Below are 55,933 nucleotides of genomic sequence, written 5' to 3'. Positions count from 1 at the left end.
GTCGCGGCCGAGGCATCACCGCTGACCACCTGGCTTGAGATCGTTGTTGGAAACGATCTTTGCCGAATGCTGGGATTCTCCGTTCCACCCGGGGATAGGACGGACCCGCAACGCCGGTCGTGCACAATCGTCCCCTGGGGCCACATCACCTGCGACGGCTCTGTGGCCAATATTGAAAGCTTATGGTCAGCGCGCAATGCCAAGTTTTTCGCGCTGGCCTTGCGTAGAGCATTGACCGAACGAAGCGAGCTCGCGGCTGCGAAAGACCTGGAAGTGCAACTTCTAAACGGCACACATCTCCGGCTGCGCGACATTCATGATCATTGGATCCTGCTCAACCTCCCCATCGACTCCGTGGTCAGCCTTCCGCAGGTCATCAAGGAACAATATCACATCGATCCGGCGATAACGATTAGCGCGTTGCAACCCTACACGGTACAAAACGTCGGCCTAGCCGAATTCTACAGCCACTTTCTACCTGGTGTTAAGTCGCCGCTCGTGATGGCACCAGCAACGCGCCACTACTCATGGCCAAAGGCCATGACTCTGCTCGGGCTCGGTCAGAATAATCTTCGATCGATTCCAGTTGATCTGCAGGCACGGATGGATGTGAAAGAGCTCGAGAAGACGCTCAACGCGTGTCTCGAGGACAAGCAACCGGTGATTTCGGTCGTCGCCGTCATCGGTAGCACGGAGGAGAGCGCGGTAGATCCGCTGCGTGCCATCATCGACTTGCGCACCGAATTCCGAACGAAAGGTCTCGATTTCGCGATTCATTGCGACGCCGCTTGGGGCGGATACTTCAACACCATACGAACGCCCTCCTTTGCCACTTCACCTCCTGCGCCGAAACCAACAACGACAATGCCGCAGACTCTGCACGAGCCGCGTCTGCATTTTCTCGCATATTTCGAACGAGTGCTGGCGAATATTCCGTCATTTCCTATGAGTGCGTACGTCAACGAACAGTACGCGGCCATAGCGGAGGCCGATTCAGTTACGGTCGACCCGCATAAAGCGGGTTACGTGCCGTATCCTGCTGGGTGCATCTGCTACCGAAACTCGGCGATGCGCGACCTGATTTCACTTAAGGCTCCTGTGGTGTTTCATAGCGCTTTGGAACCGACGGTCGGCATCTATGGCATAGAAGGATCGAAGCCCGGCGCCGCTGCCGCCGCGACATGGCTTGCTCACAAAGTCATACCGCTCTCCCAAGCCGGCTACGGCAAGATTCTCGGGCAATGCATGTGGACTTCCAAGCGCATGTACTGCCGGCTGGTGACGATGGAGGATCGCGATCCGGACCCGAACCGACGCTATAGGCTCATACCCTTCCAAATGCTGCCGGCTGAGCGCAACGGGACCGGCGCAATCCAAATTCAAGAGCAAAAGAAATGCATCGCCGAGCACTTCGTAAACTGCACCAATGCTGAGCTGCTCGACTTTCTGGCGCACAATGTTGCGGCCCAGGACCTCTTCCGCGAACTCGGATCTGACCAAGTGATCCTCGCCTATTCGTTCAACTTCAAGAACAGGGAAGGAGAGTGGAACAAAGATCCAGAGAAACTTGCGAAACTAAATCAACAGATCTTCAAGATCTGCAGCATCATGGATCCCAAGGAAGACATAAATTCCAAGCTCCTGATCCTGACAAGCTCCGATTTCGACGTCACGAATTACGGCGCGCCATTCATACAACATTATTCAACGCGGCTCGGGATCGACAATCCCAGCAATGCAGCGATTCCGTTCCTCATCTCCACGACCATGGACCCATGGACGACTGAAACGGAAGGAGGCGATTTTCTCAAGGTAATGGAGGACGCACTCCGCACCGTTGTCCACCAGGCACTCGACGCACTCAATTTTTGACGTGCTCATGCCGGCGCAACCGGCGCACGACTCTCGAGGAATGGGGCCCACACCTAGGCGCCCCGACTAGCGATCAGCAGGGAGCCCACATGATCATGCCGACAGCCTCCACGTCAGACTCAATGTCACGCTCATACGGACACAGCCCCGCAGCATTCGAGCTAGCGCATAGCGACCACTCGTCCGTGATTATCAATGAACCATCTCAGCATGCGTTCATCATGATGGGCCGCCAGACGTTGTTCATCTGCCACCTTACCATGTATGGCATGGAAGAGCACAATTATCAGCTCGTCTTACAGGCTAAATTGCCGCCCGACGCGATGCGCAGATACATCGGCGATCGCGAGAGACACCCCAACAGTACGTATTTTCTCGGCAACAGCCCTCACGACTTGCTCACGGTTCCCGACATGCAGACCGGCGAACGCCGCTGCTTCGTGGCCGATGTGTTCCGCGGAATTCCCCAGCTGAAGAAGTACGTCAGTTGGCCCTGGAAGGATCAGACGCCGATCATCCGTGACGTTCCTCTGCTGATCGAGCGCGTCGTCTATTTTCGTCATCTGGCTACGACCCTCGAGGCGCCTACGATGCTCACCTACGCACTATTCGGGTCGGGTAACGAGGCGCATATGACCAGCTACCAGACCAAAATTCCCGATTTCGATCAGGTCGTGAGCCTTGCGGAAGCGCCGACCTGGCTGACCGGCACGCAGCTGCAATCGGGGGTACACGTAAGCATCAATACGCATCGCGCTCCGGGTACGATTCCGTGCTCGGATCCGCTGCCGGCCTCGGACGAAACGACCGCGACGACCTGCATGGTCAAGTACCGCGGGACAGGTCCCGACCGCCCCATCAAGATCGGGTATCATCATTGGTTCTGTACAAAGATCGCCAATGACCCAGAGCCCGACCCATGCGGAGGACAATCGGCGCCGTGCGGCACGCCGCCGTAGTGAGGCGGTGATCGTAGACAAACATAACGAAAATAGAGGAGTGGCGTGATGCAAACAGGAAACGAAGAGGTGTGGCGCGCAATCTTCGCGGAGGGCCATCCCAAGCTAAAGCGATTTCAGCAATTCCATATGCGACTGCCGTCGCCGCCGCGCTGTAAGATGTGCTTTGTCCCCTTCGGCGGACTCGGGGGTACGCTCATGCGCTGGCGCGGCAAGAGGCCGTCGCAGCGAAATCCGCGGTTTTGCAACGCCTGCGACGCTTTCATCACCGCATTTCCTGGAGGTGCCGAGGTAGAACTTTCGATATTATTCGTTGATGTGCGCAATTCGGTCGGTCTTGCCGAACGGCTAGGTCCCACCGCCTTCAGCAACGTGATGAGGGACTTCTACACCGTTGCGACACAATGCCTCATCGATACCGATGGCTTCGTGGTGGAATTTATCGGCGATGCGGTCGCAGCAATCTATCCGCCGGGCTTCTGCGGACCCGAGTATGCACGCAAGGCAATCGCAGGCGCGGAAGACCTTATGCGAACCAAAATGCCCTCCGCGTCCGATGGCACGGAACTACTGATCGGCGCGGGCGTGCACACAGGCACTGTTTTCATCGGAACGGTGGCAGGGGCCGAAGGCGGATATCACGACGTCCAGCCGCTCGGGGACAACGTCAATGTCGCCGCACGTCTCTCAAGCATGGCAGAACCGAACCAGGCGCTGATTAGCGAAGCGACGTTGATCAGTGCCGGCTGCACCCCCAAGGGACTGCAGGCTCGCAAGCTCGATTTGAAGGGCCGTTCGTTGCCGATTACGGCCTATGCGATCGGTTGCGATACCGCGCTACTAGCGGCCTAGATGCCGAAGTCGTTTGGACGTGCCACAGCGAGGAAGAATCGTCATGGCGAGCAGTCGGCAGACCGGTAGTTTTGGATCCTGGAGCTCCCCCATCACAGCCGACGCGGTGGTGGCCGAGACCGGATCACTATCGGAGCCGCGCGTCGACGGCGACGATATCTATTGGATCGAGGGGCGGCCGCTCGAGAAAGGCCGAAACGTGGTCGTGACCAGAAGCGCCGACGGCGCCATTAGAGACATTACGCCACCCCTCTTCAACGTAAGGACGCAAGTTTACAGCTATGGTGGGGGCTCGTATGCGGTTCGCAACAACGCTGTCTATTTCGTCAATTTCGACGACAATCAAGTCTATCAACAGATCGCGGGCGGACCGCCGACCAGGATCACGTCAAATCCAAACTGCTTCTTTGCAGACATTTGCGTCGATATCGGAAAACTTCGCCTCATCGCGATAAGAGAATCGCGTCCAAACGGCGATGCGATCAAGGCTATTCACGATCTGGTGGCCATCGACATTGCCACTGGTCGCGAGGTAACGCTCGATAGCGGATCCGATTTTTACTCATCGCCGACGCTCAACTCGGACGGATCAAAACTTGCGTGGCTAAGCTGGCAACATCCAAACATGCCGTGGATTTCCACGTATCTGAACGTGGCAAGTGTTGATCAGACAGGTGGGCTGACCGCAAAACAGGTAGTCCAAGGCGGCGGCTCTGACTCATTATTTCAACCGCAATGGTCACCCGACGGGACGCTCTACTTCATTTCTGATCGCACGGACTTCTGGAATCTATATCGCTGGAGCCCTTCCGGAGTGGAGGGCATCCTAACTCGAGACGCGGAATTCGGCGTACCCCAGTGGAACCTCGGACTGTCGACATATGCGTTCATGTCACAAGAAGTGATGATTTACTCATTCGTCCAAAACGGTACGTGGCGTTTGGGCCGGCTAGAAATACCCACACTAGCCGCTCATGACTATCCAATGGAATTTTCGTCCTTGTCGGGTGTACGTGCGTCCGCGAGTACGGTGGTCCTTCGTTACGCCACAATGACCTCGCCGCCGGCGATCGCCACGATCGACGTGAACACAGGAGCGATCCTCCCGATCAAGCTCTTGGTTTCGCCAGGCAGCTTGCACGAGTTTGAAGACTATTTCTCGACGCCTCAACCGATCGAATTCCCAACCGCCGATGGTGATATCGCTCACGCCTTCTATTACTGCCCCATTAACCCGAACTGGCAGGCACCGCCTTCAGAAAGGCCCCCCTTGCTCGTGAAGAGTCACGGCGGACCGACCGCCGCGACTGAGTCGACACTGGATCTTTCCGTGCAGTTCTGGACAAGTCGGGGATTTGCCGTGATTGACGTGAATTATCGCGGAAGCACCGGGTACGGCAGAAGATATAGGGAAAAGCTATATAGGCAGTGGGGCGTAATCGACGTCGCAGATTGCATTTCGAGCGCGAAATTCCTCGCCGCCCGCGGCGATGTCGATGACCGGAAGCTGGCCGTGACGGGCCGCAGCGCTGGCGGCTATACCACGTTGTGCGGGCTCACTTTCCATACCGAATTCGCGGCAGGCGCAAGCTACTTCGGAATAAGCGATCTGGTGGCTATCGCCACCGAAACTCACAAATTCGAGCTGCACTACACCGATTGGCTTATTGAACCGTTTAGACCTGACAGCAAGCTGTACCACAACCGCTCGCCGATCAATTTCACCCAGCAGCTATCCGCGCCAGTGATATTTCTCCACGGTAAGGACGATCCAGTCGCGCCGATCAATCAGGCGGAGAAGATGTATTCGGCGCTTCAACGCCGAAATATCCCGACCTCCCTACTCATCTTCCAGGACGAAAAGCATGGATTTCGTCAGTCCGCTCATCTTCGCCAAGCGCTTGAAGCAGAGCTCCTATTCTATTCCATAAATCTGACGCGGGCTCCCCTGAGCTCGTGAAAGCCGAGATGCGCAAGATCTCCGCCGAATGTCGGCAGAGACGCTAAGCTCTTCCAGCGCCTTCGCGATAACAGACGCTTGTCTCCCAAGATCTTGTTCTTCCCATCGCGGCTTTTGTCACTATCTTGAACGTCGCGGCGTTTGCACTGCCGCAAGACTTCAACGGACGAATGCACTGCAGAGGTCCAAGTAGTCCTACGCCCGCCGCATCAACCTGAGCGAGGCCGCGAGGCGCAGGCTGCGCTTGCCGGCGAGCGCGATGCCTTCGAGCTCGCCGCTATCCGCCGTGCAGGTCCCGGAGAAGCCGATCCCGACCTCCAGGCCGCCAAACACGGGGTTTTCGCCTTTCGCCGGCGTGTGCTCCTGGTTCAGCATCTCGCCTTTCCAGCGGCCGTCTGCCGAGGAATAGGCGCCGAGATAGTAGAAGAACGCATCGCCCCCGAGGATGCGTCCGTCGATCAGCAGCATCACGCCGGACAGTCCGGCATCGACACCGTCGAGCGCGCGCAGCCTCACCCCATAGAGCCCGTTGGCGATGCCGCCCGGCCCGACCGCACCGCTCGGAGGCAACCCCTCGTCGTCGAGTCGCGTGAGATTGGCCCAGAACCTCGCGCCCGGCATCGTATCCGCGCCCCCCGCAAGCCGGATCTGGTTGTCGTGCCGCCGGCCGCGTGCGCCGATCCTGGCGACGTCGGCCCCCATCAGCGGCTTGTAGTGGGGATCCTCATTGTGCCGCTCGGTGATCACCTCGGCGATGATCTCGCCATCGCGCTCGACATAGGTGCCGAGATGCGCGAAGGCCGAATTACCGCCCAGCATCTTGCCGTCATGCATGCACATGATGCTGCGGCCGAACGCATCGTTGATGCCGTATTCAACCTTGTAGAGTCCGTCCAGCAACGCTCTAAACCCGCAAAATCGAAAAAGAATAGCGGCTACCTAGCATTGCCGCCGCCCTTCGGCCATCCGGCTTTTCCACGCAGGGGCCCTGCGTCAACCTGCGCCGGCATCATGCCTCTGTTTTGCCCGACGGGTCAATTGATCATTTTCGTCAAATCCGCAGAAGGCGGATTTAATGGCTTGCTGTTTCAAGGCCTTGGCTACTGTGCATGGGGTTGTTTTCGCGTTTGTTGCTGCCAGGCCTGAAGGGCGCCATCAGCGTCAGTGACGCTTGAAATACTGCACCTCGCGCTCGTGCTTCTCGGCGGCCGCACGGCTCTTGAAGGTGCCGAGGTTGCGACGCTTGCCGGTCTTCGGATTCACCTTGCGTGAGTAGAGGCGGTATTGGCCCGATGCCAGCTTGCGGATCATGATCGCGCTCCGTTTCGTCTGGAGTTCAACGGCGCACGGGCGAGCCTGGTTCCATGACGTCCTGGCCCGGTTCGTGACGTGCTGTGCAATCGCAATGGCTTCAGAAGCAGAGCGTGGTGACGAGCTTGCCCTGCTTGTCCTTGATCGCATAGGGACAGCGAATGCGCTCCAGCGCCTTCTTGGCATCCTCGTCGCCGAGCGCGGCGGCGCGCTCGTAATAGGCTTTCGCGGCGTCCTCGTCCTTCGGACCGCCGCGGCCTTCCTGCGCGAAGGCGCCCATCCGCTCCAGCGCGCCGGGATGGTTTTGTGCGGCCGCCTTCTCGAACAGCGCGCGCGCCGCGGCGTCGTCCTTGGCACCGCCCGTGCCTTCGGAAAGCATCAGGCCGAGCTGGTACTGCGCTTCCGCGTTGGTCTCGGCAGCCTTGCCGAGCAGCGCGCGCGCCTGCGCGGGATCGGCCGGCGCGGCGCCACCTGCGCCGCCGAGCGCGGCGAGATTGCTGACGCCGCGGGGGTTGCCGGCCTGGGCCGCCTTCTCGAACAGTTTTCGCGCCTGCGCTTCGTCCCTGGCGACGCCCGAGCCGGTGGCGTAGGCGACACCGAGCTCGACCATGGCCGCGCTCGATCCCTTGTCGGCGGCCCTGTGCCAGGCCGCGATCGCCTCGCCTGTTTGCCGGTTGGCGGCATAGGCGCGGCCGAGCGCGAACATGGCGCGTCGCGACGATGCTGCAGCCTGTTTGCAGAACTTGATCGCGGTCGCGATGTCGGAGGACGCGATCTCGGCCACGCCCCTCACGTCGGTCGGCTTGTCGGGATCGCTGGGATCGGCGGCGACCCGGTCGCACAGAACGAGATCGGCGGATTGCGCGTGCGCCGTCAGGGGCACGGCGAGCGCGAAGAGGATGGCAAGGAGGTAAGTCCGCATGGCCGTCACGTTGCGTCTCCGCCCCGGCAAATTCAAGGCTCAAGTCCCGACTGGCGCAGGATCGGCGCGACCTCGGGCGAGGCCAGATAGCGCAGCAGCCGGTCGGCGGCTTCGGCATGTTTCGCGTTCGCCGTGCGGCCGGCGGAGAACACGGCCGGCGTCTGCAAATCGCGTGGGATCGGGCCGACGACCTCGATGCCGGCAACCTGCTTCAGCTCGCTGATCTGCTGCACGGCGAGGTCGGCCTCGCCGCTGACGAGCCGCTCCGCGGTGAAGCCCTGCTCGACGACGGTGGCCCTGGCGTTGATCTCGGCTGCGATGCCCATCCGCTCGATCAGCTTGACGAAGTAGACGCCGCTCGCCCCCAGCCGCGAATACGCAACGGACCGCGCTGCGAGCAGGGTTGTGCGCAGCGCCGCTTCGCTTCCGATGTCGGGGTGCGCCCGCCCCGCCCGCACCGCGACGCCGACGAAGGAGCGCGCCAGATCGGCCGCGCTCGCGGCGAGCACGCGCCCCTCGCCGATCATCTCGTCGAGCCCTTCGCGGGTGAGGATGACGAGGTCGGCCGCCTCGCCGTCGCGCAGGCGTCTCAGCAGGGCCAGGGTCGGCGCAAAGTCTGCGTCGATGCGAATGCCGGTCGCAGCCTCGTACGCGGACGACAGGCCGCGCATCGCGCCCATCAGGCCGAGCGTGGAGAGCATACGAACGTTTTCCATGAGCCATTCCCGTCGCGATCAGGCGCGATGCATCAGCTTGAGCGCGGCGGTCAGGCGCAGGCTGCGCTTGCCGGCACGTGCGGTCGCCTCCAGCACCGCCTGCTCCGCGTTGTAGCTGCCGTGTCCCCGGCCCTTGCGCGCATCCCGGAGCACTCTATCCCGCTTTCGGCGGCGATGGACAAGTTTCGCGGAGCCGAAGTCCGGCAGCCACGGGAACGGCTGTCATCCACATGCAAAAATCCGCCGGAGCCTTCGCTCCGGCGGATTGAGCACCAACCCGGGCCAGCCCCTGCCCGGGCCGGGAGGATCTCAGGCCGCGGCCTTCTTGTCGGTCGGCACGGAGGCGATCGTCTTCAGGATCTGCGAAGCGATCTGGTATGGGTCGCCCTGCGAGTTCGGACGGCGGTCTTCCAGATAGCCCTTGTAGCCGTTGTTGACGAAGGAATGCGGAACGCGGATCGAGGCGCCGCGGTCGGCAACGCCGTAGCTGAACTTGTTCCAGGGCGCGGTCTCGTGCTTGCCGGTCAGACGCTTGTCGTTGTCCGGACCGTAGACGGCGATGTGGTCCATCAGGTTCTTGTCGAAGGCGGCCATCAGCGCCTCGAAATACTCCTTGCCACCAACCGTACGCATGTACTCGGTCGAGAAGTTGGCGTGCATGCCGGAGCCGTTCCAGTCGGTGTCACCGAGCGGCTTGCAGTGGAATTCGATGTCGATGCCGTACTTCTCGGTCAGGCGCAGCATCAGGTAGCGGGCCATCCACATCTCGTCAGCGGCCTTCTTGGAGCCCTTGCCGAAGATCTGGAATTCCCACTGGCCCTTGGCGACTTCCGCGTTGATGCCTTCATGGTTGATGCCGGCCGCGAGGCAGAGGTCGAGATGTTCTTCGACGATCTTGCGGGCGACGTCGCCGACGAACTTGTAGCCGACGCCGGTGTAGTACGGGCCCTGCGGCGCGGGGTAGCCGTATTCGGGGAAGCCGAGCGGACGGCCGTCCTTGTAGAAGAAGTATTCCTGCTCGAAGCCGAACCAGGCGCCGGCGTCATCGAGGATGGTGGCGCGCTTGTTGGACGGATGCGGGGTCTTGCCGTCGGGCATCATGACTTCGCACATCACGAGCACGCCGTTGGTGCGGGCACCATCCGGGAACACCGCGACCGGCTTCAGCACGCAATCGGAGCTGTGGCCTTCGGCCTGCTGGGTGGAGGAGCCATCGAAGCCCCAGAGCGGAAGCTGCTCGAGCGTCGGGAACGACGCGAATTCCTTGATCTGGGTTTTGCCGCGCAAATTCGGAGTCGGCGTATATCCGTCGAGCCAGATGTACTCGAGCTTGTACTTGGTCATTGAGCCTCTCTGTAGATGATGCGAAAGGTGGGGTTGAGAGCCCCCGCACGTTTGTACCCGGCCATCATCGGCCGGCCCCTTACAAGCATTTTGCGTGCCAAAAGGCCGCATGGCTGACGGTTTTCCACAGTGGCCAGCGTCTCCCCTGGTGCGAGCAGATCGCCCCTGGCGACATGCGTCATAGCCGCGCACCTTCGCGTGAAGCTGCAGTGCAAAAACCCCGCGAAAATCGCCCGTTTCTCAAGCAGGCGGCGGAGGACCCGAACTTGCCGATGAAACGCGCATCAGCCGCCGGCAATTTTCGCAAAGTCTCCTGCCCCTACGCAGCAACCTTTGGAATGGCCCACGCGTTGGTCACCGACAGCGTGCCTTAGGGGATGCAGACCTCAGACTGCCTACAAATTGAGCGGCAACTGATTTCCTTTTCAGCACTTTCCAATACGGGAGCCGGGGTCGATATGGGGATTCCGGTAACCACAATCGAACGAGTCGGGCGCACCATGGAGGCCAAGGCGCTTCGACCAAGGAGAATCGTAATGATGAACAATGGTCTGAGTCACGGATCGGCAACGATCTATCAATTCCCGGTCGGGGGCCGCGCGGCTCTTGCCGGACGCCGTTATGGCGAGACCCGCCTTCCTGCCGATCACGCCTCGCTGCCCTCGAACGTCTCGATCTGTAGCGACAGCTGGTATCATCAGGATGCGGTCGACGAAGCCAAGCCGAAATGGGATCGCTGATGCCTCGGGTTGGTTCGAAACCGCCGCGCTCTCGCAGTCGCCCGGCGGCAGTTTGAAAAGGGCCGAAACAACGATGTTTCGGTCCTTTTTAATTCTTGCGTGAACCACGCCGCTCAGATCACCGCGCAGGCCGTGACCGGCCGCTTCAGATGCTTGATCGTGGCGGTCCCGGCCTTCCCGATGGTCAGCGTGATGCCGGCCCCCGAATAGCGCGCGCCAGAGACCGCCAGTCGCTTGCCGAGCGTGACCGGCTCGCCGTCGATCTGAACAAAAGCGCGCTTGTCGCCATCATAAAAACCGACGATGAACCGGGTACCATCGGTACAGCGATAGGCTTGGAACGTCTGCGCATCAGCCTGCCGCGCGTAGCAAATTCCGCCCGCCAGCATGGTGACCGCCAAAAGAATGGCCTTGTGCCGGCCCATGATAGCCCCCTCTAGTGCTCTCAAGGACGCCCCTCGCGCGTCCAGTGGAACATAACCCAAGCCGATCTCATGTCAGCCTCCCCTGCCCGCCATCTCGCCCTGCAAGGCGCCAGCAATTTTCGCGATCTCGGCGGCTATCCGACCACCGATGGCCGCGCCACGCGCTGGCGACACATCTTCCGCTCCAACCACCTGGGGCAGCTCACCACTGCCGATGTCGAGATCGTGCGCGCGCTCGGCGTCAGAAGCGCATTCGATTTCCGCGGGCTGGAGGAGCGCGCGGCCGGCGTCTGCGTCATGAACGAGATCACGGTGCATTCGCTGCCGATCGAACCGACGGTCGTGGCCGCGCTGCGCGCCGAGCTCGCCCGGGGCACGCTGACCGCGCCGGTCGCGCTGGAGCTCATGCGCGAGTCCTACCGGAACTATGTCCGCCACAATACGCACAGCTTTCGCGCGCTGTTCGGCCATCTGCTGGAAGACCGCGCGCCGCTCGTCATCCACTGCACCGCCGGCAAGGACCGCACCGGCTTCGCCAGCGCGCTGATCCTGCATGCGCTGGGCGTGCCCGACGACGTCATTGCCGAGGACTACCTGTTGACCAACCGGCACTACAAGCGCGACGCGTCAAACGCCTCCGATCTTCCGGCCGACGTTCTCGACGCGATCGGCAGCGTCGAGGCCTCGTACCTGGCAGCCGCTTTCGAAGCGGTCGGCAGCGAATATGGCGATCTCGATGCCTATTTGCGCGACGGGCTCAATCTCGGCGCGACTGAGCGGACCGCGCTGAAGGAGCGCTATCTGGAATCTTAGCCCCCGCGCCGGGAGAACGATGATGCAAGACAAGGTCCTGGTCGTGACGGGCGCACTCGGCGCGCTCGGCAAGGTGGTCGTCGAGACGGCGCAGGCACGCGGCGCGCGCGTGGCCGGCATCGATCATGCGCCGTCGCAAGCCCCCGCAGGTGCTGACCGCATCGAGATCGGTGGCGTCGACCTGTCCGACGGGGCGCAGGCAAAGACGGCCGTCGAGACGGCAGCAAGGCATTTCGGCCGGCTCGATGCGCTGATCAACATCGCCGGCGGCTTCGCCTTCGAGACCGTCGGCGACGGCGACAGCGCGACGTGGCAGCGCATGCATGCATTGAATGTCCTGACTGCGCTCAACACCTCGCGTGCGGCGCTGCCGCACCTCGCCGCGTCCAAGGCCGGCCGCATCGTCAATATCGGGGCGATGGGCGCGCTCCAGGCGGGCAGCGGCATGGGCCCTTACGCGGCGTCCAAAGCGGCCGTCCATCGCCTGACCGAGGCGCTCGCCAGCGAATGGAAAGGCAAGATCACCGTGAACGCGGTGCTGCCCTCGATCATCGACACCAGGGCCAATCGCGCCGACATGCCGAAAGCGGATTTCTCCAAATGGGTGACGCCGCTAGAGCTCGCCGAGGTCATCCTGTTCCTCGCCAGCGACGCCGCGAGCGGCGTCACCGGCGCGCTGATACCGGTCGGCGGGCGTGTCTGATTGCGTTTGATCGGATGGTTTGAACGCCGGCTCGATTCAATCGGAGCCGAGAAGGCACTAGACTGGCCGCAACTGATTCTCCGATCGGAACTCCCTTGGAAACCGCGCTCTACCTGCCCGTCAAACGCTTCCTCGAAGAGCTCGGCTTCACGGTCAAGGGCGAGATCGGCGGTTGCGATCTCGTCGGTCTCGGCGCCGGCGAGCCGCCGGTCGTGGTCATCGGCGAGCTCAAGCTTGCCTTCAATCTCGAGCTGATCCTGCAGGCAGTCGACCGCGCACCGGCGGGCGACGAGGTCTGGATCGCGGCGAAGATGTCGGCGCGTGGCAAGGGACGCGAGAGCGACGCGCGCTATCGCAATCTCTGCCGCCGTCTCGGCTTCGGCATGCTCGGGGTAACCGATCGCGGTCAGGTCGAAGTGCTGGTGAAGCCGCCGACGGCTGCGCCGCGCCGCGAGCCGAAGGTGCGCTCGCGCCTCGTCGCCGAGCATCAGCGCCGGCAGGGCGATCCGGTGCTCGGCGGCAGCACCCGCACACCGATCATGACGGCCTATCGGCAGCAGGCACTGGCCTGCGCGTCGGCGCTTGCCGAAGGCCCCAAGCGCGTGCGCGAGCTGCGCGAACGCTGTCCCGACGCCGGCAAGATCTTGCTTAACAATGTGTATGGCTGGTTCGAGCGCACCGAGCGAGGAATCTACCGGCTCACCGAAGCCGGAGACGCAGCTCTGAAACGCTGGCCTCAGCAACGCGTTGAGGACGGCGCAGGTGCTGTGTCACCGCCATGACACCCGACCGGTGCATAGCTGAGCTGCCACACCGATTTCATATTGCAATGCAACATTTGGGGCACTAGGTATCCCGGCATCAAAACGAGGCCGTTATGAGCGCAGACTGGAATACCAAATATGGCACGCGGCGCGTCCGCCACGATCCGCCCACCCTGGACGAGGCGATCTTCGCCGCCGTCGGCATCACCGACGATCAGGCGCAGCAGGCCGAGATCGCCGCAGCCTTGATGGGGATGCCACTCGACGTCGTGCAGGCCGAGGTGAAGAAGCAGGCCCGCACCAACGGCCGCATCACCGCCACGCGCGTGATCGCCGGCGAACAGGGCGCGCAGCGCTCCGTGGTCGTCGAGCGCCGCGTCGTCCGCCGTTTCGGCAACGACAAGCGCACCGGCACCTGAGCGTTCATTTCAACCCGGAATACTAAAGCGGACCGGCCTTGCCGGTCCGCTTTGTGATTCCTGTCCGCTATCGTTTTCGGGCTATGCGGCCCGATTGCCGTACATGCTGGAGATCAACTTCCAGCAGGTGCTGTTGAAGCTGAGCAGAGCGCGCCCGGCCGTGAAGGGCGAGGCCGCGAGATCTGCGAGCTTGGCCTCAGGAGTCTTGGCGAGGTCGATCGTGCCGGTCGATTCACCATGGCGGAAAGCCAGATGCGCGCCGAACTTCCCGGCGAGCGCCCGCATCGCGTGATTCTCGGCGCCCGTCGTGATGCGCAACCGCTTGTAGCCTTTCCAGCGCGCCTCCGCGATCAGGCGGCGGAACAGCACCGTGCCGACGCCCTGGCGCCGCGCGGAGGCTTCCACGCTGAACGCGACCTCGGGCAAGGAATCATCTTCCGGCGGATGCAGCTCGGCCGCACCGCGGACCATACCGTCGACGATATAGGCAACGATCACGGTGCCGTCCTCGGCGCAGCGGGCGGCGTAGCGCTCGATGAAGCTGTCGTCGAGAAAGCCGTTGAAACGGTCGTGCCGGCTTGCGGCATCGAGCCTCAGCAGATGATCGCGCAGGAGCGGCAATTCTTCCTGCTGGATCAGGGTCCGCACATAGCCCGGGGCGGTGCGGACGGTCTCTTCAAGTACCACGTCAGAACTCCTCTTGGTGTCCCTCGAGGAGGCGTTCGAATCCCTAGGCCTCCTATATTGTGCATCGCACCATAATTTTCAAGGCGGAGACCTGCCCAAGTTAGAGGCACTGAGAACGACTAATTCGTTAATAATATCAAGGTCCCGTAGTCTTACAGGACAAGCTGCGTCTGGGTCACCACGGCAACCAGCTTGCCGTCCTCGGTTTCCAGCCGGGTGGTCCAGATCTGGGTCCGCCGGCCACGATGAACCGGAGTGGCCGTGGCGATGACCGCGGTTCCTTCCCGGGCCCCGCCGATGAAGTTGGTCTTGCTCTCCAGCGTCGTGGTGCCCTTGGCGTCCTCGGGCAGATTGAGCACGGTCGCTGCCGCGCCGACGGAATCGGCCAGCGCCATCACCGCCCCGCCATGGATGGTGTGGTGCAGCGTGCAGAGATCGGGCCGAACCGTCATCCGCGCCACCACACGGTCCTTCTCGGCCTCGACAAACTCGACGCCCTTGAGCTCGGCGAACGGCATCTTCATCGCTTTGAGTTTCTCGAGCGGCGTCATCAAAAGCCCTCCCAATTCATTGTTGTCTCAACGTGAATGGCTTCGCGCGGCAAAGCAATGACGTCCGAGGTAATGGCCGGCTGACATCGGCGCACCGCCGACACTATCGTGTCCCGGACGCGCTGCAACGCGCTGGAGTTGCTGCGCAGAGCCGGGACCCATCTCGCGACGGAGCACGGTGCGGCATGGGCCCCGGCTCTGCAGCGCATCACGCCGCAAGTGCGGCGCGCCGCGCCGCGTCCGGGGCATGGCTTCGCTCACGTCACCGCGTTCACGACCTGATATTCCGCCCGCCGCCACACCTCGCCTGCGATCACCTCCTCGATGATCTCGGCGGCACGGACGATCTCGCTCTCGCCAATATACAGCGGCGTAATCCCGAACCTCATGATGTCCGGCGCGCGAAAATCGCCGATGACGCCGCGGCCGATCAGCGCCTGCATCGCGGCGTAACCGCCGTCGAAGGCAAAGGAAACCTGCGAGCCGCGGCGATCATGCGCGCGCGGGGTGACGAGCCTGAGCTGCGGGCAACGGCGTTCGACCTCAGCGATCAGGAGATCACCGAGCGCCAGCGAGCGCGCGCGAACCTCCTTGATGTCGACCCCGTCCCAGATATCGAGCGAGGCCTCCAGCGCCGCCATGGCCAGCACCGGCGGCGTGCCGACGCGCATGCGCTCGACGCCGCCGGCGGCCGCATAGGCGAGCTCGAAGGCGAACGGCTTTGCATGGCCCATCCAGCCCGACAGAGCGGCGCGAGCGCTATCGGCATGGCGCGGCGCGACGTAGAGGAACGCCGGCGCGCCGGGACCGGCGTTGAGATATTTGTAGGTGCATCCCGCGGCGAAATCGGCGCCGCTCCCGGCGAGATCCACTGGCAGCGCACCGGCGGAATGAGCGAGATCCCAGACCGTGACGATGCCGCAAGCATGCGCCTTTGCCGTCAGCCTTGCCATGTCGTGGCGGCGGCCGGTGCGGTAATCCACCTCGGTGATGTAGAGCACCGCGACCTCCTGCGACAACGCAGCCTCGATCTCCTCCGGTCCCACCAGACGCAATTGATGGCCGCGCCCGAGTGTCGCGATCAGGCCCTCGGCCATGTAGAGGTCGGTCGGGAAATTGCCGGTGTCAGACAGCACGACCTTGCGCGACGCGTTCATGTCAAGCGCGGCGGCGAGCGCCTGATAGACCTTGAGCGACAGCGTGTCTCCGACCATCACCGAGCCGGCCGCAGCACCAATCAACCGCGCGATGCGATCGCCGACATGCCGCGGCTGGACGTACCAGCCTGCGGTGTTCCAGGCGCGGATCAGCTCGTTGCCCCACTCGTCGGTGATCACGCGGCCAACGCGCTCGGCAACGCCCAGCGGCAGCGCACCAAGCGAGTTGCCATCGAGATAGATCACGCCGTCGGGCAAATGGAACAACGCCCTGGTGTCGTCGTAGACGCGAAGCCGGGTCATGGACATCCCTACAGAATCGTACGCACGCGCCAGAGTTCGGGAAACAGCTCGACCTCCAGCATGCGCTTGAGATAGCTGACGCCGCCAGTGCCGCCGGTGCCGCGCTTGAAGCCGATGACGCGCTCGACCGTGGTCACGTGGTTGAAGCGCCAGCGGCGGAAATAGTCCTCGAAATCGACCAGCTTCTCGGCCAGTTCGTAGAGCATCCAGTGCGTCTCCGGCGCCTCGTAGACGATACGCCAGGCCTGCAGCACGCCTTCGTTGAAGCTGTGGGTCTCGCGAACGTCGCGCGCCAGCACCGCCGCCGGCATCTTGAGCCCGTTGCGGTCGGCGAGCCGCAGCACCTCGTCATAGAGGCTTGGCGTCGCAAGTTCCGCTTCGAGCAGCTTCGTCGTCTGCGCATCGTGCGCGTGCGGCTTCAGCATGGCGTGGTTGCGGTTGCCGAGCAGGAATTCGATCAGCCGGTACTGGCGCGACTGGAAGCCCGAGGATTGCCCGAGCTGCGAGCGGAAGCGGGTATACTCGCTGGGCGTCATGGTGCGCAGCACGTCCCAGGCGCCGTTGAGCTGCTCGAAGATGCGCGACATCCGCGCCAGCATCTTCATCGCAGGCTGCACCTCGTCCCGCGAGATCGCACGGCGCGCTGCACTGAGCTCGTGGATGGCAAGCCGCATCCATAGTTCCGTGGTCTGATGCTGGATGATGAACAGCATCTCGTCATGCGCTTCCGACAGCGGATGCTGCGCGCCGAGGATCGCATCCAGCGCAAGGTAGTCGCCGTAGGACATCCGCCGGGCGAAATCGGTCTCGGCGCCTTCGCTGGCGGGATCGTAATCGCTGGACGTCATGACAGGTCCTTTCGATCGATCTTCCCCGGCCTTGCTCAGTCGAGGCCGATCAGGCGGGCGGTGATCGGCGAGGATGGGTCCTTCAGCCCGTCGATCACGGTAAAATGGTTGAGGCCGGGATCGATGACGAGGTGCGTCGGCACGTCAAAACCGGTCCAGACATTGGCCATCAGATCGGACTGGCGGATGAATTCGGGCCGCTCGCTGCCGCCGACCCAGGCGGTCACGGGCGAATGCCCACGCGGCAGATGCAGCGCCGCGCTTTCCAGCGTCGCCTCCTCCATCGTCATGCGCAGCGTCTCGTTCATCCTGGTCTTCAGGAGCGGCCGCAGATCATGCAGGCCGCTGATCGAGAGCGTGCCGGCGATACGGTTGTAGACGGCGGACTCGAGCCGGCTGTCGTCGCACAGCATGCGCGTGACGAGATGGCCGCCGGCGGAATGGCCGGCGAGCCGGATCGGCCCCGAGACGAGGGATGCCGCCTCGGCGATCGCGGCGGCGATCTCGGCGGTGATGTCGGAGATGCGTGCGGCCGGCGTCAGCGTGTAGCTCGGCAGCGCCACCGTCCAGCCATGATGCCGCGCGCCTTCGGCAAGATCGGTCCAGGTCGATTTGTCGAACCGCATCCAGTAGCCGCCATGGACGAACACGACGAGGCCCTTGCTGTCGCCGCCGGGCATGATCAGGTCGAGCTTCTGGCGCTCGCCTGCGCCATAGGCGATGTCGGGGCGAAACTCCTTCAGCCCGGCGCGGTAGGCCGCCGCCCGCCCCGCCCACAACGCCGGCAACTTGTCCGATCCGGGGACATGGGCCGAATTGGCATAAGCATCATCCCAATCGCGCATCATGACTTCCTCGATGGACTCAAAGCCCCGCGAACCGAACGCCAGTCTGCCACCGGCAAGGCCGCCATCCTAGTCTTTATTTTAAGCTTAAAGGATTTGGGCGCATCTGTGTCTGGGACGGCGGACCGCATCTGCAGGACATTTCCCTTGCCGCGGGGAGCGGCCGTCGCACTCCGTCATTGCGGGCGAAGCGCAGCAATCCAGAATCTCTCCGAGGCGGCAGTCTGGATTGCCTCGTCGCCAGCGCAAAATTGCTTCGCAATTTTGACGCGGGCTCCTCGCGATGACGGCGAGAGAGCAAGGCGCGGTTGCTTACGCCTTCTCCACCCCGCACCAATCCGCGATGAACAGCGCCATCGCCTTGGTCGTCTTCTTAAGCGACTCCAGGTCGACGAACTCGTTGAAGCCATGCATCTCGCCTCCGCTGGCACCAAAACACAGGCTCGGAATGCCGTGGTTGAGGCCGTAGAAGCGCGTATCGGTGAGCGCGGTGAAGACGAGATCCTCGACCGCGCCGCCATAGACGACGTCGAAGGCCTTGCCGAACGCAGCTTCCGGCGCGGCGGCGTCGGTCAGTTCATAGCCTTCCGACAGAAAGCCCGACCATTCGATCTCCGGCGGATTGTTGGCGAGGAAGCGGTGGTTGCGCGCAGCCGCAGCGACGCAAGCCATGATCTCCTTCTGGTGATCGGCGATCGACCAGCCCGGCAATACGGCAATGCGGCAGTCCACGTCGCACCAGGCCGGCACGCTCGAGGCCCAGTCGCCGCCCTTGATGATGCCGGGGTTGAAGTTGATGGGATGATTGAGCGTCTTGAAGTGACGATCGGCCTTGGCGCGCTCGTTCCATTCGATCTCGAGCTTTTGCAGCGCCTGGATCAGGTGATACGCCGCCATGATTGCGTTCGCGCCGGAGCCTGCGAAGGCAACGTGGGTCGGATGCCCCTTCACTCGCAGGCGAAACCAGATCACGCCGACCTGCGAGCGCACCATCTTGCCGCCGGTAGGCTCCGGAATGAAGCAGGCGTCCGCGCGATAGCCACGCTGCAGCGTCGAGAGCGCGCCGACGCCGGTGCTCTCCTCCTCGATCACGGATTGGAAGTGGATCCGCGCCGTCGGCCTGAGGCCAGCCGCCTTGATCGCATCCAGCGCGTAGAGCGCTCCGATCGTGCCCGACTTCATGTCGCAGGCGCCGCGGCCGAACATCTTGCCGTCCTTGATGACGGGCGAGAATGGCGGCGTATCCCACAATTCCAGCGGGCCCGCCGGCACCACGTCGCAGTGCCCCTGCAGGATCAGCGATTTGCCGCCGTTGGTTTGCGGACGGTAAGTGCCCACCACGGAGCGAGCCTTCGAAAAGTCGTGCTCGATCGGACCGAAGCCGCGCAGATCCTTCAGATCGTCGACATTGATGTGCCAGTCGTCGACCTCGTAGCCACGTTGGCGCAGGAGGTCGCCGATCATGTCCTGGCATGGCCCCTCCGCTCCGCGGGTCGAAGGGATCGCGACAAAATCTCGGGTGGTTGCAAGCTGAGCTTCGAAGCCGCTATCGACGGCGTCAACAATCCTCTGCTGCGTTTCGGCATTCATCTAGGCAACTCCAGGCATTCCAATGGTTCCCAAGGAGTGCGCAAACTAGCCGATTTCAGCCGTTCGGGTACTCCACAAAATAAGCATCCCGCAATGCATCTTCGAGCAGCCGGCCTTCGGAATAGCCATTCAGCGTCGCGGGCCGGCTCACACCGTCGAGCAGGCGCGGGCACGGCTCCGGGGCGCCGAGCACGGTGCGGACCGGAATGCGCTCCGCATAGATCGGCAACGCATAGTCCTCGTCGTCGTCAGCGACACCCTTGGCGCGTATCTTGGCCGAGGCCTCCTCGATCTCCATCGCGATGAAGGACGTTGCCTTGATCTCCTGCGTGGTGCTCTGTCGCAGGCCAGCGGTGCGATCCGGGAAGAAGCGATCGACCATGGCGATCACCGCCCGCTCCTTCTCCTCTGGATCGGTGACGAGATAGGCCGTGCCGAATGCCATGACCGCGCGGTAGTCCGCGGAATGGTTGAAGCCGCATCGTGCCAGCACGAGGCTGTCGAGATGAGCGACCGTCAGGCAGACGCGCTCGCCCTTGGTCTGGTTGCGCAACATGCGGCTGGCGCTGGATCCGTGCCAGTAGAGCCTCGTCCCCTCGCGCCAGAAGAAGGTCGGCGTGCAATAGGGCTGGCCGTCGATCACATAGGAGACGTGGCAGAGCATCGAGGAATCCAGGATGCGGTGAACCGTGTCGTGATCATAGAAGCCGCGGTCGTGACGGCGCTTGACCTGGTTGCGCGCGGACATCGGATAGGAATTGGAGGTCTCAGTCTGGCTCACGGCCGCTCCTGCGCGAATTGGAACAATCTGAGAGCGGTTGTAGCGGCGCATTTGGTCTGCGATAGTTCCAATTCCATGCGAAAAATTCCGACCAATTCGTACCCCTCACCGGCCAGGACCGAGCTGCCGCTCGACCTCATCGGCCCACACGTCACGGCCGGCGCCTCCGCCGCGCACCGGCTCTATCAGGCGCTGTGCGAGATGATCGTCTCCGGCCTCGTCAAGCCCGGTGAGCCGCTGCCGCCATCGCGGACGCTGGCCAGGCAGACCGGCTTCCGGCGCAATGCCGTCGTCACCGCCTATGAGCGCCTGATCGCCGACGGCTTTGCCGACGCAACCGTCGGCTCCGGCACGTTCGTCGCCGCACATATCCCTGCGCGGGCGGCCGAGCCGAACAAGGCGAAGGTGGTTGTGGAAACGCCCAGGCAAGGCGCGTTCGCGCTCGGCTGCACCCATATCGACGAGCGCGCGGTGCAGCGCTTTGGCGCTTTCGTTGGCCGCCGCATGCGCGCCTTCGGCTCCGAGCACCTGCATTATGGCGATCCCCGCGGCAGCCGCGAGCTGCGCTCGGCGATCGCCAACCATCTGCTGTCGGCGCGCGGCCTGCGCTGCGATCCCGATCAGATCATGCTGACCTCGGGCACGCTGCACGCGCTGCGCATCGTGCTGAGCGCGATCCTGCAGCCCGACGATCAAGTATGGTGCGAGGACCCCGGCTATCCCGCCGCGCGAAAAACCATCGCGCATTGCGGCTATCGTGCCGTGCCTGTCGCGGTCGACGAGCACGGGATGCGTGTCGCCAAAGGCCGGATCGCAGCGCCGTCCGCGCGCGCGGCCTACGTCACACCGTCGCACCAGTTTCCGCTTGGCGTGCAGATGTCGATGCCGCGCCGGCTCGAGCTGCTGGACTGGGCGAGACAAGTCGGCGCCTTCGTGCTCGAGGACGATTACGACAGCGAATTCCGCTATGACGGCGCACCGCTGATGTCGCTCGCCGGCATCGATCGTCTCCAGCGCGTGATCTACCTGGGCACGTTTGCCAAGACGCTGTTCCCGGGCCTGCGCATCGGCTATTGCGCCCTGCCCGAACGGCTGATCGCGGACGTGACGGCAGCGCGCGCGGCGCTCGACCGCTTTCCCGGCACGCTGATGGAAGGCGCGGTCGCCGACATGCTCAATTCCGGCGCCTTCGCCGCGAATCTGAAGCGCGTGCGAAAACTCTATCGCGAGGCGCGCGATGCGCTCGCCGCAACGCTTGAAGCCGCATCCGATGGGGCGCTTGCGGTGCCGGTGCCCTCGCAGGGCCTGCATCTTGTCGCCCGGTTCGATCCCTCCGTCGATCTGTCGGTGGCAGCGCATGCCAAGCAAGCGGCCGGCGCGGAAGGCTGGCTGTTGGCCGACACCTATTCGCGCGGGCGTCCTCTGCCCGGCTTCGTGCTGGGATTTTCCGGGCACCCGGTTCCACAGCTCGTGGCCTCCGCCGAACGTCTCGCGCGGGAATCGCGCGCAGCATTGGGCACAAGGGGAAGATCGGCCCGCCGGGCGTGACGAAGCTTCACTATCAGAATCGCCCGCCGCTCCCTAGACTGCGGCATCGTTGCCGGGACCTCACATCATGCTGCTGCGCCAAGCGACCTGCCTCTCGCTGCTGATCTCCATCACGCTTGCCTCGACGGCACACGCAGTCACCGTCGGACGCGAGCAGGACATTGTCGATCTGAAGCTCGGCCAGCGTGTGCTCGTAGATGACGGAACCTGCCCCGCCGGCCAGGTCAAGGAAGTGCGCGGCGCGAAGATGACCGACAAGGGAGTCTCGCGCACGAGTTCCTGCGTGCCACGGCACGGGCCGCAATCGAGATGAAGATCTGGGAAGCTACTTCGCCGGATCGAACATGCATTGCAAGGTCGGTTTGGCGATCTTGGTGAAGGTCGGGCCGATCTCGCCCTGCTTGGAGACCGGCACCCAGTCGGTCTCGATGGTGGGCACGCCGGTCTCGCTGATGCCGCGCAGCAGCGCTTCGCGCAGATCGCGATCCTCGACGGCCGCGGCGGCATGATCGTGCAGACAGCCGCAAACCTCTTCCGGATGCTCCCAGCGCCCGAGCATACGGGGCGCGCACTGGCGCACGAATTCGCTGCGAGGATCGGGCAGCCTGGAGGGTGCGCGAACTTGCGCCTGAACGGAACTGATCGTCAGGAAGGACACGAAAGCTGCGGCGCAGAGACGAAGCAACATGATGGCCTTTGCCGGCTGTTCTCTTTTATGCCGTCAGAAGCGCGCGGCGACCATGATCGGCTGTGCCGGCGTGATCGTGACGGGCGTGCCGCTGTACTGGAAGGTGCCGACACCGGGGAGATTGCCGTCGGGTGAACCCGCGAACGAGGAGCCGGCGAGCACGAAACCAAAAGCTAGAATAAGGCTGAGTGCGCGCATGATCTCGTGTCCCAATTCGGCAGCCGGCGGTGCGCCGTCGTCGTTGTGGCGCTGATAACCATGGCCGGTTTCGTGCGTGATGCGCGAAAAGCTGAAAATGGTTTCGTCTTGGTGAGAATTGTTTCGTCCCGTTCGGCGGGACGAAACAATTCTCGGAAAATGCCAATCATTTCAGACAGGTCTCGCTTCAGGTCAAAGGTGGCCTGCCAGGCTCCGGCACCAGCGCGGACACATGCCTAAAGCGCGCTTCGCGCTTTAGGCTGTTGTTTACGCATGATCTTTTCGGAAAACCGCTGCGCACTTTTCCGGATCATGCTTCAGCACGGCCACCGTCATGCTCCCGCCTCGCACGCTTCACACGCATTTTACGTTTTTCTGCTGAAGAGGTCGGCAAACGAGGGTTGGGCTCGATCGAACCGGGGGTGGCTCGGCAGCGACCCAAGCCATCGAGACCGAGACGCCCGGGTCATCGGGCGCTTTCACGTGAGGGATGGCCACCATGATGGCGGGAAATCGCGCAACGCCGCGCGATGCGGATGCACGGACGGACCGCAGAGATCAACCACCCGTTCGCGGCAGCGCCGGCGAAATGGCGCTGCAATCGAACCGCGGCTTCGAGGCTGCGCCGCAGACATTCGTGCGGCTGACCGGTTCGCATCTCGCAAAGCCGCGCGATCGTCACTGGGTGAACGCAAGCGCGTCACTGGGTGAACGCAAGCGCGTCACTGAGTGAAGAACTCGCCGCACTTCTGGACGTTTGCGTCCGCCGATCCCCACGGCATGATCGGCACGGTCGAGGTCGAGTTCTTGGGCGAGCCCTCGATCAACTTGTCCGAATAGACCATGTAGACCAGCACGTTGCGCTTGGCGTCGCAGCCGCGCACGATCTGCATCTTCTTGAAGAACAGCGAGCGTCGCTGGCGGAACATGTCGTCGCCCTGCTCCATCTTGTGCTTGAACCTGATCGGAGCGACCTGGCGGCAAGCGAGCGAGATGTCGGAGACCTCCTCGGCAAGCCCCAGCCAACCCTTGAAGCCCCCCTTCTCCGGCACCGTGAAATGACAGGCGACGCCCTCGACTTCCGGATCGTCGAGACCATAGGTCGCGAGCTTGTCGTTCGGGCTCATCCATTTGAACACGGTCGAGCGGCGGAAGATCAGATCGGGCTCATCGGCGGCCCACGCTGGCACCATTGGCGCGGTCAAAGCCAGGAGAAATAAGACGAGGCCTTTCAAGCGGATGCCGGAAAGACCGGGGAAACGAGATGACATGAAGTTCTCCGGTAACAAGTCCCCGCAATGTAGGAACGCGACGGCCCGACAGGAAGACGACGGCAGAGGCGCGGCCGCCGTTTACCGCTCCGTGAGGCTTTTTTGCTACGTCCTGAACAAAAGCAACTGATGGCAGAACCACCCTGCTGGTGAACGCGTATCCCCTTCGTGAGACTAACGTCTGATTTGGATTTTGGATTCGAGAATGAACAGCGTGAACGCGTCGGGTTCTTTCGCCAAGCCAGCGCGGCTTTGGCAGGTCGCCATTTTGGCGGCGGCGGGTGCGATCGGCACGACCAGCCAGGCAGACGCAGCGTTCTATTATTGGACGGATTATTCCGATGGATCCTATTATTACGCGCGACAGGACCGGCATCCCGAGATACCGCGCCAGAAGCCGCAGAAGCGAGGCGCCGCAAGCAAGAAACCAAGCGTCGCCGGGAAGGAAGCCGGCACCAAGCCGCAAGGGCCGCTGGTCATCGTCGTGTCGATCGACCGGCAGAAGGTGACGGTCTACGACAGCACCGGCGTGTTCGCGGAATCCCCGGTGTCGACCGGCATGAAGGGCCATTCGACGCCGATGGGTGTGTTCAGCGTCATCCAGAAGCATAAATTCCACCACTCCAACATCTATAGCGGCGCGCCGATGCCGTACATGCAGCGGATCACCTGGTCCGGCGTTGCCATGCATGCCGGCGTGTTGCCGGGCTATCCGGCCTCGCACGGCTGCATCCGCATGCCGATGGCGTTTGCCGTGAAGATGTGGAACTGGACCAGGATGGGCGCGCGTGTCATCGTCGCGCCCGGCGAGATGACGCCGCGCAGCTTCTCGCACCCCCTGCTCGCCTCCGTGCGCGTGCCGCCGCCCACGGCGAGCCTCGAGCCGCAGACCAATGTCACCGACGCCAATGTCACTGACAAGGCCGACAAGGGCGCCGCCGAAACCAAGCCGGTGGAGACGAAGACTGCCAGCGCCGACAGCGTGATCGAGTTGCGCTCGTCCATCGGCCACGCGGCAATCTCGGATGTGACCACGGGCAGTGCGCCCGCGCGCGAGGAAGCCGCTGCACCGGCCGACAAGGCCAGGACTGCCGCCGTATCCGATACGGCCAAGCCAGGCAACGACGACGAGACCGCCGGCAAGGGGGCTGTCGAGGCCGAGCCGGTCAAGACGGACGCGGTGGACGCCGCGAAGGGGCCCGGTGCGCCCGCCATCACTGCCTCGCCCGACGCAAGGAAGGACGAGACCCGCGTTGCCGACCCGGCGCCAGCCGCAAAGCCGGAAGCGCCCAGGCGGGCCGGCCAGATTGCCGTCTTCATCAGTCGCAAGGATTCCAAGCTCTATGTGCGGCAGAATTTTGCGCCGCTGTTCGAGGTGCCCATCACGATCGCCGCGAGCGACCGGCCGCTCGGCACGCATGTCTTCACGGCCGAAGTCGACAAGGCCGATGCCAATACGCTGCGCTGGTCGGTGGTGTCGCTGCCCGTCTCCGCCCGTTCCGCGGCACGCGAGGAGGCCAGCCGCCTCGCGCGCCGCCAGCGCGGCGCCGACGTGATCCCGGTCGCTGCCAAGCCCGTGGCCACGCCGGACAGCCCGGCCGAAGCCCTCGACCGCATCTCGATCCCCGCCGACACCATGGCGAAGGTCAACGAGATGCTGACGTCGGGCGGCTCGATCATCGTCTCCGACCAGGGCATCAACCAGGGCGAGACCGGCGAAGGCACCGACTTCATCGTCCGCCTGTATTAGGCCTCGTTGCTCCCGATAACGCGGTGTTGAGCAGCCCGGTCGCGCCGGCGGAGTAAGATACGACCCGGATCATTTCGGGGCGACGTGATGGACCGCAGGACCATGCTCGTTGCGACGCTCGCCGGCGCGCTCGCGCCGGTAACCGGTGCTGTCGCCGATGGTGGCATGAGCCGGATCTCGGCCTACGCCTTCTCCTTCGCTGCCTTGTCAGGTGACGACATCCGCCTCGCCGCGTTCACCGGCAAGCCGCTGCTGGTGGTGAACACCGCCTCACTCTGTGGCTACACGCCGCAATATGCAGGCCTGCAAGAGCTCTGGAACGAGTTTCGCGAGCGCGGGCTCACAGTGATCGGCGTGCCCTCCAACAATTTCGGGGGCCAGGAACCCGGCGGCGTCAGCGAGATCACGGAAACCGCGCACCACCAATATGGTGTTACCTTCCCGGTGACGGCCAAGGCCGTGGTGGTCGGCGCAAAGGCGCATCCGTTCTACAAATGGGCCGCCGAGGCGCGACCGAAGGAAGTTCCGCGCTGGAACTTCCACAAATACCTGATCGGCCGCGACGGCTATGTCGCCGACGTCTTTCCTTCTGCGGTCGAACCGGCCGACACACGGATCAAAACGGCCATTGCCAGGGCGCTGGCCGACACTTGACGCAAGGCGCGCGCCATCCGGCTGGGCACAATCGGGGAGCGGCGTCAAACAGCCGTTGCAATGGCGATGCCGCACCATCTAGGCTAGGATCGTTCGGCGCAGGACGGTTTTTGCCGCAGGCGAAAAGCCGCGGGGGAACAACGGGATCAATCTCGAGGACAACACCATGCGTGTGGCGGCAGGACTGATTTTGGCAGGGGCAATGTCGGTGGCGATGACCAGCGCTGCATGGTCGCAGGCACCGGCCGCGAAGCCGGCAGCCGCGGCGCAAGCCGCACCGGCGGCGACGCCAGTCGCGTCGGCGCCCGCGACGGCTCCGGCCGCCGCTCCCGCTCCGGGCGCCGCGCCGGCGGGGTTCGTAAATCCGCCTCCGCCCAAGCAGCCGCCGCAGCCGGCGCGCGCGGCTTGCAACACGCCTGGCGCGCTCGGTGTCGCCCGCACCGTCGAGATCGACACCACGGGCGGTCCCGGCTTCGGCTTCGAGCATTTCAAGGAGCTCGACTTCCTGCGCGACCACGAGGTGGTGCTGACCTTCGACGACGGCCCCTGGCCGCGCAACACGCCCGCGGTGCTGAAGGCGCTCGCCGACGAATGCACCACCGGCATCTTCTTCTCCATCGGCAAGCACGCGACCTATGAGCCGGAGATCCTGAAGCAGGTCTACGCCGCCGGCCATACCGTCGGCGCCCACACCTGGTCGCACGCCAACCTCAACAACAAGAAGCTTAGCGAGGCGCAGCGCAAGGACGAGATCGAGAAGGGCTTCAGCGCCGTGAGATGGGCGCTCGGCGGCATCTCGCCCTCGCCGTTCTTCCGCTTCCCGGCGCTCCAGCATCCGCCGGAGATGGTCACCTATCTCGGCAACCGCAATGTCGCGATCTTCTCCTGCGATATCGACTCGTTCGACTTCAAGGCCTCCAAGCCCGAGAAGGTGATCGAGACTGTGATGAAGAAGCTCGAGACCAAGGGCAAGGGCATCATCCTGATGCACGACTTCCAGAAGCACACTGCGGAGGCCTTGCCTGAGCTGCTAAAGCGGCTGAAGGCCGGCGGCTACAAGGTGGTGGCGATGCGCGCCAAGTTCCCGGCATCGACGCTGCCGGAATACGACCAGGAGCTGCTCAAGGACATCAAGCTGCCGACGGTGAGCCAGCGCCCGGTCAATTCCGTGGTGACGACCGTTTCCGAATAGACGGCAATTGTCTTTCCGTATCGAAGGCTACGTCATCGTCTCGGCGGACGGTATGCTTGCCGACGCCGACCGCGTCATGCCCGACAACCTGAAGTTCGAAGGCGACAAGCTGTTCTTCGAGCAGGCGCTCGACCGCGCCGCGCTGATCGTGCATGGCCGGCACTCGCACGAGCAGCAGCCGAATTCGCCGAAGCGCAAGCGGCTGATCCTGACCCGCAAGATCAAGGACCTCACCGTCGATCCGGAGATGCCGAATGCGACGCTGTGGAATCCGGAGCACGCGAGCTTCGAGGCGGCCTGCGCCTTCGCGGACGTCGCCTCCGGCATGATTGCCGTCATCGGCGGTCCCGCGGTGTTCGACCTGTTCATGGAGCGCTACGACACGTTCTGGCTGTCGGAGGCTCCGCATGTACGGCTGCCCGGCGGTGAAGGCTGTTTTGTCGGCGTGCCCCAGCGGACGTCGCACGAGGTGCTGGCTTCGCACGGGATGAAACCGGGCACGCCGTACCTGCTCGACGCGGCGCACGAGGTGACCGTGACCCCATGGCGGCCGGGTTAGCCTGTCGGCATTGCCGATCTCGCTCGCACCGGGGGGCTCCGATTCAAAATTGGAAAAACAACCCCATGCAAAGTACCGGCAACAAGATACCATTGGGTATCCTGCAGTTCAGCAAGCCAAAATTGGTCCCGCCGCCGGCCAGCGCAAAGCCGGCTAGCATATTTGCCGAAACCCGATAATCGGCCCCGACGGCGGTCGTGGCGCTATAGCCAACGTCTGTCGCGCTGCGTCAATACGAGCCGGCCATTCCGAAACACCGCATCAACAGACTGAGACAAAAGCGCAAGAATGGACGGTTTGGGATCGAGGCTGCGGCCCGCGGGCGGGAGGATTCGTACACGAACGAACCATTTCCCTTCGCCGGATATCAGCCTACAGCCAGGTATGATTGGCCCGGCTCCGCCCTTCACGCTCCTTAACGACGATCAAGACGCGACCACGATCACCATGACCGACGACGGTACGACGACAGCTCCGACAAACGCCTCCGGACTGACTGACGATGCAGTACTGATCTCGTCCATGCTACCGGCATTCGGCTTCACCGCCGATCAGATGGAGGCCAATGCGAACGTCGCCGCCTGGCGGGAGGCTGTCGCCACGCTGTTCGACGTCGACGAGCTCGCCGCCGGCGAACCGGGCCCGTTTCGCGCCGACATCAGCTCTTACGCCATGGGGCCGGTGCTGATCGGGCTGAGCCGCGCCGGCGGCCAGCGTTTCCGCCGCACACCTGAAACGATCGCGCGCAGCGGCGTCGACCACATCATCCTCCAGCTCTATCTGAGGGGTGGCTATGACGGCGTCGCGGGCACCCGGCCCATGCGGGTGCGCGCGGGCGACATCTGCCTGTTCGACCTCGCCCAGACCCTGGAGACCAAGGCGACGGCTTTCGAGAATGTCACGCTGGTCGTGCCGCGCCCGATGTTCGGCACCCATCTGTTGCGGGTCGACGATTTGCACGGGCTGGTCCTGTCGGGCAGCAGCGTGATCGCAAGGCTCCTGGCAGGACATCTCACCGCGCTGTTCGAATTTGCACCGCGCATGACGCTCGACGAATGCCAATCGGTGGCCGAGGGCACGGTTTCGCTGCTGGCCGCCTGCCTGCGCAACGAGCTCGAGCGTGGCGACGCTGATGCCGACCATGCCGTCGCCGCGAGCCCGCCCTTGATGCGGATCCGCCAATATATCGAGGCCGGCCTTGCCAGCGGGGATCTGTCGGCCAATTCGATCGCGGCCCATTTCGGCCTGTCCCGGGCCTCACTGTACCGGCTGTTCGCACCCGTCGGCGGCATCGCCGACTACATCCGCAGCCGGCGGCTGCATCGCGCCTTTTTCGATCTCGCCAATTCGGGCGCGCGTGGTCCGCGGATCAGCGAGGTCGCGCGGCGCTGGCAGCTCGGCACCGACGCGCATTTCACGCGCTCGTTCAAGGCAGCCTATGGCATCACGCCCCGCGCCGCGCGCGAGGCCGCATTGCTCGGCCTGCAGCGCGGCACCGATGCAACGAGCAGCGCGACGATTTCCCGCTGGATGCGCGAGATTGCGCCGCCGAGAGCGGATTGACCGCTACACGTCGCCGTAGGCCGCTTCGGCCGGACGCGTGGTGCGGCCGTAGCCGATGATCATGCAGAGCGCACCGATGATCGACAGGTTCTTGAGCGCGTCGACCAGCATCTTGGCGTTCTCAGGAGCCGCCATGTTCCAGAAGTCGTAGAACAGGACGGTCGCGACGGCAACGTAGACGATCAGCAGCATCGCGAAGAAACGCGCGCCGAAATTCAGCGCGATCATCAGCCCTGCGATGACCTCGAGCCCGCCGACCGCGATCGCCAAGAGCTGCGGCGTGGTCATGGCCGTCGCCGTCTCGACCTGCCTGGCGTAAGGCGCGATGACGTCGGGCACCACGACCCTGGTAGCGATGAAGTCGGCGGTCGCCTGGATGGCAAAGAGCTTGGTCGCGCCCGTGTAGATGAACAGCACGGCGAACAGGATTCGCCCGAAAGTCACGAACGCAGGCATGATCGGCCTCTTGGCAAGCTCAAAGCGTGGGACGCGTCGGCGGATTATGAAGAGTCGTGCGCCGGTTTACAAACGTGGAAATGGAGAACCGCGAGGAATTCAAAGTTGGCGGCGCAGCGGTGACGTGGCGCTCCCTAGCGGAATCGAACCGACCGCGCAAAGTTCGGCTACCGCTCTATCGGCGTCATGGCCGGGCTTGTCCTGGCTTGTCCCGGCCATCCACGACCTGCTCCACGGCGCGAAGATCGTAGATGCCCGGGACAAGCCCGGGCATGACGAGTTCGCGGAGCGCGCTGTCCCAAAATGCCTGGAAAACGGGAAGCAGCTACGTGAACAACGTCGGCTGCTGCCGCGAGGCGCGCTCCTGCGCTTCCACGACTGCAACAGCCGTCATGTTCAGGATGCCGCGCGCCGTCACCGACGGCGTCAGGATATGCGCGGGGCGCGCCGGGCCGACCAGGATCGGCCCGACGGGCAGCGCGTCCGCCAGCGACTTGATCATCTGATAGGCGACGTTGGCGGTGTCCAGCGTCGGCATGATCAGGATGTTGGCCTCGCCCTCCAGCTTGGAGTGCGGCAGCACCATTTTTCGCGCAGCGGCGGAGAGTGCGGTGTCGCCCTGCATTTCGCCGTCGGCCTCGATCTCCGGATGCTTGTCCTTCAACAGCTGGGTCGCCAGCCGCATCTTGCGCGAGGAGTCGGTGTCGTAGCTGCCGAAATCCGAATGCGAGACGAAGGCGATCTTCGGCTTGATGTTGAAGCGCTGCACGTGGACCGCGGCGAGCGAGGCGATCTCGGCAAGCTCCTCCGCGCTCGGGTTGGGCCGAACCTGCGTGTCGGCGATGAAGAAAGCACCCTTGCTGGTGATCAGCAGCGCAAGCGCCGCGTAGTCGCTGATCCCAGGCGAGAAGCCGACGATCTCGCGGACATGACGCAGATGGCTCATGTAGCGGCCCTCGACGCCGCAAAGCATGGCATCCGCCTCTCCGCGCGTCACTGCGAGCGCGGCGATCACCGTGTTGTTGGTGCGCACCACCGTGCGGGCCGCATCCGGCGTGACGCCGCGGCGGCCGGCGACCTCGACATAGGATTGCACATAGGAGCGGTAGCGCGGATCGTCCTCGGGATTGACCAGGTCGAAGTCCTTGCCGGCGCGGATCGAGAGGCCGAACCGCTTGATGCGCGCCTCCACGACCGAAGGACGGCCGACCAGGATCGGCCGCGCCAGGTTCTCCTCCAGCACCACCTGCGTGGCGCGCAGCACGCGCTCGTCCTCGCCTTCGGCATAGATCACGCGCACCGGCTGGGTCTTGGCCTTGGCGAACATCGGCTTCATGACGAGGCCGGAGCGGAAGGCGAAGCGCTCGAGCAGCGCGGTGTATTCGTCGAAATTGGTGATGGGTCGCGTTGCGACGCCTGATTCCATCGCCGCTTTCGCCACGGCCGGCGCGATGCGCAGGATCAACCTGGGATCAAAGGGGCTCGGGATCAGCGAGCCCGGACCGAAGCCTTGCGTCTCGCCGGTGTCGAAGCCCTGCGCGACGGCGTCCGACGGCGCCTCGCGCGCGAGCTGCGCGATGGCCTCGACGGCGGCGTGCTTCATCTCCTCGTTGATCGCGGTGGCGCCGACGTCGAGCGCGCCGCGGAAGATGAAGGGAAAGCACAGGACGTTGTTGACCTGGTTCGGGAAGTCGGAGCGGCCGGTGCAGATCATGGCGTCGGGGCGCGCCTTGCGCGCCTCTTCCGGCATGATCTCCGGCACGGGATTGGCGAGCGCCATGATCAGCGGCTGGTCGCCCATGGCCTTGGCCATCTCGGGCTTGAGCACGCCGGGTGCCGAGAGGCCGATGAAGATGTCGGCGCCGCCGATGACGTCGGCGAGCGTGCGCTTGTCGGTCTTCTGCGCATAGACCGCCTTCCAGCGGTCCATCGAGGTGTTGCGCCCCTCGTGCACGAGCCCGTCGATGTCGCAGACCCAGATGTTCTTGCGCTGCGCGCCCATCGAGACGAGCAGGTTCAGCGTTGCGAGCGCAGCGGCCCCTGCCCCCGAGGCCACGATCTTGACGTCGGACAGCTTCTTGCCGTTCAGCCTGAGGCCGTTGGTGATGGCGGCGGCGACGATGATGGCGGTGCCGTGCTGGTCGTCATGGAAGACCGGGATCTTCATGCGCTCCTTCAAGCGCGTCTCGATCTCGAAACATTCCGGTCCGCGGATGTCCTCCAGATTGATGCCGCCGAAGGTCGGCTCGAGCGCCGCAACCGTCTCGACCACGCGGTCGATGGTATCGGCGGCGATCTCGATGTCGAACACGTCGATGCCGGCGAACTTCTTGAACAGAACCGCCTTGCCTTCCATCACCGGCTTGGAGGCCAGCGGGCCGATATTGCCGAGGCCGAGCACCGCGGTGCCGTTGGAGACCACCGCGACCAGATTGGCGCGGGTGGTGAGCGTGGCCGCCTCGGCCGGGTTCTTGGCGATCTCGGTGCAGGCCGCGGCAACGCCCGGAGAATAGGCCAGCGCGAGGTCGCGCTGATTGGCAAGCGGCTTGCTTGCCTGGATCTCGAGCTTTCCGGGGCGCGGCAGACGATGATAGGCCAGCGCCGCCTGGTGGAGATCATCAGAATAGGACGACATGCGCAGTCTTGCCTCGCGTTACCGGCATCAAAATGCATGCTCCGGAGCTGCCGCCCAAGCGGAACGGTATTTCCGGGTCATGAAAACGGGATGAAGCACGCCGGGTGCCCCGGTGGCAACATCCGATTGCTGCCCCATCAACAGGGCGCGCGGTCAAATATTTGAAAACCATAGCTTTCCCTGGACCGCGCCACGTTTCGCGAATATGGCAGGTTGCACGGTTCAGAACGAGCAACTGGGGCAAGGGCATGACGCGAATCCTGATCGGCCTGATCATGGCAGCCGCGCTCGGCGCGGGCGGATGGTTCGGCTTCGATCTCTACGTCCAGCACCGGGCGACCAGCGAGGTCGAGGCGGTCTTCGAGCAGATGCGTGCAGGCGGCGGCAAGGCGAGCCACGGCAAGATCGGGTTCGCGCTCGCGACCCGGACGCTGACGATCGAGGACGTCGTGATTGCGCCCGGAAAGGAGCCGCAGGCGCAAATCAGGATCGCGGGCATCAAGGGTACGGGCGTTCGCCAGATCGACGAGACTAGGTTTTCGGCTGACAGCATCGACATCACCGGGCTCGAGGTCGCGCTGGACCAGCTCGGCCCGACCAGGCTGAAGGTCGCGTACCAGATCCCGCAGCTGACGATGCGCGACTATGCCGGTCCCGTTCACGCCGGGAATGCGCCGACTGACGGCTCCGTGATCGACATGTACCGCTACGCACTCAATCAATATGCGAGCGTCACCGCATCGTCGCTCGCGGCCCCGACCCTGACGATAACCTTCGATTCCGGCGCGGCCGCCGGCGGCGGCGAGATCACCTATGCCGGGCTCGCGATCCAGAATCTGAAGCACGGCAAGATCGACGCGATGAAGGCGGACCGCGCCGCCATCTCGATCGACGTGAAGCAGCCGGGCAAGCCGGACAAGCTGACGGGCGAGCTCTCCAGCATCATCATCAACGATTTCGACGCGACCGCGATCCTCGCCGCGCTCGACCCGCAGACGACCAGCGACGACAGCTTCCGCCGCGTCTATCGGCAGGTCTCGACCGGTCCCTATGCGCTCAAATCGGCACAGGGAATGCGCGTCGATGTCGATGGCTTCACCATGCAAGACATCGCCGTGCAGCCGTCGAAATTCCGGCTGGCCGAGATGCTTGCCGCGCTGCCGCAGGATCAATCGACCCCACCGACGCCGGCGCAAGCGCGCGAGCTGCTGGAGAAGCTCGCCGGATTCTACGAGGGTCTTCGCATCGGCAAGGCCGAAATCGGCAAGATGTCGGTTGGCACGCCGCAAGGGACGGCCAGGATCAATGCCGTCAGATATCGCGAAGGCGAGCTCGCGGTCGAAGGCGTCGACACGCCGTCACCGCAGCAGGGACAGTTCAAGATGGAGCGCTTCGCGCTGAAGTCCTTCAGCGCGGCAAACCTGATGCGCTGGGCGGCGAGCCTTCGAACGCCCGGGCAACCGCCCTCGCCCGATCAGATGCTGGGCCTTTTCCGCGTGCTCGCAGGCGCCGAGGTCAAGGGCGTGATTGCGCCCCATAGGAACGCGCGACAGCCCATCACCGTCGACACGATCAGCCTGAACTGGGGCCAGCTGGTGGGATCGATCCCGAGCAAGGCCAGTCTGGTCGTGAAGATGGTCACGCCGACCGATCCCGCCAATCCGGCGCTGCAGCCGCTGATCGTGGCAGGCGTGGACAAGCTCGCGATCGACCTCGATCTCGGCGCGGCCTGGACGGAATCGTCGGGTGCATTCGCGCTCGCGCCGGCCACCATCGATCTCGGCAACCTCGCCAGGGCGCAGGCCCGCCTCGCGCTCGCCAACGTGCCGCGCGGCCTGTTCACGACCGATCCGGTGCAGGCGATGAGCCAGGCCGGGCAGATCGAGACCGGCCCGATCGAGCTCTCCTTGCGCGACAGCGGCGTGGTCGATCTCGTCGTGGCTCAGTTCGCGCGCATGCAGAATGTCAGCCGCGACACCGCGCGCAGCGCCATCGTCGAGATGATCCGGGCGCAGGGCGAGAAGATCGCGGCATCCAATGCCGGCGCCAAGGTGGCGGTGGATGCGCTCGCCGGCTTCGTCGCCACGTCAGGCCAGACACTGACCATCAAGCTGACGCCGCTCGGCAAGGTGCCGCTGATGCAATTGATGCAGCTTTCACAAAGCGACCCGGAGAGCGCGCTGGCGCAGTTCAGGATCGAGGCCTCGACGGGGCTGTAGTTTGATCTCGTGTCCCGGACGCGGCGCAGCGCGAAGCGGTGCGACGCAGAGCCGGGACCCAGAACGTTTGCGGTTCGCCGAAAGCTGAAAAGCTGGGCCCCGGCTCTGCAGCGCATCACTCGCGTGCTGCGCTGCGTCCGGGGCACGAGACCGAAGTCCCGTTGAGCCCCTCACTTCTGCGGCAGGTTCACCCGGACATGCAGCTCGCGGAGCTGCTTCGTCGTTGCTTCCGACGGGGCGCCCATCAACAGGTCCATGGCCTGCTGGTTCATCGGGAACAGCGAGATCTCGCGCAAATTGGTGGTGCCGCAGAGCAGCATCACGATGCGGTCGACGCCCGCGGCCATGCCGCCATGCGGCGGCGCACCGTACTGGAAGGCGCGGTACATGCCGCCGAAGCGGTCGACCACTTCCTGCTCGCCGTAACCTGCGATCTCGAACGCCTTCACCATGGCTTCCGGCACGTGGTTGCGGATGCCGCCCGAGGCGATCTCGTAGCCGTTGCAGGTGATGTCGTACTGGAACGCCTTGATGGTCAGCGGGTCCTGCGACTTCAGCGCGTCGAGACCACCCTGCGGCATCGAGAACGGGTTGTGCGAGAAGTCGACCTTCTTGTCGTCCTCGTTGTACTCGTACATCGGGAAATCGACGATCCAGGCGAGCTCGAACCGCTCCTTGTCGGTGAGGTTCAATTCCTCGCCGACCTTGTTGCGGGCAAGGCCAGAGAACTTCCAGAACTTGTCGGGATCGCCGGCGACGAAGAAGGCGGCATCGCCTTCCTTGGTGCCGATCTGCGCGCGGATCGCAGCGGTGCGCTCGGGCCCGATGTTGTTCGCAAGGGGACCTGCGCCCTCGCCGCCCTCGCGCCACATGATGTAGCCGAGGCCGGGCTGGCCTTCGCCCTGCGCCCACGAATTCATGCGGTCACAGAACGCGCGACTGCCGCCGCCCGGCGCCGGGATCGCCCACACCTGGTTCTTGGGGTCCTCGAGCATGCGTGCGAACACCTTGAAGCCAGAGCCGCGGAAGTGCTCGGAGACGTCCTGCATCTCGATGGGGTTGCGCAGGTCCGGCTTGTCGCTGCCGTATTTGCGCAGCGCCTCGGCGAACGGAATGCGGCGCCAGTTCTTGCTCACCGGCTTGCCCTTGGCGAACTCTTCAAAAACGCCCGTGATCACCGGCTCCATCGCCGCGAACACGTCTTCCTGAGTGACAAAGCTCATCTCGACGTCGAGCTGGTAGAACTCGCCCGGCAGACGGTCGGCGCGCGGGTCCTCGTCGCGGAAGCAGGGCGCGATCTGGAAGTAGCGGTCGAAGCCCGACATCATCAAGAGCTGCTTGTACTGCTGCGGCGCCTGCGGCAGCGCGTAGAACTTGCCGGGGTGGATGCGCGAGGGCACCAGGAAGTCGCGCGCGCCTTCCGGCGAGGACGCGGTCAGGATCGGCGTGTTGAACTCGAAGAAGCCCTGCCCCTCCATGCGCCGACGCATCGACTTGATGATCTCGACGCGCGTCATGATGTTCTGGTGCAGCTTCTCGCGGCGCAGGTCGAGGAAGCGGTACTTGAGGCGGATGTCTTCGGGGTATTCCTGGTCGCCGAACACCGGCAGCGGCAGGTCGCCGGCCGGGCCAAGCACCTCGATCTCGCTGACATAGACCTCGACCTTGCCGGTCGGCAGGTCGTCATTGTCGGTGCCTTCGGGGCGGCGGCGGACCTTGCCGTCCATCTTGACCACGAATTCCGAGCGAAGCTTCTCGGCCAGCGAGAACGCCGGCGAGTCCGGGTCGACCACGCACTGGGTCAGGCCGTAATGGTCGCGCAGGTCGATGAACAGCACGCCGCCATGGTCGCGAACGCGATGGACCCAGCCCGAGAGGCGGATGGTCTCGCCGATGTTGCTCTCGCGGAGCGCGCCGCATGTATGTGACCGGTAGCGATGCATGGTCGTCCCAAAATCAATGTCGAAAGGAAGCGAATCGGACGGCCTGAAACGACCGGTCCGAAGTTGCGGCAGGGTTTACCCGACGAGGCCGGAGGCGGCAACCAAGGGAACGGCCCGATTTGGGCAGGAGGCGCCCATTTTGGCTCATTTGGGCTCCGAGCCTTTGCCATCAGGCGTTCCAGCCCTATCTTGGGGCCATGACGGTCCATTTCCCCTTCCAGAACTCCTATTCGGCGCTGCCGGACAGCTTTTTCGCCCGCGTCGCGCCGACCCCTGTCGCCGCCCCCCGGCTGATCAAGCTGAACCGGCCGCTGGCGGTTCAGCTCGGGCTCGATCCTGATCTTTTGGAGACCCCGGAAGGGGCCGAGATCCTGGCTGGGAAAACGGTTCCCGCCGGGGCCGATCCGATCGCCATGGCCTATGCCGGCCACCAGTTCGGACAGTTCGTGCCCCAACTCGGTGACGGCCGCGCCATCCTGCTCGGCGAGGTCATCGACAGGGACGGTGTCCGCCGCGACATCCAGCTCAAGGGAAGCGGCCCGACCCCGTTCTCCCGCCGCGGCGATGGCCGCGCCGCGCTCGGGCCGGTGCTGCGCGAATACATCGTCAGCGAAGCGATGTATGCGCTCGGCATCCCGACCACCCGCTCGCTCGCCGCCGTCGTCACCGGCGAGCACGTCATCCGCGAGACCGCGCTGCCCGGTGCGGTGCTGACTCGCGTCGCCTCGAGCCATATCCGCGTCGGCACCTTCCAGTTCTTCGCCGTGCGCCGCGATACCGATGCGATCCGCCGGCTCGCCGATCACGTCATCGCCCGTCACTATCCGCATCTGCTTCATGCGGAGCGGCCCTATCACGACCTGCTCGCGGCGGTCGTCGCCCGCCAGGCCGAGCTCATCGCGCGCTGGCTGCTGGTCGGCTTCATCCACGGCGTGATGAACACCGACAACTCATCGATCTCGGGCGAGACCATCGATTACGGCCCGTGCGCCTTCATGGACGCCTACAATCCCGCGCAGGTGTTCTCCTCGATCGACGAGATGGGCCGCTACGCCTACGCCAACCAACCGCGCATCGGCTTGTGGAATCTGACGCGCCTCGCCGAATGCCTGCTGCCGCTGTTCTCGGACGATCAGGAGAAGGCAGTCACTGAGGCCCAGGACATTCTCGGCGCGTTCTCGGATCAGTTCAGCGCCGCCTATCAGGCCGGCCTGCGCAGGAAGGTCGGCCTTTTCACCGAGCGCGACGGCGACGAGGCGTTGATCCAGGACCTGCTGGATGCCATGGCGAAGAACCAGGCCGACTTCACCCTCACCTTCCGCAAGCTCGGTGACGCCGCGGGCGATGAAGGCGCGGACGTGCGCGCGCAGTTCATGGAGCCCGCGGCCTTCGACGAATGGGCCGGCCGCTGGCGCGCGCGTCTTGCGCTGGAGCCGGAGACCGCAGCCGAGCGGCAGGCCGCGATGCACGCGGTGAACCCGCTGTTCATCCCGCGCAACCATCGCGTCGAAGCCGTGATCCAGGCAGCGGTGAATGACGACGACTTCGCGCCGTTCGAGGAATTGGTGAAGGTGCTGGAAAAGCCGTATCAGGATCAGCCGGACTACGCCGCCTACGCCGATCCGCCGCTGCCGGATCAGATGGTGCTGCAGACGTTCTGCGGGACGTGAGGCGAGTTCGACCGCGCGCCACGACCTCTAATTGACGCACGTCATGGGTTGCGCCTTCCGCGGTCCATCCCTGTCCCGCGGGCCTTGTGGACAGATCCCGCCCGCGGGAACCGTTGTCATCAAACTGAAACACACCCGCTCTAACCGCCTGTCAGGGCCCGTCTTGCCGGAGGCGCCCATCCTCCAACACGTCCTGACAAGCGCGCCATGCCCTTCAAGTTCATCCACATCACCGACACGCATCTCGCCAATCCCGGGCTGACACTGTACGGCCTCGATCCGCGCGCCCGGCTGGATGCGGCGATTGCCGACATCAACAAGCACCAGTCCGACGCCGCGTTTGCAGTGGTGACCGGCGACCTCACCCATTGGGGCGAGGCCGAATCCTACGTCAACTTCGCCGAGGCCATGGCCGCGCTGAAGATTCCCTACATCGCCATGGTCGGCAATCACGACCGCCGCGTCACCTGCCTCGACGCGCTGAAGGCCGCGCCGCGGGATTCAAACGGCTTCGTGCAGGGCACGCGGACCACCGAGCACGGCCTGTTCGTCTTCCTGGACACGCTGGACGAGACCAGCCATGCCGGCGAGATGTGCGCCAGGCGCTTCGACTGGCTGGCAAGCACGCTCGCGGCCGCGCCCGCCGACCAGCCCTTCGTCGTCTTCATGCATCATCCGCCCTTCCCGGTCGGCGTGCACGCGATGGACGAGATCGGGCTGAAGCAGAGCGCGGAGTTCGCTGAGGTGATCGCGCCCTACCGTTCGCGCATCCGCCACCTCTTCTTCGGACATGTGCACCGGCCGATCTTCGGCAGCTACGGCAAGATCCCGTTCTCGACGCTGCGCGGCACCAACCACCAGGTCTGGTTCGAGCTCGACGCCAGCGCGCCGCACCTCGCAAGCCACGAGCCGCCGGCCTATGGCGTGGTGCTGATCGACGACGAGAACCTCGTCGTGCACAGCCACGACTTCCTCGATGAAAGTCTGCGCTTCCCGTTCGCCCCGCCCGCAGGAACGGACGGCCGCGACTATGCGCTCAATTTCCCGGCGCGGTGAGATGAGCCTCGCCGAACCCGCGACGCTCCCGGTCGCGACGACCTCGGCGGCGCCGCGCCTGGACCTCCTGACGCGCCTCGCCGCCCGCTTCAAAGCCTCGCTGCCGGCCTATCTGCTGCTGCTGCCTTCGCTGGTCTTCCTCGCGCTGTTCACCTATGGCGCGATGGGCCGCGTGCTCGTCGATGCGCTCTATCAGCGCGCCACACCGAAGGCGCCGGTGCGTTTCGTCGGCCTCGACAACATCACCGCGGTGCTGGCCGACCCGGCCTTCACCGGCGCCGTCGTCAACAACCTGATCTACGCCGTCGGCACGGCGGTGCCGAGCATCGCCCTTGCGCTGTTGTTCGCGCTGGCGCTGTCGCGCACCCATGCCGTGAACAGCGCGCTGCGCGCCGCGCTGTTCCTGCCGGTGCTGATCCCGATGGTCGCGGCATCAGCGCTGTTCCTGTTCATCTTCCTGCCCAATGTCGGTCTGCTCGATTACTACATCGGCCGCCTGCTGCCGGTGCTGCCGAACTGGCTCGGCGACCCCGACATCGCGCTATGGGCGATCATGGTGATCACGGTCTGGAAGAACGCCGGCTACTACATGCTGTTCTTCCTCGCCGGCCTGCAATCCGTGCCCGACGACGTGATGGAAGCGGCCCATCTCGACGGCGCTGGTCCCTGGCAGCGCTTCCGCCATATCATCCTGCCGGAGCTCAAGCCCACCTTCCTGTTCGTCATCGTGATCGCCACGCTGAACGCGGTGACGCAAGTCGACCACGTCTTCGTCATGACCAAGGGCGGGCCGTCGAATTCGACCAGCCTCGTGCTGTTCTACATCTACGAGCAGGCGGTCGAGCATTACGACATCGGCAAGGCCTCGGCGGCGACGCTGCTGACGCTCGCCGCGCTGATGGGCCTCACCGCGCTGTCGTTCCGCACCATTGCCAATCGCGAGGGCGGGCCATGAAACTGACCATGACGCTGTTCGACCGGCTGTTCAAGGACGCCCCGCTCGCCACCCGCCGCGAGATCACGCCGAAGCTCGGCTTCGCGCTGACGGCGCTGCTCGCGCTGGTCTGGCTGATCCCGTTCCTGTGGATGGGCGTCGCCACGCTGCGCCCGGCCTCCGACGGCATCAACCTGATGGCCGAGCTGATGCCGAGCCTGAAGCCCACGCTCGACAATGTCAGGGACGCCTGGGAGATCGCCGACTTCCCGCGCTACTTCCTCAACACCACCATCATCTGCACCGGCATCCTGCTCGTGCAGTTCGTCACCATCACGCTCGCTGGCTTTGCGTTCGCGCGTCTCGACTTCGCCGGCAAGACGCCGATCTTCTACCTGTTCCTGATGCAGCTGATGCTGGTGCCGGTGCTCCTGATCGTGCCGAACCTGCGCATCATCGCGCAGTTCGGCCTCTACGACACGCTGGCCGGCGTGATGATGCCGTTCTTCGCCTCCGCCTTCGGCACCTTCCTGATGCGCCAGGCCTTCGAGGCGATCCCGACGGAGCTCGAGGACGCCGCCCTGATCGACGGCGCCGGGCTATTCCAGCGCATCCGCCACATCTACGTGCCGCTGTCGCTGCCGAGTTTCTCGGCGTTCGCCATCATCTCCGTCACCAGCCACTGGAACGATTTCCTGTGGCCGCTGATGGTGATCAACTCGCCGGACAAGCGCCCGCTCACGGTCGGCCTCTCGGTGTTCACTGCGACCGCCGAAGGCACGCAGGCCTGGGGCACCATCGCCGCCGGCACGCTGATGGTGATCGCCCCGCTGCTCATCACCTTCCTGATCTTTCAGAAGCGTTTCATCAGCTCTTTCGTCACCTCAGGCATCAAATAGGAGATTTTTCGATGCTGTTTACCCGCAGGCTCATGCTCGGCCTCGCCGTCGCAGGCGGTTTGGCCACATCCCTCGCCCTGCCGGCCATGGCCGGCGAAGGTCCGACCGAGATCGATTTGTTCTTCCCCGTCCCCGTGGACGGCAAGCTCGCCCGCGACATGGGCACCTTGATCAAGGAGTTCAACGACGGTCACCCCGATATCAAGGCGACCGCCGTCTACACCGGCTCCTATGACGATACGCTGATCAAGACGCGCGCCGCGATCAAGGCCGGCAAGCCGCCGGCCGCCGTGATCATGTCGGCCAACTTCCTGCTCGACATGCAGATCGAGAACGAGCTCACCAATCTCGACAGCCTGATCGCCGCCGACGGCACCACCAAGGAGAAATTCCTGGGCCAGTTCTTCCCGGCGCTGCAGGGCAACGCCGTGATCAACCGCTCGGTCTACGGCGTACCGTTCCACAATTCGACACCGCTGCTCTACATCAACGCCGACAAGGCCAAGGACGCCGGCCTTGATCCGAACAAGCCGCCGCAGACCTGGGCCGAGCTCACCGACTGGGCCAAGAAGCTGACCAAGCGCGACGGCGACAAGGTGACCCAATGGGGCATCGCGATCCCCTGCGCCTACGACTATTGCGGCTGGATGATGGAAACGCTCACCATGAGCAATGGCGGGCGCTACTACAACGAGGAGTTCGGCGGCGAGGTCTATTACGACACGCCCTCGATGCTCGGTGCGCTCACCTGGTGGAACGATCTCATCCACAAGCACAAGGTCCACGCGCCCGGCGCCACGCCCGGCCCTGCCGTCAGCACCTCCTTCATCTCCGGCAACGCCGCGATGATGATGCTGTCGACGGGCTCGCTGACCTACGTGCGCGACAACGCCAAGTTCGCCTACAAGGTCGCGTTCATCCCGCGTAACGTCCGCAACGCCGTGCCGATCGGCGGCGCCTCGCTGATCATTCCGGCCGGGCTCGAAGCCGACAAGCAGAAGGCCGCCTGGACCCTGATCAAGTGGATGACCTCGCCCGAGAAGAGCGCCTGGTGGAGCCGCGCCACCGGCTATTTCGCGCCGAACATGGCGGCCTACAAGACGCCCGACATGGTCGAGTTCCTGAACAAGAACCCGGACGCCAGGACGGCCGTCGAGCAGCTCGACGTCGCAAAGCCGTGGTTTGCGACCTACAAGACCGTGCCGGTGCGCAAGAACCTCGAGGACGAGGTGATGCTGGTCCTCAACGGCAAGAAGCAGCCGAAGGAAGCCCTCGCCGCCGCCCAGAAGGCCGCGGATGAAACGCTCAAGCCGTACAATGCGGAGACGTCGCTGAAGCTGCCGTAAGGCCTCCTTCAACGTCAAGCGAACATCGGCGCTCCCGCCATGCGGGGGTGCCGAATTTGTTTACACGGCCCCTGCCCGTTAACCCTCCGTCCACCATCCGGCCCGGTGCGTCGCCGGTAACCACGAGAATTAACAGACCCTCAATTTGCGCCAGACAAGTCTATCAATGTTTCTCGGGGGGATTTCGCCGTGGATCTGTTGGTTATCGAGTTCCTGGGACTGGCTCTTGTCGCCATGTGCGTGCTCGTGGTGGCATTGCCGTGCGCCCGGAAATCCTCTCAGCGGGTCCGCTACGAATAGGATTTTCGGCCGGTTGAGGCGATTTCGGCCCGATGCAAGCCTCGAATTCGCTCCAACCCCCTTGACATCACAGCACTTTCGGCAGAACGGCTCATGTTAAGTGTCATGGGCCGTTCATGGATTTGATTACCACCACCGCTGACCTCGCGGCTGCCTGCAGCCGGCTGGCCACGCACCCCGTCATTACCGTCGATACCGAGTTCCTGCGCGAGACCACCTATTACCCGCTACTGTGCGTGGTGCAGATGGCCAGCGCCGAGGAAGCCGTGGTCGTCGACGCCCTGGCCGAGGGCATCGACCTCAAGCCGTTCTTCGAGCTGATGGCCAACGAGGGCGTGCTGAAGGTGTTTCACGCCGCCCGCCAGGACATCGAGATCGTCTGGCACCAGGCCAACATCATCCCGCATCCGGTGTTCGATACCCAGGTTGCCGCGATGGTGCTGGGCTACGGCGACAGCATCGCCTATGACGCGCTGGTCGAGAAGGTCACCGGTCACCGCCCGGACAAGACCCACCGCTTCACCGACTGGTCGCGCCGGCCGCTGACCAAGGAGCAGATGCATTACGCGGTATCCGACGTCACCCATCTGCGCGACGTGTTCGCAGCGCTCGACGCCGACCTGAAGAAGCGCCGCCGCAGCGAATGGGTCTCCATCGAAATGGAGGTCCTGACCTCGCCAAGGACCTACGACTTCCACCCCGAGCGCGCCTGGGAGCGGCTGAAGACGCGGGTGCGCAAGCCCAAGGACCTCGCGGTGCTGATGGAGGTCGCGGCCTGGCGCGAGCAGGAGGCGCAGAGCCGCGACGTGCCGCGCGGCCGCGTGCTGCGCGACGAGGCGATCACCGACATCGCGACCCACGCGCCGACCACGCTGGAAAAGCTCGCGCATCTGCGCTCGGTGCCGAAGGGGTTCGAGAAATCCAAATGGGGCGCTGACATCGTCGCCGCGGTCGAGCGCGGGCTGGCGCGGGATTTCTCGAAGCTGCCCAAGCTCGAGAAACCGCGCAACAACTCCAACGGCGCCGCCATCGTCGAGCTCTTGAAGGTGCTGCTGCGCATGACCGCGGAGCGCCATGCGGTCGCCAGCAAGGTGATCGCGACCGTCGACGATCTCGAGGAGATCGCCGCCGACGACGAGGCCGACGTGCCCGCCTTGCGCGGCTGGCGCCGCGAGCTGTTCGGCGATGCCGCGCTGAAGCTGAAACGCGGCGAGCTGGCCCTGGCAATCGAGAAAGGCCGCGTGATCGGGGTGCAGCGGGCGTAACATTCAGCCACGCGGACCAACTGTCAGCTCGTCATCCTGAGGTGCGAAGCGCACGGTGCAGAGCACCGTACGCGAAGCCTCGAAGGATGAACGCCTGCTGATGCAGTCGGGTCGTCGCCCTTCGAGGCTCGCCGAAGAGGCGAGCACCTCAGGGTGACGGCGATGGAGTTGCGCCGGCGACGCCTACGCCGGCGTCAGCTTGGCCACTTCCGGCTTCATGTCCTCCAGCACGCCCGAGATCGCTGCGACCAGATCGTCGATCTGGGCCTTGTTGACGATCAGCGGGGGGCAGATGGCGATGGCATCCAGCATGTTGCGCGAGATCACGCCGCGCTCCTGGAGCATGCGGCTGGCGATGCCGCCGACAGCGCCGGGCGTCGCCGCTGCGGTCTTGCGTCCCTTGTCGAGCACGAGCTCGAGCGCTGCGATCATGCCGACGCCGCGGACCTCGCCGACCAGCGGATGGCTGGCGAGCTCGCGCAGCTTGCCCTGCATGTAAGCGCCGAGCTCGGCAGCATGCGCAACCAGGCCGCGCTCCTCGATGATCTTGAGGTTTTCGAGCGCAATCGCCGATCCGACGGGATGGCCGCCCGCGGTGAAGCCGTGGCCGAGCACGCCGATCTTGTTGCTCTCGTCCGCGATCGGCTCGAACATGCGATCGTTCAGGATAATCGCCGACAGCGGAAAATAGCTCGAGGTGATCTGCTTGGAGACCACCATCGCGTCGGGCTTGATGCCATAGGTCTCGCAGCCGAACATCTTGCCGGTGCGGCCGAAGCCGCAGATCACCTCGTCGGCGACCAGCAGGATGTCGTACTTCTTCAGGACCTTCTGGATCTTGTCCCAATAGGTCGCCGGCGGCACGACGACGCCGCCGGCCCCCATCACCGGCTCACCGAAGAAGGCGGCGATCGTATCAGGCCCCTCCTTCTGGATCAGCGCATCGAGCTCCTCGGCGCGGCGCGTCGCGAAGGCCTCCTCGCTCTCGCCGGGGGCGCCGTCCTTGTAGAAATGCGGCGAGCCCGTGTGCAGGATGTTCGGCAGCGGCAGGTCGAATGAACGGTGGTTGTTCGGCAGGCCGGTGAGGCTCGCGGACGCAATGGTGACGCCGTGATAGGCGCGCAGGCGGCTGATCACCTTCTTGCGCTGGGGCTGGCCGAGCGCGTTGGAGCGATAGGCAATCAGCTTCAGCACGGTGTCGTTGGCTTCCGAGCCGGAATTGGTGAAGAACACCTTGCTCATCGCAACGGGCGCGAGCGCGACCAGCTTCTCGGCGAGGTCGATCGAGGGCCCGTGCGATTTGGCGGAGAACGTGTGGTAGAACGGCAGCGCCTGCATCTGCTTGTGCGCCGCCTCGACCAGCCGCTTCTCGTTGAAGCCAAGCCCGACGCTCCAGAGGCCCGCCATCGCCTCGAAATAACGCTTGCCCGTCGCGTCGAACACGTAAGGCCCCTCGCCACGCTCGATCACGAGGGGACCGGCCTGCTGATGGGTGCGCGCGTTGGTGTAGGGATGGAGCTGATAGGCCACATCCCGGGCCTCTTGCGAATTGGGCAGCATGGACATTTGCGGGGATCCTTGAAAGCGTCACGGCGCAGGCAGAGCCGGCGTCATCACTCGATGACCAAGATACTTGGCTAAGATACTTGGCTATTGCGACAACACAGAACTTGCAACGCCAATGTGTCGGCAGCAAGCGCTCGGCAGCGTTGCACAAGGACGCACACGCCAGGACCCCGGTGGGCGACCCCTCACGCCGCGCCGTCGTCGTCCCCATCGTCGGTGGCGGCGATGGCCTCCCTCACCTCCACCAGCGCCATCGAGAGCAAATAAACTGTCGTCTGCAACCCAAGCCTGCGCGCCGTCTCGGCGGCACGCGACAGATCGCTCGCCAGCTCCTTGAGCTCATCTCCCCGTGACAATCTCTCACCCCATCCGCCGGTCGCGGCCGCCTACACCGCAACGGCGCCGCTGGCTTTGATCAGTTCGGCGCTGGACTGAAATGTAGCAAAATTCCCGATGACATTCACTACCGCACGTCTGTAGGCGGCGGCATCGTCCGTCCCCGGCTGCCGGCAAGCCACGGCGTCAGTGACCACCTGATAGCGATGGCTGCGGTGAAACCCTTCGACTGCGGTGGCCAGGATGGTCTCGTCCAGGGAGAATCCGATCAGGATGCAGCGTGTGGTACGGATACTGGACATGTAGTCAACAAAGCGCGACGAGCTGTAGGCAGACGGCAGCGGGTGCTCGAACGTCATCTCTCCCGGCCGCGGCTTGGTCGCCGCGGCCCAATCGGTCAGCCTGGATGCCGGATTGAACCAGGCCGCCTGCGCGATGCGTTTCAGATGCATCACCGGCCACAGATTACCGCGCCACAGCGTCAGCAGTTCCAGGCAACGCGCCGTCGCCACATCGCCGTCGAGGACGACATGCCGACGGCCAGGGATCAGATATTCGACCTGAAGATCCGCACAGACCAGGATCGACGGATCATCGTGGACGGAAGCCAGCATTTTGTTGCGCGCCGCTGCACCAGTTTCAGCTGTCGGCGAGCGCGAGGTCCCGCAGCGGCGAGGTCACGGCCCGCCCTGCCGAGGCATCGAGCACGCCCGGCCGGTCCCAATCGCCCTCAGGACGGATGATCACGTAAGGATCGCTGTCCAGCGTGATGGCGTCCGGGCCCGGCTCGATCTCCAGCAGCATTTCCGTGTATGAAAAATCCGAGAAGGTGATCTTGCGATTGTGGCCGAGCGGCTTGGCACCGAAATGAGCCCAGAAATCGACCAGCCGGTCCTGCGCCTGGCCGTAAATCTTGCGGAAGCCCTTGCGTTTCACATAATCGACACTGGCCTGCACCAGCTTGAACGAGACGCGCGAGCGCCGATATTGGTGACGCACCGCGAGCCGCTCGACCTTGGCGAAATCGCCGAAGAACCGCACCCGCAGGCAGCCCGCAGGCTCGTTGCCGACGAAGCCTATGAAATGCGCGGCGACCATGTCGTTGCCGTCGAACTCCTCTTCGAACGGACAATCCTGCTCGGCGAGATAGACCGCCGAACGGATGGCGGTCACCAGCATGAGATCGCTTGGATCGCGCGCGAGGCGGATGGTGATGGCGCGGGAACAAGGCTTGGCGACAGGAATCCTAGTACCGTGCATCTGCAAAGCTCCTTGATTGGATGATCGCGCCTGGCACGCGCATCGGCTGCCGATGCCAGGGACGCTCGTAGCACCAAAGGTCGGGTTGGAAGCTCGGGACAGGCGCAAAGCCCGTCGCCTTCATGATGTCGCGTCCGGCCACCGTTGACGGCTGCGCATAGCAATCCGCGCCGCGAAACCTTATCTGCCGCAGATGAGCCGCGGCCTTGCCGAGACCGGCGATGCCGCGCCCGGTCGCCGCGATCGCCCAGATGTAGATGGCTGCGACCTCTTCGTCCGCCGACGCGAGATAACGCGTCTCGGGCGCGGTGAGGCAGATCTCGTCGAGCAGCAGCGCATCGTGCCCGCGGTCATTGAGAAACAGGAAGGCCATGCCGCCGACGAGCTTGCCCTTGCGGCTGAAAGTCAGGATACTCTGAGGATCGAGAGTGAAGTACCGCGCAAGGTCCGTTGCGCCGATCTGCACGCCCGGCACCAGCTGGTGCGCCATCTCCGAAAGCGCCGCAATTTCGGAAAATTGTGCACAGCGAACGTCGACATCCGGGGTCTGCGGCAAGGCATCGAAATCATGCCTTGCGGCAAACGAGCCCCTTTCCATACTCATATCACGCCTCTATCGTTCGAGGCTTTCGTGCCCCGCTATGGCCATGAGCTTAGCGGGTGGGGATCAGGAGTATGCAGCAGTTATTGCACCGGGGTGCTGCGATGATGCAGCACCGTGAAGAAGCCCTGGATGCGTCCTGGGACGATTTGAAGCTGTTTTTAGCGTGCGCAAAATATAAAAGTTTTCGCAATGCGGCCGAAGAGCTCGGGCTCACCTCCACGACCCTGATGCGCCGCATCGACCGGCTCGAAGAGAGTATCGGCTGCAAGCTGTTCCTGCGCGACCAGAGCGGGCTCACGCTCAGCGATGAAGGCACCGCAATGATCGCCGACGTTGCGCATATGGAGCGTCATGCCTTCAACGTCTTCCGCCGCGCCTCGCGATCGTCGAACGACACCTCGGGCACCGTGCGCGTCGCGGTGACGGAAGGCCCCGGCAATTTCTGGATCCTGCCGCGACTAATCGATTTCCAGAAGACCTACCGCAAGATCACGGTCGACCTGCGTTGCGCGATGGAGCAGGCCGACGTCGCGCGGCTTGAATCTGACATCGCGATCCAGCTCGAGCCGCCGACCAATCCCGATCTGATCGTCACCAAGCTCGGCCGCCTCCACATCTATCCCTTCGTCTCCAAGGAGTACGAAAACCTCTACGGCGTGCCGACGACCTTGGCCGATCTGAAGAACCACCGCATCATCAAGCAGAGCGCGCCGCAGGTCGACGACGGCGCCTATGCCCGCGTGCTCGGACTAAACTCGCTCGAGGGCATCGTCGGGATCAGGACCAATTCGTCGGTCGGCGTGCTCTATGCCGTCGAACGCGGCGCCGGCATCGGCTTCCTGCCCACGGTATCGATCGCACTCGGCGCGCCACTGGTTGCCGTCGATCTCGGCGTCAGCCACCACGCCGATCTCTGGCTCACCTATCACAGGGAATTCCGCACCTCCGAGCGTCACAAGATCGTGGTCGACTGGCTGAAGAAGATTTTCGATGCCAGGACCTATCCCTGCTTCCGCGACGAGTTCATCCATCCCAACGCGCTGGTGCCGATGATGACGGCCGCGCGCGAGGGGTTTGGATTGGCGGGTTATGTCGCGGCAACGCCGACGTGAGCGCGGGCGGGCTTCAGCTCACCATTTGTATTCGAAGCCGACCGTGCCTTGGTGCGAGGTGAGCTCGTTGCGGAACTTGCCGTCATAATTGACGTAAAGCCGTGCCACGTTGGTCAGGCTCAGCGAGGCCGAAGCGCCGGCATCGGCGCCGTAGCGGCTCTCGCCGATGCCGGGGACGACGATGCTCTGGGTCCCCAGGCTGACCTGGACCGATCCCAGGTCCTGATGGAAATTGTCGACGAACTTGCCGTAGGCAGACAGGTCCAGGATCTTCTGGTCGATGATGAAGTAGCGGCCGATCTCGGCCCCGATCATGACGCGCGCACGCGACAGCGCCGTCGAGCCGACGTCGAGCGGATCGAGCCCGCCGGTCTCCTGGAAGGACGCGCTGGTGGCGCGCACATATTCAAGCGCCCCCTTGGGCACGATGCGCATCTGGTCCCTGGTCCAGTAATAACTGATCTCGGTCAGCGCACCGTCGACCGCGGCGCGATAGCCGGCGGTCGCAAACCCAAGACCGGTGTCGCGGCTGGAACGGACCTTGCCGAAACCGTGCACGAGCGCGAAGGCCCAGGTCCATGGGCCCTTGTCGACCGAGCCGTTGAAGCCAAGCTGGGTCAGGTCGAGCGTTGCCGACTGGAGCGCGAGTGGCACGTCGATGTCGGTATGGCTCTGGTCGATGGAGAAGCCGATGTTGACGCCAGGGGCGAGCCGCGCCCCGAAGCCGGCGACGCCGCCGAAGGTCCTGCGCTTGTCGCCGACGAAGTCTCCTTGCGCATCGGTCCGCACCGAGATGCCGTAGCCCTCGAACCAGGTGCGATAGCGCGGATCTTCCGCGCTCGCGGATGCACCGCCGCCTCCGGGATTGGTCCGGAATGCCCGGTCGAAACCATTCGATGCCTGGTTGCCCAGCCGCTCCAGAAATCCCGAACCGAAATTGAGCATGCTGTTGCCAGCCGACTGATCGTAATTGGTCGAGGTGGGCATCGGGACCGGGGTCGGCGACGGTGTAGGCGTCGGGGTCGGCGTAGGCGTCGGACTTTGCGCGCGGACGGGCGTCGCGGCCGACATCGTTACGACCAGCGCAAGCGCCGTCGCAATCGCAGCCGTGATCCGGCGGACGCGGTTCAGCCCGATCGTCTGCCGTGTCCCGGAGAGCTGCGAGGTGCAGCGCATGACGACTAAATCCCGAAGCAAATGGCGGCCCGCAAAAATGCAACACGAGGCTCGCGCCGTGTCGCGATTTGTGCCGAACTGCCACGGAGGGTCAACGGCTGGCCCGCGGCCGCCAAGGCTATTGCCCCCGATTGTGGTTCCGTGGCCACAGGTCGCAAATAGCAGACGATGGCACCGCTGCGGTCTTGAAATTCGCGCGCGGCTTGCTAACGCGCGATTTTCATGTTGCAATATCGGACACAATCGGAATTGGCCGCTCGGCTGTGCGTTTCGCGACGTCGAGACTCAAGACTCGAACAGACTTCCGGAAGCCCGTTTGTGGCGTGGCACGCGAAAAGCGGCCGCGTCGTTTTTATATCTAGTGGAGGAGACTAGCGATGCCGCAAAAGGGCACCGTCAAATGGTTCAACCCGACCAAGGGCTATGGGTTCATCAAGCCGAACGGCGGCGACAAGGACGTGTTCGTCCACATCTCCGCCGTCGAGCGCGCCGGACTCTCCACCCTCAACGAGAACCAGGTGGTTGAATTCGACCTCGTGGAGAACCGCGGCAAGTCATCCGCTGAAAACCTCAAGGTCTCCTGATTTCTCTCAAGACAACACACGAGAGATCACGACGTTGCCCCCGGTTCTGCCGGGGGATTTTGTTTGGGGCGACGATCTTGCGATTGCCTCGACGGCAATTTCCGGTTATATTACCGGAAATTTGCATCGAGATAAACCGTGGCAACCAAATCTCAGCGAAAGGCCACCCGTACCCATCGTCGCCGTGCTGCGGCGCGTGGCTTGGTGCGCGTTGAAGTCCAGGCCGCTAAGAACGACGCGAGCCTCATCCGTGCATTGGCCGAAACCCTGCGCGACAAACCGGAGCGAGCAGCGGTACTCCGATCAACGCTCGCCAACGCCCTCCTCAATCCCGACGTCAAGACAGCCTTCGACGTCTTCGGATCCGAGCTTCCCGATGAAGCCTTCGACGGTGTGTTTGATCAGCCGCGGCGTGATGGCTGGCGCGAGGTCGATTTGTGAAATTTCTCCTCGACACCAACGTCATTTCCGAAATACGCAAGCGCGAGCGTGCCGACCCAAATGTCGTTCGTTGGGTTAATCAGACGCCGGCCGAACATATCGGAACCAGTGTGTTGGTTCTGGCCGAAATTCGCCGAGGCATCGAATTGAAAAGGCGAAGTGATCCGCTCCAGGCGAAGTCTCTCGACCGATGGTTTTCGCAAATGAGGACCCGACTTGCTGATCGGGTTCTTCCCATCGATGAGACCGTTGCCGAGACTTGGGCTCTTCTTGCAATTCCTAATCCGCTGCCGCTCATTGATAGTCTGCTCGCCGCCACGGCCAAGGTCCACGGCCTGACACTGGTGACGCGTAACACTGCTGACATCGAGTCGACCGGCGCAGCTCTGCTTGATCCGTTTGCCACGCCGCGCGCGATAGACCGATGATTCAACGGTCGGAATATTTCTCTGTCGCCAACAACACCAAGTGGCGCGAACTGCGGGAAGCCGTGCTCGATCTTGCCCCGCCCTGCCGACCTCGATTTCGCTGCAAAAACCTGGAAACCGGAACCGTGAGCCAGAGGGATGGCGAATGGTTCTATCACTGGACCAGCGGCAGATGGGATTGGATGGAATGGACTGAATTAGCTACCGAGACCGCGCATCAGCGCGAGTTCGTTCGCACAATCCTACGGCGCATCCGGTTTGCTGGAGAGCAAACAACCGCGGGTTTCAGGTTACATCGAGTAGCCTGAGGTGCCCGGCTCAGCTCACGACCGGCGCAATCAAAAAATTCTCTGACGCCGCACGCCCCGTCGTCCTGCAGACATCGCCCTCGATCCGGACCTTGCCGGTCGCGAGCAGCCGCAACGCTTCCGGATAGATGCGGTGCTCGACCTCGAGGATGCGCTCGGACAGCGTATCCCCCGTGTCGTGGTCACTGACGGGCACCGCGCCCTGCATCACGATCGGGCCCGCGTCGGTCTCGGGGATCACGAAGTGCACCGTTGCGCCTGATAGTTTCACGCCGGCGCGCAAGGCCTGACCGTGCGGATCGAGACCGGGGAACGACGGCAACAGAGACGGATGGATGTTGAGCATCCGCCCGTACCAGGCCCTGGTGAACTCGGCCGTGAACAGGCGCATGAAGCCGCCGAGGCAAATCAGCTCGATGCCACGCTGGTCGAGGGCTGCCTGCAGCGCTTTCTCGAAACCGGCGCGGTCCTTGCCGAACGGCTTACTCTCGATCACCAGCGTGTTCACGCCGGCCGCCTTGGCGCGCTCGAGCCCGGGCGCGTCGGCCTTGTTCGAGATGACGAGCGAGATTTCGGCCGGGAAATCCGGAGCGGCGGCGGCCCTGATCAGCGCGGCCATGTTGGAGCCGCGCCCGGAGATCAGGATGGCAACGCGGCGCTTCATCACAGCGCCAGATCGAGGTGGCCGCTATAGACGACGCGGTGCTCGCCCTCGGCCGGGATCACGGTGCCGAGCTGCGCCACGGTCTCGCCGGCATCGGTGAAGACCTCGACGACCTTGTCGACCTTGTCGGGCTCGACGATCACGATCATGCCGATGCCGCAGTTGAAGGTCCGCAGCATCTCCAACTCGGCGATGCCGGCCTGCGCCGCCAGCCACTTGAACACCGGCAGCACTGGCAGGCGCGCCAGATCGATGCCGACGCCCAGATCCTTCGGCAGCACGCGCGGGATGTTGTCGGTGAAGCCGCCGCCGGTGATGTGGGCGAGCCCCTTCACCGCGCCGGTCTCGCGGATCGCGCGCAGGCAGGATTTGACGTAGAGCCGCGTCGGCGTCAGCAGTGCGCCGCCGAGCGTCATCACGGGCGCGAACGGCGCCTGCGCCCCGAAGCCGAGACCGGATTGTTCCACGATCTTGCGCACCAGCGAGAAGCCGTTGGAATGCACGCCGGACGAGGCGAGGCCAATCACGGCGTCGCCCGCCGCGATGTCCTTGCGCGGCAGCAGCGTGCCGCGCTCTGCAGCGCCGACGGCGAAGCCGCCCAGATCATAGTCGCCGTCCTTGTAGAGGCCGGGCATCTCGGCGGTCTCGCCGCCGATCAGGGCGCAGCCGGATTCGCGGCATCCCTCCGCAACGCCCGCGACGATCGCGGCGGTGGCCTCGGGGTCGAGCTTGCCGCAGGCGAAATAATCCAGGAAAAACAGCGGCTCGGCGCCCTGTACCACGAGGTCATTGACGCTCATGGCAACGAGGTCGATGCCGATGCCGCCATGCAGGCCGGTTTCGATCGCGATCTTGACCTTGGTGCCGACACCGTCGGTCGCGGCGACAAGGACCGGGTCCTTGAAGCCGGCCGCCTTGAGGTCGAACAGGCCGCCGAAGCCGCCGATTTCGGCGTCGGCGCCCGGCCGTGCGGTGGCGCGCACCATCGGCTTGATCAGGTCGACGAGGCGGTTGCCCGCGTCGATATCGACGCCAGAATCGGCGTAAGTGAGGCCGTTTTTGCGATCGGTCATGCCCGATTTCCAGTGGGTTTGCGGCTGGTTACGTCGAATTCCGGGGACGCGCAATGGCTCGCATGGTGCTCCTCCCTATACTATGTAGATATCAACCGGTTCAGCCTCCCGAGGGGGCCGGATTCGAGGTCAGGCCGGGTGCCGGGAAGCGCTTTCGTGAGTATTCCGAACATCATTACTCTGGGCCGCATCATGCTGGTCCCGATCATCGTCTGGGCCATCGTGTCGAGCCAAATGGAGGTGGCGTTCGCCGTCTTCCTGATCGCCGGCATCAGCGATGCCGTGGACGGCTTTTTGGCCAAGCGTTTCAACATGACGAGCGAGCTCGGCGCCCTGCTCGACCCCCTCGCGGACAAGGCGCTGCTGGTCTCGATCTACATGGCGCTCGGCATCTGGGGCGCGATCCCGCGCTGGATCGTGATCCTGGTGGTTTCGCGCGACATCATGATCGTCGCCGCCGTGATCGTATCCTGGCTGTTCGACCGGCCCGTCGAGATGAAGCCGTCGAAGGTGTCCAAGCTCAACACTGTGGCACAGGTGGCGTTCGCGGCGCTGGTGCTGGCGGCGCTTGCCTTCGGCTTCAAACCGGCACCTTATGATGTCATCCTGATGGGCCTCGTCACGGTCTTCACGCTCTCCTCCGTGTCGCTCTATCTCGTCGAGTGGCTGCGGCACATGAGTACGATCGAGGCCAAGTAGCACGATCGGGGCCAAATGAGCCGGGATGCGGCCCCGCAAAAGGCCAAGTCCTGCATGATCAAGTCCTGCATGATTGAGTCCCGCACGATCAAGTCCGGCACGATTAAGTCGAACCTCTCTTCAAACGGGCCGGCGCGCCGGCATGGAGCAAAGCAAGCGTGGCAGGCCGCGTCCATCCCCGACAATTGGCGTTTTCACTTCCGCATGCGGAGAGCCTGAGCCGGGACAACTTCCTCGAAGGCCCCGCCAATGCGGCCGGTCTCGGCCTGATCGACAGCTGGCCGGAATGGCCGAACCGGATCATGTGGCTGGCGGGCCCGGAAGGAAGCGGCAAGAGTCATCTCGCCGCGATCTGGGCCGAGGTATCAGGCGCCCGCTCGACGACGGCCAATGCACTGACCGCGGCAGGCGTACCCGGCGCGCTCGCCACCGGCGCGCTGGTGGTCGAAGATCTCAAGGCCGGGAATTTCGACGAGCGCGCCCTCTTCCACCTGATGAACCTCGCCCGCGAAGACGGCGCCTACATCCTCCTCACCGGACGCGAGGCGCCGGCCGCGCTGGCGATCGAGCTTCGCGACTTGCGCTCGCGTCTGCGTGCCGTTCCGGTGGTCGCTCTGCTGCCCCCCGACGACCAGCTCTTCCGCGGCCTGATCGTCAAATTCTGCGCCGACCGCCAGCTGACCGTGGACGAGAGCGTGGTGGGCTACCTCGCCACCCGCCTGGAGCGCTCCTCGGCGGCCGCCCGGCAGGCCGTGGAGCTGCTCGACAGCGAAGCCCTGCGGCTCGGCCGCCCCGTCACCCGGGCGCTGGCCGCCGAGTTGCTCCGGGACGTCTGATCGACCCGCTGGCTCCCAAAGCCGCCGAGGCCCGTCTTGACGCGGCGCGGCGGCGGAACATCAATGTCATCGAAACGTCATCGCTGTAACACATGCTCCCCGGGGTTTTGCGCTTAAGTCGCAAAGTGAGGCGAGACA

58 protein-coding genes and 1 pseudogene (1 of these 59 cut by a window edge) are annotated in these 55,933 nt (G+C 64.0%); 31 read left to right on the top strand and 28 right to left on the bottom strand.

The annotated features are described in order from the left end of the window. The 4 genes from XH87_RS18010 to XH87_RS17995 form a co-directional block, all read left to right on the top strand. On the top strand, nt 1-1,872 hold the 3' portion of the coding sequence (locus XH87_RS18010) for a pyridoxal phosphate-dependent decarboxylase family protein (RefSeq protein WP_271588295.1). Its footprint begins 429 nt before the window's first position; 1,872 of the gene's 2,301 nt are visible here — the last part of the coding sequence; its start codon lies beyond the left edge, outside the window; it ends in the stop codon at nt 1,870-1,872. A gap of 89 nt (nt 1,873-1,961) precedes the next feature. Next, entirely contained in the window at nt 1,962-2,831 is an 870-nt protein-coding gene (locus XH87_RS18005; RefSeq protein WP_271588294.1) for a hypothetical protein, read from the top strand. 48 nt (nt 2,832-2,879) lie between these two features. Continuing rightward, a complete protein-coding gene (locus XH87_RS18000) occupies nt 2,880-3,683 on the top strand; it encodes an adenylate/guanylate cyclase domain-containing protein (RefSeq protein ID WP_271588293.1) in 804 nt (267 codons plus the stop codon). A 43-nt stretch (nt 3,684-3,726) separates the two neighbouring features. Next, a complete protein-coding gene (locus XH87_RS17995; RefSeq protein WP_271588292.1) occupies nt 3,727-5,643 on the top strand; it encodes a S9 family peptidase in 1,917 nt (638 codons plus the stop codon). Nucleotides 5,644-5,838: 195 nt separating this feature from the next. On the opposite strand, the gene XH87_RS17990 is transcribed toward XH87_RS17995, so the two are convergent. From XH87_RS17990 to XH87_RS17965, 6 genes and pseudogenes are all read right to left on the bottom strand, one after another. After that, nucleotides 5,839-6,543, bottom strand: coding sequence for a GrlR family regulatory protein (locus XH87_RS17990; protein WP_271588291.1), 705 nt, complete (start codon nt 6,541-6,543; stop codon nt 5,839-5,841). A 261-nt stretch (nt 6,544-6,804) separates the two neighbouring features. Beyond that, on the bottom strand, nt 6,805-6,954 hold the full coding sequence (locus XH87_RS17985) for a hypothetical protein (RefSeq protein WP_035702151.1): 150 nt from the start codon (nt 6,952-6,954) through the stop codon (nt 6,805-6,807). A gap of 100 nt (nt 6,955-7,054) precedes the next feature. After that, nucleotides 7,055-7,876: a tetratricopeptide repeat protein gene (locus tag XH87_RS17980; RefSeq protein ID WP_271588348.1), complete on the bottom strand. Its 822-nt coding sequence runs from the start codon at nt 7,874-7,876 to the stop codon at nt 7,055-7,057. A gap of 32 nt (nt 7,877-7,908) precedes the next feature. Continuing rightward, entirely contained in the window at nt 7,909-8,592 is a 684-nt protein-coding gene (locus tag XH87_RS17975; RefSeq protein ID WP_271588290.1) for a substrate-binding domain-containing protein, read from the bottom strand. An 18-nt stretch (nt 8,593-8,610) separates the two neighbouring features. Continuing rightward, nucleotides 8,611-8,718, bottom strand: a pseudogene (locus XH87_RS17970) (GrlR family regulatory protein); the annotation flags it as partial. A 183-nt stretch (nt 8,719-8,901) separates the two neighbouring features. Next, on the bottom strand, nt 8,902-9,936 hold the full coding sequence (locus XH87_RS17965) for a glutamine synthetase beta-grasp domain-containing protein (RefSeq protein ID WP_124158961.1): 1,035 nt from the start codon (nt 9,934-9,936) through the stop codon (nt 8,902-8,904). 536 nt (nt 9,937-10,472) lie between these two features. Between XH87_RS17965 and XH87_RS17960 the strand changes: the two genes are divergently transcribed. After that, nucleotides 10,473-10,676, top strand: coding sequence for a DUF2735 domain-containing protein (locus tag XH87_RS17960; protein ID WP_035702136.1), 204 nt, complete (start codon nt 10,473-10,475; stop codon nt 10,674-10,676). A gap of 113 nt (nt 10,677-10,789) precedes the next feature. Here XH87_RS17960 and XH87_RS17955 read toward each other — a convergent pair whose 3' ends face one another. Further along, on the bottom strand, nt 10,790-11,101 hold the full coding sequence (locus XH87_RS17955) for an MliC family protein (RefSeq protein WP_035702133.1): 312 nt from the start codon (nt 11,099-11,101) through the stop codon (nt 10,790-10,792). A 69-nt stretch (nt 11,102-11,170) separates the two neighbouring features. On the opposite strand from XH87_RS17955, the gene XH87_RS17950 reads away from it, so the two are divergent. From XH87_RS17950 to XH87_RS17935, 4 genes are all read left to right on the top strand, one after another. Further along, nucleotides 11,171-11,914 (top strand): tyrosine-protein phosphatase, encoded by a 744-nt coding sequence (locus tag XH87_RS17950; RefSeq protein WP_271588288.1) that lies wholly within the window; start codon nt 11,171-11,173, stop codon nt 11,912-11,914. A 22-nt stretch (nt 11,915-11,936) separates the two neighbouring features. Then, a complete protein-coding gene (locus XH87_RS17945) occupies nt 11,937-12,617 on the top strand; it encodes an SDR family oxidoreductase (RefSeq protein WP_271588287.1) in 681 nt (226 codons plus the stop codon). Nucleotides 12,618-12,712: 95 nt separating this feature from the next. Further along, entirely contained in the window at nt 12,713-13,399 is a 687-nt protein-coding gene (locus XH87_RS17940; RefSeq protein ID WP_271588286.1) for a DUF2161 domain-containing phosphodiesterase, read from the top strand. A 95-nt stretch (nt 13,400-13,494) separates the two neighbouring features. Next, nucleotides 13,495-13,800 carry a hypothetical protein gene (locus tag XH87_RS17935; protein ID WP_035702125.1) on the top strand — a complete coding sequence of 102 codons (306 nt, stop codon included), beginning with the start codon at nt 13,495-13,497 and terminating at the stop codon, nt 13,798-13,800. 81 nt (nt 13,801-13,881) lie between these two features. Here XH87_RS17935 and XH87_RS17930 read toward each other — a convergent pair whose 3' ends face one another. The 7 genes from XH87_RS17930 to XH87_RS17900 form a co-directional block, all read right to left on the bottom strand. After that, entirely contained in the window at nt 13,882-14,487 is a 606-nt protein-coding gene (locus XH87_RS17930; RefSeq protein WP_271588285.1) for a GNAT family N-acetyltransferase, read from the bottom strand. A 152-nt stretch (nt 14,488-14,639) separates the two neighbouring features. After that, nucleotides 14,640-15,038 (bottom strand): PaaI family thioesterase, encoded by a 399-nt coding sequence (locus tag XH87_RS17925; protein WP_158669893.1) that lies wholly within the window; start codon nt 15,036-15,038, stop codon nt 14,640-14,642. A gap of 257 nt (nt 15,039-15,295) precedes the next feature. Next, complete coding sequence (kynU, locus tag XH87_RS17920) at nt 15,296-16,498, bottom strand: kynureninase (RefSeq protein WP_271588284.1); 1,203 nt, start codon at nt 16,496-16,498, stop codon at nt 15,296-15,298. 8 nt (nt 16,499-16,506) lie between these two features. After that, a complete protein-coding gene (kynA, locus tag XH87_RS17915) occupies nt 16,507-17,346 on the bottom strand; it encodes a tryptophan 2,3-dioxygenase (RefSeq protein ID WP_035702119.1) in 840 nt (279 codons plus the stop codon). 35 nt (nt 17,347-17,381) lie between these two features. Further along, nucleotides 17,382-18,191 carry an alpha/beta hydrolase gene (locus XH87_RS17910; protein ID WP_271588347.1) on the bottom strand — a complete coding sequence of 270 codons (810 nt, stop codon included), beginning with the start codon at nt 18,189-18,191 and terminating at the stop codon, nt 17,382-17,384. 312 nt (nt 18,192-18,503) lie between these two features. Continuing rightward, entirely contained in the window at nt 18,504-19,781 is a 1,278-nt protein-coding gene (locus XH87_RS17905) for an ArgE/DapE family deacylase (protein WP_035702117.1), read from the bottom strand. 55 nt (nt 19,782-19,836) lie between these two features. Next, entirely contained in the window at nt 19,837-20,562 is a 726-nt protein-coding gene (locus tag XH87_RS17900; RefSeq protein WP_035702159.1) for a pyridoxamine 5'-phosphate oxidase family protein, read from the bottom strand. A gap of 75 nt (nt 20,563-20,637) precedes the next feature. Between XH87_RS17900 and pdxR the strand changes: the two genes are divergently transcribed. Both pdxR and XH87_RS17890 read left to right on the top strand, forming a co-directional pair. Then, nucleotides 20,638-22,110 (top strand): MocR-like pyridoxine biosynthesis transcription factor PdxR, encoded by a 1,473-nt coding sequence (gene pdxR / locus XH87_RS17895; protein WP_271588283.1) that lies wholly within the window; start codon nt 20,638-20,640, stop codon nt 22,108-22,110. Between the two features lie 67 nt (nt 22,111-22,177). After that, entirely contained in the window at nt 22,178-22,423 is a 246-nt protein-coding gene (locus XH87_RS17890) for a DUF6719 family protein (protein ID WP_271588282.1), read from the top strand. 12 nt (nt 22,424-22,435) lie between these two features. On the opposite strand, the gene XH87_RS17885 is transcribed toward XH87_RS17890, so the two are convergent. Both XH87_RS17885 and XH87_RS17880 read right to left on the bottom strand, forming a co-directional pair. Further along, nucleotides 22,436-22,798, bottom strand: coding sequence for a hypothetical protein (locus XH87_RS17885; RefSeq protein WP_035702109.1), 363 nt, complete (start codon nt 22,796-22,798; stop codon nt 22,436-22,438). Between the two features lie 33 nt (nt 22,799-22,831). After that, nucleotides 22,832-22,996, bottom strand: coding sequence for a hypothetical protein (locus tag XH87_RS17880; RefSeq protein WP_193374099.1), 165 nt, complete (start codon nt 22,994-22,996; stop codon nt 22,832-22,834). Nucleotides 22,997-23,495: 499 nt separating this feature from the next. Between XH87_RS17880 and XH87_RS17875 the strand changes: the two genes are divergently transcribed. Beyond that, nucleotides 23,496-23,729: a hypothetical protein gene (locus XH87_RS17875; protein WP_271588281.1), complete on the top strand. Its 234-nt coding sequence runs from the start codon at nt 23,496-23,498 to the stop codon at nt 23,727-23,729. Here XH87_RS17875 and XH87_RS17870 read toward each other — a convergent pair. Then, nucleotides 23,719-24,267: a CreA family protein gene (locus XH87_RS17870; protein WP_035702106.1), complete on the bottom strand. Its 549-nt coding sequence runs from the start codon at nt 24,265-24,267 to the stop codon at nt 23,719-23,721. The two genes, XH87_RS17875 and XH87_RS17870, sit on opposite strands and share 11 nt — an antisense overlap. A 205-nt stretch (nt 24,268-24,472) precedes the next feature. Between XH87_RS17870 and XH87_RS17865 the strand changes: the two genes are divergently transcribed. From XH87_RS17865 to XH87_RS17845, 5 genes are all read left to right on the top strand, one after another. Beyond that, entirely contained in the window at nt 24,473-26,017 is a 1,545-nt protein-coding gene (locus tag XH87_RS17865) for a L,D-transpeptidase (protein WP_271588280.1), read from the top strand. A gap of 84 nt (nt 26,018-26,101) precedes the next feature. Then, nucleotides 26,102-26,671: a glutathione peroxidase gene (locus XH87_RS17860; RefSeq protein ID WP_271588279.1), complete on the top strand. Its 570-nt coding sequence runs from the start codon at nt 26,102-26,104 to the stop codon at nt 26,669-26,671. A 166-nt stretch (nt 26,672-26,837) separates the two neighbouring features. Beyond that, on the top strand, nt 26,838-27,863 hold the full coding sequence (locus XH87_RS17855) for a polysaccharide deacetylase family protein (RefSeq protein WP_271588278.1): 1,026 nt from the start codon (nt 26,838-26,840) through the stop codon (nt 27,861-27,863). Nucleotides 27,864-27,870: 7 nt separating this feature from the next. Then, a complete protein-coding gene (locus XH87_RS17850) occupies nt 27,871-28,422 on the top strand; it encodes a dihydrofolate reductase (RefSeq protein WP_271588277.1) in 552 nt (183 codons plus the stop codon). A 447-nt stretch (nt 28,423-28,869) separates the two neighbouring features. Then, the gene (locus XH87_RS17845; RefSeq protein WP_271588276.1) at nt 28,870-29,985 is read left to right on the top strand and encodes a helix-turn-helix domain-containing protein; all 1,116 of its coding nucleotides are present in this window, start codon (nt 28,870-28,872) and stop codon (nt 29,983-29,985) included. Between the two features lie 3 nt (nt 29,986-29,988). Here XH87_RS17845 and XH87_RS17840 read toward each other — a convergent pair whose 3' ends face one another. Both XH87_RS17840 and XH87_RS17835 read right to left on the bottom strand, forming a co-directional pair. After that, a complete protein-coding gene (locus XH87_RS17840) occupies nt 29,989-30,441 on the bottom strand; it encodes a DoxX family protein (protein WP_271588275.1) in 453 nt (150 codons plus the stop codon). A gap of 325 nt (nt 30,442-30,766) precedes the next feature. Continuing rightward, nucleotides 30,767-33,076 carry an NADP-dependent malic enzyme gene (locus XH87_RS17835; protein WP_035702087.1) on the bottom strand — a complete coding sequence of 770 codons (2,310 nt, stop codon included), beginning with the start codon at nt 33,074-33,076 and terminating at the stop codon, nt 30,767-30,769. Nucleotides 33,077-33,324: 248 nt separating this feature from the next. On the opposite strand from XH87_RS17835, the gene XH87_RS17830 reads away from it, so the two are divergent. Beyond that, entirely contained in the window at nt 33,325-35,295 is a 1,971-nt protein-coding gene (locus XH87_RS17830) for a hypothetical protein (protein WP_271588274.1), read from the top strand. A 170-nt stretch (nt 35,296-35,465) separates the two neighbouring features. On the opposite strand, the gene aspS is transcribed toward XH87_RS17830, so the two are convergent. Further along, a complete protein-coding gene (gene aspS / locus XH87_RS17825) occupies nt 35,466-37,238 on the bottom strand; it encodes an aspartate--tRNA ligase (protein ID WP_271588273.1) in 1,773 nt (590 codons plus the stop codon). A gap of 197 nt (nt 37,239-37,435) precedes the next feature. On the opposite strand from aspS, the gene XH87_RS17820 reads away from it, so the two are divergent. The 6 genes from XH87_RS17820 to rnd all read left to right on the top strand — a co-directional run bounded on the left by XH87_RS17820 (nt 37,436) and on the right by rnd (nt 44,708). Beyond that, nucleotides 37,436-38,908 carry a protein adenylyltransferase SelO gene (locus XH87_RS17820; RefSeq protein WP_271588272.1) on the top strand — a complete coding sequence of 491 codons (1,473 nt, stop codon included), beginning with the start codon at nt 37,436-37,438 and terminating at the stop codon, nt 38,906-38,908. Nucleotides 38,909-39,115: 207 nt separating this feature from the next. After that, nucleotides 39,116-39,964 carry a phosphodiesterase gene (locus XH87_RS17815; RefSeq protein WP_271588271.1) on the top strand — a complete coding sequence of 283 codons (849 nt, stop codon included), beginning with the start codon at nt 39,116-39,118 and terminating at the stop codon, nt 39,962-39,964. Nucleotide 39,965: 1 nt separating this feature from the next. Continuing rightward, nucleotides 39,966-40,919 (top strand): carbohydrate ABC transporter permease, encoded by a 954-nt coding sequence (locus tag XH87_RS17810; protein WP_271588270.1) that lies wholly within the window; start codon nt 39,966-39,968, stop codon nt 40,917-40,919. Nucleotides 40,920-40,927: 8 nt separating this feature from the next. Next, the gene (locus tag XH87_RS17805) at nt 40,928-41,797 is read left to right on the top strand and encodes a carbohydrate ABC transporter permease (protein ID WP_271588346.1); all 870 of its coding nucleotides are present in this window, start codon (nt 40,928-40,930) and stop codon (nt 41,795-41,797) included. 11 nt (nt 41,798-41,808) lie between these two features. Continuing rightward, a complete protein-coding gene (locus XH87_RS17800) occupies nt 41,809-43,143 on the top strand; it encodes an ABC transporter substrate-binding protein (protein ID WP_271588269.1) in 1,335 nt (444 codons plus the stop codon). 416 nt (nt 43,144-43,559) lie between these two features. After that, on the top strand, nt 43,560-44,708 hold the full coding sequence (rnd, locus tag XH87_RS17795) for a ribonuclease D (RefSeq protein WP_035702061.1): 1,149 nt from the start codon (nt 43,560-43,562) through the stop codon (nt 44,706-44,708). Nucleotides 44,709-44,891: 183 nt separating this feature from the next. Here rnd and XH87_RS17790 read toward each other — a convergent pair whose 3' ends face one another. The 5 genes from XH87_RS17790 to XH87_RS17770 form a co-directional block, all read right to left on the bottom strand. Continuing rightward, entirely contained in the window at nt 44,892-46,274 is a 1,383-nt protein-coding gene (locus XH87_RS17790) for an aspartate aminotransferase family protein (protein ID WP_271588268.1), read from the bottom strand. 185 nt (nt 46,275-46,459) lie between these two features. Beyond that, the gene (locus XH87_RS17785) at nt 46,460-46,630 is read right to left on the bottom strand and encodes a hypothetical protein (protein WP_193374181.1); all 171 of its coding nucleotides are present in this window, start codon (nt 46,628-46,630) and stop codon (nt 46,460-46,462) included. A gap of 30 nt (nt 46,631-46,660) precedes the next feature. Beyond that, nucleotides 46,661-47,224 carry an isochorismatase family protein gene (locus tag XH87_RS17780; RefSeq protein WP_271588267.1) on the bottom strand — a complete coding sequence of 188 codons (564 nt, stop codon included), beginning with the start codon at nt 47,222-47,224 and terminating at the stop codon, nt 46,661-46,663. A gap of 25 nt (nt 47,225-47,249) precedes the next feature. After that, nucleotides 47,250-47,870: a GNAT family N-acetyltransferase gene (locus tag XH87_RS17775; protein ID WP_035715444.1), complete on the bottom strand. Its 621-nt coding sequence runs from the start codon at nt 47,868-47,870 to the stop codon at nt 47,250-47,252. After that, complete coding sequence (locus XH87_RS17770) at nt 47,857-48,474, bottom strand: hypothetical protein (protein WP_035715441.1); 618 nt, start codon at nt 48,472-48,474, stop codon at nt 47,857-47,859. Before XH87_RS17770 ends, XH87_RS17775 begins: the two co-directional genes overlap by 14 nt. A gap of 71 nt (nt 48,475-48,545) precedes the next feature. Between XH87_RS17770 and XH87_RS17765 the strand changes: the two genes are divergently transcribed. Beyond that, nucleotides 48,546-49,586, top strand: a complete 1,041-nt coding sequence (locus XH87_RS17765; protein ID WP_035715439.1) for a LysR family transcriptional regulator — start codon at nt 48,546-48,548, stop codon at nt 49,584-49,586. An 18-nt stretch (nt 49,587-49,604) separates the two neighbouring features. Here XH87_RS17765 and XH87_RS17760 read toward each other — a convergent pair whose 3' ends face one another. Next, entirely contained in the window at nt 49,605-50,762 is a 1,158-nt protein-coding gene (locus XH87_RS17760) for an autotransporter outer membrane beta-barrel domain-containing protein (RefSeq protein WP_271588266.1), read from the bottom strand. A gap of 377 nt (nt 50,763-51,139) precedes the next feature. On the opposite strand from XH87_RS17760, the gene XH87_RS17755 reads away from it, so the two are divergent. From XH87_RS17755 to XH87_RS36790, 4 genes are all read left to right on the top strand, one after another. Next, entirely contained in the window at nt 51,140-51,346 is a 207-nt protein-coding gene (locus XH87_RS17755) for a cold-shock protein (protein WP_024338088.1), read from the top strand. A gap of 138 nt (nt 51,347-51,484) precedes the next feature. After that, nucleotides 51,485-51,787 carry a hypothetical protein gene (locus XH87_RS17750; RefSeq protein WP_158671716.1) on the top strand — a complete coding sequence of 101 codons (303 nt, stop codon included), beginning with the start codon at nt 51,485-51,487 and terminating at the stop codon, nt 51,785-51,787. Beyond that, nucleotides 51,784-52,215, top strand: a complete 432-nt coding sequence (locus tag XH87_RS17745; RefSeq protein WP_271588265.1) for a type II toxin-antitoxin system VapC family toxin — start codon at nt 51,784-51,786, stop codon at nt 52,213-52,215. Before XH87_RS17750 ends, XH87_RS17745 begins: the two co-directional genes overlap by 4 nt. After that, nucleotides 52,212-52,523, top strand: coding sequence for a DUF6678 family protein (locus XH87_RS36790; protein ID WP_442868282.1), 312 nt, complete (start codon nt 52,212-52,214; stop codon nt 52,521-52,523). The genes XH87_RS17745 and XH87_RS36790 overlap by 4 nt, the downstream gene beginning before the upstream one ends. Before the next feature lie 10 nt (nt 52,524-52,533). Here XH87_RS36790 and purN read toward each other — a convergent pair whose 3' ends face one another. Together purN and purM are read right to left on the bottom strand one after the other, a co-directional pair. Then, nucleotides 52,534-53,187 (bottom strand): phosphoribosylglycinamide formyltransferase, encoded by a 654-nt coding sequence (gene purN / locus XH87_RS17740; protein ID WP_271588264.1) that lies wholly within the window; start codon nt 53,185-53,187, stop codon nt 52,534-52,536. Continuing rightward, nucleotides 53,187-54,260, bottom strand: coding sequence for a phosphoribosylformylglycinamidine cyclo-ligase (gene purM, locus XH87_RS17735; RefSeq protein WP_271588263.1), 1,074 nt, complete (start codon nt 54,258-54,260; stop codon nt 53,187-53,189). The genes purN and purM overlap by 1 nt, the downstream gene beginning before the upstream one ends. Before the next feature lie 156 nt (nt 54,261-54,416). Here purM and XH87_RS17730 point away from each other — a divergent pair, with 156 nt between their 5' ends. Both XH87_RS17730 and XH87_RS17725 read left to right on the top strand, forming a co-directional pair. Then, the gene (locus XH87_RS17730) at nt 54,417-54,959 is read left to right on the top strand and encodes a CDP-alcohol phosphatidyltransferase family protein (protein ID WP_057028980.1); all 543 of its coding nucleotides are present in this window, start codon (nt 54,417-54,419) and stop codon (nt 54,957-54,959) included. Nucleotides 54,960-55,117: 158 nt separating this feature from the next. Further along, on the top strand, nt 55,118-55,795 hold the full coding sequence (locus XH87_RS17725) for a DnaA ATPase domain-containing protein (RefSeq protein WP_158668264.1): 678 nt from the start codon (nt 55,118-55,120) through the stop codon (nt 55,793-55,795). The last annotated feature ends 138 nt before the right edge of the window (nt 55,796-55,933 follow it).

This window comes from Bradyrhizobium sp. CCBAU 53415, assembly GCF_028128735.1.
GTDB lineage: Bacteria > Pseudomonadota > Alphaproteobacteria > Rhizobiales > Xanthobacteraceae > Bradyrhizobium.
This window is presented reverse-complemented; position numbering and strand designations above follow the sequence as displayed.

Excerpts from the sequence above, each read along its gene's own strand:
- XH87_RS18005 (WP_271588294.1), top strand. The coding sequence starts at position 1,962 with ATGATCATGCCGACAGCCTCCACGTCAGACTCAATGTCACGCTCATAC.
- XH87_RS18000 (WP_271588293.1), top strand. The coding sequence starts at position 2,880 with ATGCAAACAGGAAACGAAGAGGTGTGGCGCGCAATCTTCGCGGAGGGC.
- XH87_RS17995 (WP_271588292.1), top strand. The coding sequence starts at position 3,727 with ATGGCGAGCAGTCGGCAGACCGGTAGTTTTGGATCCTGGAGCTCCCCC.
- XH87_RS17985 (WP_035702151.1), bottom strand. The coding sequence starts at position 6,954 with ATGATCCGCAAGCTGGCATCGGGCCAATACCGCCTCTACTCACGCAAG.
- XH87_RS17980 (WP_271588348.1), bottom strand. The coding sequence starts at position 7,876 with ATGCGGACTTACCTCCTTGCCATCCTCTTCGCGCTCGCCGTGCCCCTG.
- XH87_RS17975 (WP_271588290.1), bottom strand. The coding sequence starts at position 8,592 with ATGGAAAACGTTCGTATGCTCTCCACGCTCGGCCTGATGGGCGCGATG.
- XH87_RS17965 (WP_124158961.1), bottom strand. The coding sequence starts at position 9,936 with ATGACCAAGTACAAGCTCGAGTACATCTGGCTCGACGGATATACGCCG.
- XH87_RS17960 (WP_035702136.1), top strand. The coding sequence starts at position 10,473 with ATGATGAACAATGGTCTGAGTCACGGATCGGCAACGATCTATCAATTC.
- XH87_RS17955 (WP_035702133.1), bottom strand. The coding sequence starts at position 11,101 with ATGGGCCGGCACAAGGCCATTCTTTTGGCGGTCACCATGCTGGCGGGC.
- XH87_RS17950 (WP_271588288.1), top strand. The coding sequence starts at position 11,171 with ATGTCAGCCTCCCCTGCCCGCCATCTCGCCCTGCAAGGCGCCAGCAAT.
- XH87_RS17945 (WP_271588287.1), top strand. The coding sequence starts at position 11,937 with ATGCAAGACAAGGTCCTGGTCGTGACGGGCGCACTCGGCGCGCTCGGC.
- XH87_RS17935 (WP_035702125.1), top strand. The coding sequence starts at position 13,495 with ATGAGCGCAGACTGGAATACCAAATATGGCACGCGGCGCGTCCGCCAC.
- XH87_RS17925 (WP_158669893.1), bottom strand. The coding sequence starts at position 15,038 with ATGACGCCGCTCGAGAAACTCAAAGCGATGAAGATGCCGTTCGCCGAG.
- kynU (WP_271588284.1), bottom strand. The coding sequence starts at position 16,498 with ATGACCCGGCTTCGCGTCTACGACGACACCAGGGCGTTGTTCCATTTG.
- kynA (WP_035702119.1), bottom strand. The coding sequence starts at position 17,346 with ATGACGTCCAGCGATTACGATCCCGCCAGCGAAGGCGCCGAGACCGAT.
- XH87_RS17910 (WP_271588347.1), bottom strand. The coding sequence starts at position 18,191 with ATGCGCGATTGGGATGATGCTTATGCCAATTCGGCCCATGTCCCCGGA.
- XH87_RS17905 (WP_035702117.1), bottom strand. The coding sequence starts at position 19,781 with ATGAATGCCGAAACGCAGCAGAGGATTGTTGACGCCGTCGATAGCGGC.
- pdxR (WP_271588283.1), top strand. The coding sequence starts at position 20,638 with ATGCGAAAAATTCCGACCAATTCGTACCCCTCACCGGCCAGGACCGAG.
- XH87_RS17890 (WP_271588282.1), top strand. The coding sequence starts at position 22,178 with ATGCTGCTGCGCCAAGCGACCTGCCTCTCGCTGCTGATCTCCATCACG.
- XH87_RS17885 (WP_035702109.1), bottom strand. The coding sequence starts at position 22,798 with ATGTTGCTTCGTCTCTGCGCCGCAGCTTTCGTGTCCTTCCTGACGATC.
- XH87_RS17880 (WP_193374099.1), bottom strand. The coding sequence starts at position 22,996 with ATGCGCGCACTCAGCCTTATTCTAGCTTTTGGTTTCGTGCTCGCCGGC.
- XH87_RS17875 (WP_271588281.1), top strand. The coding sequence starts at position 23,496 with ATGATGGCGGGAAATCGCGCAACGCCGCGCGATGCGGATGCACGGACG.
- XH87_RS17870 (WP_035702106.1), bottom strand. The coding sequence starts at position 24,267 with ATGTCATCTCGTTTCCCCGGTCTTTCCGGCATCCGCTTGAAAGGCCTC.
- XH87_RS17865 (WP_271588280.1), top strand. The coding sequence starts at position 24,473 with ATGAACAGCGTGAACGCGTCGGGTTCTTTCGCCAAGCCAGCGCGGCTT.
- XH87_RS17855 (WP_271588278.1), top strand. The coding sequence starts at position 26,838 with ATGCGTGTGGCGGCAGGACTGATTTTGGCAGGGGCAATGTCGGTGGCG.
- XH87_RS17845 (WP_271588276.1), top strand. The coding sequence starts at position 28,870 with ATGACCGACGACGGTACGACGACAGCTCCGACAAACGCCTCCGGACTG.
- XH87_RS17840 (WP_271588275.1), bottom strand. The coding sequence starts at position 30,441 with ATGCCTGCGTTCGTGACTTTCGGGCGAATCCTGTTCGCCGTGCTGTTC.
- XH87_RS17835 (WP_035702087.1), bottom strand. The coding sequence starts at position 33,076 with ATGTCGTCCTATTCTGATGATCTCCACCAGGCGGCGCTGGCCTATCAT.
- XH87_RS17830 (WP_271588274.1), top strand. The coding sequence starts at position 33,325 with ATGACGCGAATCCTGATCGGCCTGATCATGGCAGCCGCGCTCGGCGCG.
- aspS (WP_271588273.1), bottom strand. The coding sequence starts at position 37,238 with ATGCATCGCTACCGGTCACATACATGCGGCGCGCTCCGCGAGAGCAAC.
- XH87_RS17820 (WP_271588272.1), top strand. The coding sequence starts at position 37,436 with ATGACGGTCCATTTCCCCTTCCAGAACTCCTATTCGGCGCTGCCGGAC.
- XH87_RS17815 (WP_271588271.1), top strand. The coding sequence starts at position 39,116 with ATGCCCTTCAAGTTCATCCACATCACCGACACGCATCTCGCCAATCCC.
- XH87_RS17810 (WP_271588270.1), top strand. The coding sequence starts at position 39,966 with ATGAGCCTCGCCGAACCCGCGACGCTCCCGGTCGCGACGACCTCGGCG.
- XH87_RS17805 (WP_271588346.1), top strand. The coding sequence starts at position 40,928 with ATGACGCTGTTCGACCGGCTGTTCAAGGACGCCCCGCTCGCCACCCGC.
- XH87_RS17800 (WP_271588269.1), top strand. The coding sequence starts at position 41,809 with ATGCTGTTTACCCGCAGGCTCATGCTCGGCCTCGCCGTCGCAGGCGGT.
- rnd (WP_035702061.1), top strand. The coding sequence starts at position 43,560 with ATGGATTTGATTACCACCACCGCTGACCTCGCGGCTGCCTGCAGCCGG.
- XH87_RS17790 (WP_271588268.1), bottom strand. The coding sequence starts at position 46,274 with ATGTCCATGCTGCCCAATTCGCAAGAGGCCCGGGATGTGGCCTATCAG.
- XH87_RS17780 (WP_271588267.1), bottom strand. The coding sequence starts at position 47,224 with ATGCTGGCTTCCGTCCACGATGATCCGTCGATCCTGGTCTGTGCGGAT.
- XH87_RS17775 (WP_035715444.1), bottom strand. The coding sequence starts at position 47,870 with ATGCACGGTACTAGGATTCCTGTCGCCAAGCCTTGTTCCCGCGCCATC.
- XH87_RS17770 (WP_035715441.1), bottom strand. The coding sequence starts at position 48,474 with ATGAGTATGGAAAGGGGCTCGTTTGCCGCAAGGCATGATTTCGATGCC.
- XH87_RS17765 (WP_035715439.1), top strand. The coding sequence starts at position 48,546 with ATGCAGCAGTTATTGCACCGGGGTGCTGCGATGATGCAGCACCGTGAA.
- XH87_RS17760 (WP_271588266.1), bottom strand. The coding sequence starts at position 50,762 with ATGCGCTGCACCTCGCAGCTCTCCGGGACACGGCAGACGATCGGGCTG.
- XH87_RS17755 (WP_024338088.1), top strand. The coding sequence starts at position 51,140 with ATGCCGCAAAAGGGCACCGTCAAATGGTTCAACCCGACCAAGGGCTAT.
- XH87_RS36790 (WP_442868282.1), top strand. The coding sequence starts at position 52,212 with ATGATTCAACGGTCGGAATATTTCTCTGTCGCCAACAACACCAAGTGG.
- purN (WP_271588264.1), bottom strand. The coding sequence starts at position 53,187 with ATGAAGCGCCGCGTTGCCATCCTGATCTCCGGGCGCGGCTCCAACATG.
- purM (WP_271588263.1), bottom strand. The coding sequence starts at position 54,260 with ATGACCGATCGCAAAAACGGCCTCACTTACGCCGATTCTGGCGTCGAT.